The organism is Aliidongia sp. (genome assembly GCF_035943795.1).
Lineage (GTDB): Bacteria > Pseudomonadota > Alphaproteobacteria > ATCC43930 > CGMCC-115725 > Aliidongia.
Map to the genome: position 1 here is coordinate 57,238 of NZ_DASZBY010000147.1, position 56,298 is coordinate 113,535.

Below are 56,298 nucleotides of genomic sequence, written 5' to 3' on the forward strand. Positions count from 1 at the left end.
TCGCGGCGCCGGGCCGGATACCGTCATCGGCGCCGGTTCGATGATTGATAATTTGGTGCAGATCGCCCACAACGTGGTGTTGGGGCGAGGCTGTGTCATGGTGGCGCAGAGTGGCATTTCCGGTTCGTCCCGGTTGGGCGATTTCGTCACGGTCGGCGGGCAGGCCGGCATCACCGGCCATTTGTCCGTCGGTGATGGGGCAAGGGTCGGTGGCCAGAGTGGCGTGACGCGGGACGTGGCAGCCGGCGGTGCCGTCGGGGGCAGTCCCGCGGTTCCGATCATGCAGTGGCATCGTCAGACCGCCGTGCTCAATCGAATGACTAGAAAGAAGGACCCATAAGCTGATGGACTCGGTCGAGCAAAAGGGATCGACGCTGGATCTCGACATCCTCCAGATCATGGAGCTGTTGCCGCACCGCTATCCGTTCCTGTTGATCGACAAGCTCGTCGAGCTGGTGCCGAACGAAAGTGCGATCGGCATCAAGAACGTCACGGTCAACGAGCCGTTCTTCCAGGGGCATTTCCCCGGGCGGCCGATCATGCCCGGCGTGCTGATCATCGAAGCGATGGCCCAGACCGCGGCGTGCGTGGTGGTGCAGGCCATGCCGAAGTCCGACAAGCGGCTGGTCTATTTCATGAGCGTCGAGAACGCGCGCTTCCGCAAGCCGGTGGTGCCGGGCGACCAGCTGCGTATTCATGTGAAGAAGGAACGCAACCGCGGCAACGTCTGGCGCTTTGCCGGTGAGGCCCGGGTCGAGGGCCAGCTGATGGCCGAGGCGACCTATACCGCCATGATCGTCGACAACGGCTGATCGGCGACCGGGTCCATGCCCCAGATCCATCCGACAGCGATCGTCGAGGCCGGCGCCGAGCTGGCCGACGACGTTACGATCGGCCCGTATTGCTGCGTCGGCCCCGAGGTTGCGCTCGCGGCGGGTGTGGTGCTGCAGTCGCATGTCGTCGTGACCGGCAGGACCCGCGTCGGGGCGCGGACCTACGCCTTTCCCTTCACGTCACTGGGCCAGGTGCCGCAGGACAAGAAGTACAAGGGCGAGCCGGCCCGCCTCGAAATCGGTGAAGACAATGTGATCCGCGAAGGGGTCACGATGAACATCGGCACCGAAGGCGGTGGCATGCTGACCAAGGTCGGCGACCGCTGCCTGTTCATGACCGGCGCCCATGTCGCCCATGATTGCAGGGTCGGCAACGACGTCATCCTGGTCAACAACGCGACCCTGGCCGGCCATGTCGTGATCGACGATTTCGCGATGATGAGCGGGCTGTCCGCCGTGCATCAATTCTGTCGCATCGGCCGCTATGCGATCGTCGGCGGCGTGACCGGTGTCGAGCGCGACGTCATCCCCTATGGCATGGTCATGGGGGATCGGGCGCGCCTGACCGGGCTCAATCTGCGCGGTTTGCAGCGGAACGGCTTTTCGACCGACGAGATCCGCACCTTGCGCCAGGCCTATGCCGAGCTGTTCGGCAGCGAGGGCACGTTGATCGACCGCGTCGCGGCCGTTGCCGGCCGTTATACCGATGCGCCGGCGGTCATGGAAATCATTGATTTCATCCGTTCGGATTCGAGCCGCCGGCTGGTGCTGCCCGATACGGACCATGGCGCCTAAGCTCGGGATCGTCGCCGGGGCCGGCACCCTGCCGGCGAAGCTTGTGGAAAAATGCCGCGAAATCGGCCGGCCCTATTTCGTGCTGGCGATCGAGGGAGAGGCGGAGGCGGCGACCGTCGCCGATGCCCCGCACGCCTGGATCCGGCTCGGCGCCGCCGGCACCGGCATCAAGCTGCTGAAGGAACAGGGTGTGGTCGAACTGGTCATGGCCGGCGCGCTGAAGCGCCCGTCGCTGTCCAGCCTGCGGCCGGATTGGCGGGCAGCCAAGCTCTACGCCAAGGTCGGCCTGCGCGCCCTGGGCGATGACGGGCTGTTGAGCGCCGTCATCAAGGAACTCGAATCCGAAGGCTTCACCCTGGTCGGCGTCGACAGCGTGCTGACCGATGCGGTCGCGATCGAGGGGCGCTACGGTCGCCACAAGCCCGATGCCCAGGCCGAGGTCGACATCGCCCACGGTTTTCGGGTCGTCGAGGCCCTGGGCTCGCTCGATATCGGGCAGGGTGCGGTCGTGCAGCAGGGCGTCGTGCTCGGCGTCGAAGCGATCGAGGGCACCGACGCGTTGATCCGGCGCTGTGGCGAGTGGCGGCGGGAAGGACCGGGCGGCGTGCTCGTCAAGGCGAAGAAGCCGGAGCAGGAGCGGCGGGCCGATCTGCCGACCATCGGGCCGCGAACGGTCGAACTCGCCCATCAGGCGGGCCTGCGCGGCATCGCCATCGAGGCCGGCGGCAGCCTGGTCATCGATCGGGAGCAGGTGACCGCGCTGGCCGACAAGCTGGGCCTGTTCGTGATCGGCTGCAGGAAGCCGGCGTGAGCGAAGACCCGCCGCTCTATTACCTGATCGCCGGCGAACCCTCCGGTGACGTGATCGGCGCGCGGCTGATGCGGGCATTGCGCCAGCGGCTGGGCGGCAAGGTCCGGTTCGCCGGCATCGGCGGCGAGCGGATGGCCGAGGAGGGACTGGTCACCCTGCTGCCGATCCGCGAACTGGCGATCATGGGCATGGTCGAGATCGCCCCGCAACTCATCAACCTGATCCGCCGCATCCGCGAGACGATCGCCGACATCGAGGCGAAGGCGCCGGTCGCGGTCGTCACGATCGACAGTTCCGGATTCTGCTTCCGCGTGACCGAGAAGATCAAGCCGAAGGCCAGGCGACCGGTGCTGGTGCATTACGTGGCACCCATGGTCTGGGCGTGGCGGGCGCACCGGGCCTATTCGGCGGCCAAGGCGGCCGACCATCTGTTGACCCTGCTGCCGTTCGAGCCGCCTTATTTCGAGCATGTGCGGCTGCCGGCCAGCTATGTCGGCCATCCGGTGATCGAGGGCGGCGCCGACGATGGCGACGGTCCCGCGTTCCGGGCCCGCCACGGCATCGCGCCGGAGGCGACCCTGCTCTGCGTGCTGCCTGGCAGCCGGCGCGGCGAGATCAAGCGGCTGCTGCCGGTGTTCAGGGAAACCGTCGAGCGGTTGATGAAGCGCTTCCCCGACCTGGTCGTGGTCGTGCCGACGGTCGAAACGGTGGCCGCCCATGTGATAGAGGCCGTGGCCGCATGGCCGGGCCGGGTCGTTGTGGTGCGCGGTGCCGCCGAGAAGTTCGATGCCTTCGCCGCCAGCACCGCGGCACTGGCGGCCTCGGGCACGGTAGCGCTCGAACTGGCGATGGCCCGGGTTCCGATGGTGATCGGCTACCGCATCTGGGCACCGACCCATTTCGTCGTCAGCCGTACGGTCAAGATCAAATACGCGACCCTGATCAACCTGTTGCTCGATCGCCCGCTCATTCCCGAATTGCTCCAGCACGAGTGCACGCCGGAGCGCCTGGGCGCCGAGGTCGAACGGCTGCTGAGCGATCCCGGGGCGCGGCGCGTGCAGATCGAGGGGGCTCAGGCCGCCCTGCAGCAGATCGGTCTCGACGGCGAACCGCCGAGCCTCAAGGCCGCCGACAAGATCCTGGAGTTGGTCGCCGCCGTCCGATGACAGGCGGCAAGGCGTATGGAGCAGACAGAGCATCTGGGCGGCCCGGACTTGGCCGTCGGGAGGAACCACCGGTACATCGGCTTGCTCGCACCACCATGAAGTCGGCGATTGGCTAGCGCAGCCCGGTCCAGCACAGCCAGATCGCGGCGGCTGCGGCGATCAGCAGCAGGGCCAGACGCTTCAGCCGCAGGGGCAAAGGTGTCCGGTTGTCGTTGGCCGCGAGGACGCGGCCCCCCCGAAGGACGGTCGAGGCCGGATCGAAGACGCGATCCGGTGGCTCGACGCCCTTCGGGAGGTCGTCTATGCGATGGAAGCCGTTATCCACGCGCCGTCAGCGGGACGTAAGCCCGCCGATCGGTACCGGTGTAGAGCTGACGCGGACGGCCGATCTTCTGACCGTCGTCTTCGATCATCTCGTTCCACTGGGCGACCCAGCCCACGGTCCGGGCCACCGCGAACAGTACGGTGAACATCGAAACCGGGAAACCCATCGCCTTCAGGATGATGCCCGAATAGAAATCGACGTTCGGGTACAGCTTCTTCTCGACGAAGTAATCGTCTTCGAGCGCCAGCTTCTCCAGTTCCATTGCCAGTTCGAGCCGGTCGTCATGGACGCCCAGTTCGTTCAGCACGTCGTAGCAGGTCTGGCGCATGACCTTGGCGCGCGGGTCGAAGTTCTTGTAGACCCGGTGGCCGAAGCCCATCAGACGGAACGAGTCGTTCTTGTCCTTGGCGCGCTTTACGAACTCGGGGATGTTGTCCTTATGCCCGATCTCGTCGAGCATCTTCAGCACCGCCTCGTTGGCGCCGCCATGGGCGGGGCCCCAAAGCGAAGCGATGCCGGCGGCGATACACGCGAACGGATTGGCGCCCGACGAGCCCGCGAGGCGGACGGTCGAGGTCGAGGCGTTCTGCTCGTGATCGGCATGAAGCACGAAGATCCGGTCCATCGCCTTCGCAAGCGTCGGGCTGACGACATATTCCTCGCACGGCACGGCAAAGCACATGTGCAGGAAGTTCTCGGCGAAGTTCAGCGAGTTCTTCGGATACATGAACGGCTGACCCGCCGAATATTTATATGCCATGGCCGCGATCGTCGGCATCTTGGCGATCAGCCGATACGACGCGATCTTGCGCTGGGTCGGATCATGGATGTCCGTCGAGTCATGGTAGAACGCCGAGAGCGCGCCCACGACGCCGCACATGACGGCCATCGGATGGGCATCGCGCCGGAAGCCGCGATAGAAGGTCGACAGTTGCTCATGCACCATGGTGTGCATGGTGATGTCGCGCTCGAACTTGGCCTTTTCCTGCGCCGTCGGCAGTTCGCCGTTCAGCAGCAGATAGCAGGTCTCGGGGAAATCGCTGTGCTCGGCCAATTCCTCGATCGGGATGCCGCGATACAGCAGCACGCCGTTGTCACCATCGATATAGGTGATCTTCGACTCGCAGGAGCCGGTCGAGGTATAGCCGGGGTCGAACGTGAAATGGCCGGTTTCCGCATAGAGCTTGCGGATGTCGATGACCTTGGGTCCGACCGAGCCGGAAATCAGCGGCAGGGTGACCTGCTTGCCGGACGAATTGTCGGTCAGCGTGACGGTCTCGGACGTGTTGGCCGAGCCGGATGCTGAGGATTTACTGTCCATTCGGAATGTCCCCTATGGGAGGCAAAGGGAGGCGGCGGCGGCGCGCAAAACATTTTATGCTGCTCCGCACATCATAGCAAATATCGCGCGTAAGGCATTGATCAAACGACGGTGAGCCCCGCAAAATCCCCGATGCGGCCAAGCGCCTCATCCCGACCCAGCACGGCCATCACCTCGAAGATTCCGGGTGACGTCACGGCACCGGCCAGCGCAGCACGCAATGGCTGCGCGACCGCGCCGAGCTTCACGCCCTCGGCTTCGATGAACACGCGGATCGCGGCATCGAGCGCCGTCTCGGACCAGTCCCCCTGTCCTTCGAGGGCCGATCGCAGCCGGCCGAGCCGGGCGCGGGCCTCGTCGGTCGCCAGCGCCTTCGCCTTCTCGTCCAGCGGAATGGGACGACCGGCGACATAGAATCGGGCATTTTCAGCGAGTTCTACCATGGTCTTCGCACGCGACTTCAGCCCCGCCATGGCAGCGAGCAGGATCGCACGCTGCGCCTGGTTGAACGGTCCCAGCCGTTCCGCCAGCAAATCGACGAGGCGCCCGTCGTCGGACTGCCGCAAGTAATGGCCGTTAAGATTGTCGAGCTTGGCATAATCGAGCCGGGCGGGCGCTCGACCGATGCCGGGCAGGTCGAACCATTCGATCGCCTGGGCGTCGCTGATGATCTCATCGTCGCCATGGCCCCAACCGAGGCGCAGGAGGTAGTTGCGCAAGGTCTCGGGCAGGTAGCCCATCTTGTCGCGATATTCCTCGATCGCGAGGGCGCCATGGCGCTTCGACAGCTTGGCCCCGTCGGCGCCATGGATCAGCGGGATATGGCTGAACTGCGGCACCGTCCAGCCGTTGGCCAGGTAGATCTGGGTTTGACGGAACGCATTGGTCAGGTGATCGTCGCCGCGGATGACGTGGGTGATCCCCATGTCGTGGTCGTCGACCACGACCGACAGCATATAGGTCGGCGTGCCATCGGCGCGCAGCAGCACGAGATCGTCCAACTGTTCGTTGCCGACGGTGACTTCGCCTTGCACGCCGTCCTGGATCACGGTCGATCCGGTCTGCGGCGCGCGCAAGCGGATGACCGGCTTCACCCCGGCCGGCGCCAGCGCCGGATCGCGATCGCGCCAGGTGCCGTCATAGCGGATCGGCTTGCCCTCGGCGCGCGCCTTTTCCCGCATTGCTTCCAGCTCTTCCGGCGAGCAATAGCAATGGTAAGCGGTGCCGGCGGCCAGCATCGCATGCGCGACCTCGGCATGGCGCGGCGCGCGCTCGGACTGCATCACGACCTCGCCGTCGAACGGCAGGCCCAGCCAGTCCAGCCCAGAGAGGATCGCGCGGATCGCCGGTTCGGTCGAACGCGCCCGGTCGGTATCCTCGATGCGCAGCAGGCAACGGCCACCGTGATGGCGGGCGAACAGCCAGTTGAACAGGGCGGTGCGGGCGCCGCCGATGTGCAGGTAGCCGGTCGGCGAGGGGGCGAAGCGGACGGTAACGGTCATCGATCACTCGGGGCGTGGAGAGGGCTGGACGCGAAGCGGTCGCGACCATAGCACCGCATCGCCGAAGCACCAGCGGCTAGATGCCGGGTCAGCGACCGATCGGCTGCATCTCGACCAGGGCCCGTGTCCGGTCCGGCAACTCGATGGTGACACGCAAATCGTCGTCACGCCGCACGCCCCGGACCATCAGGAAATCGGGCAGGGTGAAGGTGAAGGCATTGCCGGTGAAGGTGGCGTCGTAGGTCTTCACGCCCGGTACGGTCTTGCCCAGCGGCCCATGGCCCCAGCCATAGAGGAACCGACCGCCGGACAATTGCTCCAGATAAGTCTCCTGGCCGCGGCTGCTATAGCCGAACCAGGCCTTGCCGCCCGCGGCGCCCGGCTTGATGCCCATCTGCGCCAGGGCGGCCGGAGTCTCGTCGGCGCCGCAATGATATTCGCCTAGCCGCGGCGTCAAATCGGGCTCGAAGAAATAATCCAGGCAGGTGGCGAAGGGATCGAAGCGCTTGGAATCGGCACCGGCGTGGCCGCGGATGCCGTTGTTCTCGTCGATCAGCGTGAACGGGAGGTCGCCGCGCGCGGTCAGCAGCTTGCGGGCGTCGGCACCGCGCTCGTTGCCGAACATCTGCTCATCCGCTTCCGGGAAAACCAGGAACAGGCGAACCGGCTGGATCGCCTGCAAGCGGCTAGTCGTCCAATGAAGGTTGGAGGAAACCAGGTCGGCGGCGATATCGGCGCTCCTGTTGCCCTGGTCGCTCTTCGCGCGGGCGACGCCGGTGTTGGGCGAGAACCCGATCACACCGTAGAGTCCCTTGATGGTGAGCGCGCTTTCGAGCGCGATGCCGCCGCCGAAGCCCTGGCCGGCCACGATCACCCGCTTGTAGCCGCGCGTGCGCGCGTCGGCGACCTCCGCACCCAGGGCGTCGATCAGCGGCTGGATCATCAATTGCCATTGCGCCGCTTCGTTGATGCGCGGATTGCGCTGCAGCCGGATCACGTCCCAGCCGAGCGCCGCCATGCCCTGGATCGCCCGGATCGGCGGCACGTCGGGTCCGAGCCCGGTGGAATCGATCGGGTGGTTCCAGATCACCAGTCCCTTGGCGAATTCGGGACCCAGCGACGGATAGTCGTCGTACGCCTCCTCGAACCAGAGCGGCGTCGAGGTCGGCCGCCTGCCATGGACCGTGATGGTTTCGGTCGGGCCGGCGGCGAGCGCGGGCAAGGCGTGGATGTCGAGCACGAGCAAAAGCATCAGGGTCCGCGTGAATTTGTCCATCGTTCGCCCTGGTGCTTACCCGTCCGTCACGGGTGATCCTGACGGAAGGAAACACAACCTGCAATATCGCGCGTTGACGAGTCACGCCGACTGGTCACGGGCTCAACCCCTGTACTATGATCCCCTGCACATGCGTCCTCAGCGCGAGACGGATCGATGGTCGACGAAGCGGCGGGAAAGGGGGCGAGCGGGTTCGCTTGGCGGCCGCCCTCGCGTATCGACGTCCAAGGCGTCGCCCACGGGTTGCTGTTGCGCCTGGTCGCAGAACGGGAGCGCTGGGTACTCTGGCTGCCGGTCGCCTTCGCGCTCGGCATCGGCGGCTATTTCGCACTACGGAGCGAGCCCTGGGGCGGGCTCGGCATTACCATGGCCCTGCCGCTCGCGGCGCTCAGCCTGTGGGCGCGGCGCAGCCTCCATCCGGTTGCTCCGACTGCTCTCCTGATAGCGCTGCCACTTTGTCTGGTCGCCGGCGGATTCGCCGTCGCCCAGTTCGAAACATGGCGGGTTGCGGCACCGGCGCTCGAGCGCCGGATCGGGCCGGCGGCGCTGGACGGCAGGGTGATCGAGGTCGAGACGCTGAACGAAGGCATCCGCGTCACCTTGGGGGCTGTGCGGCTCGATCGACTGGCGCCGGATCGGACGCCGGCACGGGTCCGGGTCCGGCTCAAGGCCGGCAGCGCCGTACCCGAGGTCGGCGATCATCTCTCCGTCTCGGCCATCCTGATGCCGCCACCGGCGCCGGCCCTGCCGGGCGGGTTCGATTTCCAGCGTCAGGCATTTTTCCAGCGGCTCGGCGCGGTCGGTTTCGCCGTCGGATCGAGCCAGATCGTGCCGGCGGCGCGGAGCAGCATCTCGACCGCGCTTCGTTCGGTGCGGAGCGCCATGACCGCGCGCATTCATGCGGCTCTACCGGGGCCCGAAGGAGCCATCGCGGCGGCGATCATCACCGGCGAGCGCGGTGCCATTCCGGCCGGCATCAACCAGGACTTCCGGGATTCCGGGCTCGCCCATCTGCTGGTCATCGCCGGCTTGCACATGACGCTCGCGACCGGTGCCGCGTTCTTTGCGATCCGGGCGATCCTGGCGCTGGTGCCGCGCATCGCGCTCGTGCGGCCGATCAAGAAATGGGCGGCGCTCGGCGCCTTGCTGATCGCGCTGCTCTACCTGGCGATTTCCGGCGCCGCGGTGCCGACTCAGCGCGCTTTCGTCATGTGCGTGCTGGCCTTGCTGGCGATCCTGATCGACCGGCAGCCGGTCAGCATGCGCAGCCTTGCCTGGGCGGCTTTCCTGGTCATGGCGCTCGACCCGGTCGCCATCGTCGGTGTCAGCTTTCAGATGTCGTTCGCCGCGGTCCTGGGCCTGATCGCGTTCTACGAGGCTTGGGGCGGCAAGCTCGGCGGTTTGCGCCAGGACGCGGGCCCCATCGGGCATGGCCTGCTGCACCTGCTGGGCATCGCGCTCACAACCATCGTCGCGACCCTGGGCACCGCCGCGTTCGCGATCTATCACTTCAACCGCTTCGCGCTGTTCTCGGTGCCGGCCAACCTGATCGCCGTGCCGCTTGCCGGTGTCTGGGTCATGCCGTGGGCGCTCGTGTCGTGCCTGCTGATGCCGCTCGGCCTCGAGAGTGTCGGGCTGGTGCCGATGGGATGGGGCATCGCCGTCATCGAGCGGGTCGCCCATTGGACAGCCGGCCTGCCCAGCGCGACACTGGACCTGCCGACCATGCCGGACTGGGGCCTGCTGCTGATCGTCGTCGGTGGCCTGTGGCTGGCGCTGTGGCGCGCGCCCTGGCGGCGCTGGGGTGTGATGCCCGTGCTGATCGGCGTCGCGAGCCTCACCGCGGCACACGCGCCCGACCTGATCCTGGCCGCAGACGGCGCCCTGGTCGCTGTACGCTCGAACGACGCCTATCTGCTCTCGTCGGAACGTACCGACCGGTTGGCCGCGGAGACCTGGTTGCGGACCGCGGGCGGGATTCCATCCGGGCCCCTGCCAGCGGCGGGCGAGGCAGCGGAGCATGGCGCCATCCGCTGCGACGCCGCCGGCTGCCTCATCCTGCGCAACGATCGGCGCATCGCGCTGGTCCGCGACATCAGCGTGCTCGACGAGGAATGCCGCACGTCGGACCTGGTGCTATCGCTGGTACGGGCACCGCGCCGCTGTGGCGGACGAACCCGATTGATCGACCTCAGCGATCTTCGTCATAACGGTGCCACGGCCCTCTGGTTCGGCGATCCGCTGCGCATCGAGAGCGCCAACGCGCAGCGCGGCGATCGGCCATGGGTACCGAATTTCCCGGCGGCGCGACCGGTCAGTAGCGCCGCATCAGGCCCACGAGACGACCCTGCACCTTGACCCGGTCGGGGCCGAAGATGCGCGTTTCATAGGCCTTGTTCGCCGGTTCGAGCGCGATGGAGGCGCCCTTGCGGCGGATGCGCTTCAGGGTGACCTCTTCGTCATCGACCAGGGCGACCACGATCACGCCATTGTCGGCAGTGTCGCAGCGCTGGATGATCACCGTGTCGCCGTCGAAGACCCCGGCGTCGACCATGCTGTCGCCGGCTACTTCCAGCGCATAATGCTCAGCGCTGCCGGTCAGCATCGAGGCGGGAATGCCGATGGTGGCGCTGGTGTCGCGCAGGGCCGCGATCGGCGTGCCGGCGGCGATCCGGCCATAGAGGGGCAATTGCACCGCCTCTGCCGCCATGCCGCTCGGGGCGCTCGGAAAGGCGGACTTGAAATCGCCCCGGATCACCGTCGGCGAGAACTTGCCGCCGCGCTCCGTCGGCTTGGCTGCGGCGGGTGCCGCCTGGGCAGCGAACGCATCCGGCAACTTGACGACTTCGAGCGCCCGGGCCCGATGCGCCAGGCGTCGGATGAAGCCACGCTCCTCCAGCCCGCCGATCAGGCGATGAATGCCGGACTTGGATTTGAGATTGAGCGCCTCCTTCATTTCCTCGAAGGAAGGCGAGACGCCGCTTTCGGCCAGGCGCTCGTTGATGAAGATCAGGAGTTCGTGCTGCTTCTTCGTCAACATCGCGCCGCACCTCGTCTAAAGAGTATCGCTTCTGGCCAGAATAAGGCCGAAGGCGATGAAGGAACAAAACCTAAACACTGTTAGATGTTCTAGTTTGGTTCCTGTCGGCGGTCAAGTGTCCAAGCAGGGACATCGTTGGTTTGTCAGAAGGCGTCGGTGCCGTCGGACAGGCGGATGACCTTGACGGCGCCCCCCGTCGGGACGGCAGCAGCCGAAGGGGGGCGCAGGATCAGGCAGTCGGCACCGGCCAGCGCCGACATCATCGAGGAATCCTGTCTGGCGAACGGCGTCGCGATCAGCGCGCCGTCAGGGTCGCGCGACAGGCGGGCGCGCAGATAGTCCTGGCGCCCGTCGTTGGCCTTGAGTTCAACGCCGGCGCGCGCCGGTTCGGCCACCGGTCCCGTTCCGGGCAGCCCTTGGAGCCGGTCGAGCGCCGGGCGCAGGAACAGCATGCCACACACCAGCGCCGAGACCGGGTTGCCGGGCAGGCCCAGCACCGCCGTCGTGCCCAGGCGCCCGAACATCAGCGGCTTGCCCGGGCGCATGGCGATCTTCCAGAAATCGACCGCGAGGCCGATCTCGCCCAGTGCCTTGCGGACCAGATCGTGCTCCCCGACCGAGGCGCCGCCGATCGTCACCAGCAGGTCGGCACCCTCGGCGCCCCGCGCCATGGTCTTCAGCGTGTCACCGTCGTCGCGCGCAATGCCCAAGTGGATCGGCAGGCCGCCGGCGGCCGCGACCAGCGCGCCCAGGGCGGCGCCGTTCGAGCTCACGATCTGGTTCGGGCCGATCGGGTCCCCGGGCAGGGCGACCTCGTCGCCGGTCGGCAGGATCGCCACGCGCGGCCGGCGATGGACCATCAACCAGGGACGGTTCATGGCGGCGGCCAGACCGACGTCGCGCGCCGTCAGGCGACGGCCTGCCGTAAGCCCGACCTGGCCCTCGACGAAATCGATGCCGGCCTGGCGGACGTGCCGGCCGGGCCCGAACTCGCCGACCCTGTCCCGCACCAACACCATGCCGTCGCCGGCTTCGGTGTCTTCCTGGATGACAACCGAGTCGGCACCATCCGGCAGGCGCGCACCGGTGAAAATGCGCACGGTCTCGCCCGGCCCGACGGTGCCCTCGTGGCGACCGCCGGCCTGGATGTAACCGACCAGCTTCAGCCGGGTCGGCAGGGTCGCGACATCGGCGGCGCGGACGGCGTACCCGTCCATGGCGGAAACGGCGAAAGGCGGCTGCGTCCGGCGTGCCGCCAGATCCTCGGCCAGCACGCGGCCGTGGGCGTCGCTCAAGGCTACCTGTTCGGCGCCGAGCGGGGTCAGGCCGTCGCGGATCCGGGCGAGCGCTTCGTCGACCGAAATCATTTCGCCGCTTCCCAGGTGCCCGACTTGCCGCCGGACTTGTGGACCAGGCGGATCTCGCCGATCACCATCGAGCGATCGACCGCCTTGACCATGTCGTAGATGGTCAGTGCCGCGACCGAGACGGCAGTCAGCGCTTCCATCTCGACGCCGGTCCGCCCCTTGAGCCGGCAGGTCGCCTCGATCTCGACCGCGTTGCGCTCCGGCGCCAGGGCCAGGTCGAGCTTGACGGAGCTCAGGGTCAGCGGGTGGCACAACGGGATCAGGTCGGGCGTGCGCTTGGCGCCCATGATGCCGGCGAGGCGGGCGACCGACAACACGTCGCCCTTGGCGACCGTGCCCTGGCGGATGCGCTCCAGGGTTTCGGGCGCCATGGTGACGGAGCCGCGAGCGACGGCGATACGGTCGGTCTCCGCCTTGTCCGAGACATCGACCATGACGGCCCGGCCTTCGGCGTCGAAATGGGTGAGCCCGCTCACGCCGCCAAGCCCTGCAGGCGCAAGGTCGCCTGGGTCACGTCCTCCTGGCGCAGCAGGGATTCGCCGACCAGGAAGGTCCGGGCGCCGACGGCGGCCATGCGGGCGAGATCGGCGGCGGTCTTGAGCCCGCTTTCGCTCACCAGGATCCGATCGGACGGCACGGCCGATGCCAGCGCCTCGGTCGTCGCCAAGTCGGTCTTCAGGGTCTTCAGATTGCGGTTGTTGACGCCGAACAGCCGGATGTCGAGGGCGAGCGCCCGGTCGAGCTCGGCCCGGTCGTGCACTTCGACCAGCACATCGAGGCCATAGTCCGCGGCAGCCGCGGCCAGTTCGGCGGCAAGCCCGTCGTCGAGGGCGGCCATGATGATCAGGATGCAGTCCGCGCCGATCGCTCGGGCCTCGGCGACCTGATAGGGGTCGACCATGAAGTCCTTGCGCAGCACCGGCAGCGAGACGGCGCTACGCGCCGCCTGCAGATGCGCGATCGTGCCCTGGAAATAGGGCTCGTCGGTCAGCACCGACAGACAGGCGGCCCCGGCGCCCTGGTAGGCACGGGCGATGGCGGCCGGATCGAAAACCGGGCGGATGAGCCCGCCGGAGGGCGAGGCGCGCTTGATCTCGGTGATCAGGGCATAGTGCCCCGCCGCGAGCTTCGCCTCGATCGCGGCGGCAAAGCCGCGCGGCTGTGGGCTGCGGCGCGCTGCGGCGTCGATCTCGGCAAAGGGGCGGGACGCCGTGACGGCTTTCAGGTCGTGGCGCTTGCGCGCGACGATTTCGGCAAGGATGTCGCTCATGGCCGGATCCTACGCCGTTTCCGTCGAATTGGTGATCTCGATCAGCCGGTCGAGCACGCGGCGCGCGGCTCGGTCGTCGAGCGCCTCGCCCGCGAGCGCTACGCCGGCCTTCAGATCGCCGACCTTGCCGCCCACCACCAGGGCGGCAGCGCTGTTCAGCAGCACGATGTCGCGGATCGGCCCCTTGGCGCCATCGAGCAGGGCCCGCATCACCTCGGCATTCTCTTCGGGCGTGCCGCCCAGCAGGTCCTCGCGCCGGGCCTGGGGCAGGCCGGCATCGGCGGCGGTCAGCGTGAAGCTCTCGACCTTGCCGCCGTGGAGCGAGGCGACATGGCTGGTGCCGGCGGTGGTCAGCTCGTCCAGGCCGTCGCCATGGACGACCCAGCAGCATTCGCTGCCCAGGCGATGCAGCACCTCGGCGATCGGCGTCACCCATTGGGCCGCGAACACCCCCATGACCTGGCGCGTGACGCCGGCCGGGTTGGTCAGCGGCCCCAGCAGATTGAAGATGGTGCGCGTGCCCAGCTCGACGCGGGTCGGGCCGACGTGGCGCATGGCGCCGTGATGGCGCGGCGCCATCAGGAAGCCGACGTTGTTCTCCCAGATGGCGCGCCGCACCAGGGGCATCGGCGCGTCGATATTGACGCCGAGCGCCGTCAGCACGTCGGCGGCACCGGATTTGGACGAGAGCGCGCGATTGCCATGCTTGGCCACCGGCACCCCGCAGGCCGCGATGACGAACGATGCGGCGGTCGAGATGTTGAACGTGCCGCTGCCGTCGCCGCCGGTGCCGCAGGTATCGATGGCGCCGGCGGGCGCATCGATCGGCAACACGCGGGCGCGCATGCTGCGGGCGGCACCGGTGATTTCCTCGATCGTCTCGCCGCGCAGGCGCAACGCCATCAGGAAGGCGCCCATCTGGGATGGGGTCGCGTCGCCCGACATCATCATGTCGAACGCGGCCTCGGCCTCCCGTTCGTCCAGCCGCTTGCCGTTGGCGAGCTCCGCCAACCAGGATTTGAAGTTCGGCTGCGTCATGCGGCGATCTTCCGCCCCGTCGCGAGCGTCAGGAAATTCGCGAGCAGCGGCTTGCCCGCCTCGGACGCGATGCTTTCCGGGTGGAACTGCACGCCGTGGATCGGCCGCTCGACATGCTCCAGGCCCATGATGATGCCGTCGGCGGTCTCGGCGGTGATGCGCAGATCCGCGGGCAGGCTCGCGCGCTCGACCATCAGCGAATGATAGCGGGTGACGGTCAGCGGGTTCGGCAGGCCCTGGAACAGGCCGCCGTTCCAGTGGCTGACCGGGCTCAGCTTGCCGTGCATCGGCTCCGGCGCGCGCACGACCCGGCCGCCGAACGCCTCGCCGATCGCCTGCAGGCCGAGGCAGACACCGAGCACGGGCAGCGCACCTGCCGCGGCAACGATCGGCACGGTGATGCCCGACTGGATCGGCGTGCCGGGGCCGGGCGAGATGATCAGGCCCTGCGGCTTCAGCGCCAGCGCCTGGTCGACGGTCAGGGCGTCGTTGCGCACGACCTGGATTTCGGCCCCGAGCTCCGACAGGTAATGCCAGAGATTGTAGGTGAAGCTGTCGTAGTTATCGATGAGCAGGAACATCGCGATGCGCAATCCGTGACGGCCGGCCGAGCCCCGAGCGAGCCAGCGGAACCCCTCATATAGCACCGCGAACCGGCACTCGAAAGGTCGGGGCTCGCCCGCGCGCCGATCTGCGTGTAGCGTCGCGATCCCGGAAACAATCCTCGGTTGGAGGTCTCATGCGTCGGATCGGGCTCGTGGTTCTCGTCGTGCTGGTGCTGGTCGGCGGCGGTTATTGGGGCGCCAGCGCCTACTCGAACGCCCGCCTGCGCGCGGCGCTCGACCAGTCCCTGCAGCGCCTGCCCTCGGGCTACGTCGTGACCTACAAGACAGCGACTTATTCCCTGTTGAGCGGCAAGGCCGAGATCGGCGGCATCGAAACCCATCTGGCGCTCGGTTCCGGTCCGTTCGACGGCACCGTCGCGCTGGTCGAACTGGTGCGCCCGAACCTGGCGCTGGCGGACCGCTGGAACGAGGCAGTGGCCAATCCGGCATCCTGGCCGCTCGACAAGGTCCTGCCCGTCGCCGACAGTATCGTGATCGAGGGCATTCACGTCACGAACGCGCTGCAGACCATCGATGTCGATAGCCAGCGGCTCGACGGCATCAGGCTCTATCCCGGTGCCTTGCTGCACCCGGGCCTGCCGAGCCTGTCCGACGTCGTCGATGCGAGCCACGCCGGCGCACAGCCGTCGCCGGAAACCCTGCTGAAGCTCGCCCGGTTCGAGGCGGCCTTGATCCTGGGCATCGGCTGCGACCGCCAGGCGGCGACCAACATGCGCGCCACCGGCCGGATCCCGGCGAGCGACACCGTGCCGGAGCTGCCGTTTTCCTATGAACTGCCCCAGGCGAGCGTGACCGGGCTGGATCGGGGCATCTGGCAGGACATGTCGGGCGAACGGCTGTCGTTCAGCGGGCCGTCCAACAGTTCGGTCAAGGTCGGCCGCTTCGGCTTCAGCGGCTTCGATGTCCGGCAACTGGCGACCAGGCTGCTCGATGCCACGGAATTCTCGCGGGGGCTGCTCGACGGATTGTCGATCAAGCGGATCGATTATGCCGACTTCTCGGTCCAGACGCCGGAAGGCGGCGTGGTGCCGATGGAAGGCTTCTCGCTCTCCGACATCGTGATCGCCCAGGGCGAGCCGGTCTCCGCGACCTTCGTGCTGAAGGGCCTGGGTCTCGATCGCAGCCGGATCACGGAGCCGTCGGTCGCCGCGGTCTGGGACCAGATCGGCGTCGATCATCTGACCGTGGGTGCGGGCTTCGCGCTCAACCGGGACGTAGCGAGCGGCCATGCCAGCATCCATGACACGTTCGTCAAGATCGACGAACTGGGCTCGCTCGACCTCACGGCCGAGGTCAGCGACGAGCCGCTGGGCGGCAGCCCGCTCGCCGCCAAGCTGACCAAGGCGGCGCTGCATTATCGCGATGCCTCGCTGGCCGACCGCGTCCTGAAGCTGATGGCCCAGGGCGGCGATCCGGAGCAGGCGCGCAATCAGCTGATCCAGCTGGCGCAGCAGCAGGCGGCCGAGCTTGGACCCAGTTTCGGGCCGGCCGGGGAGGCACTCGCGGCCTTCTTCAAGCAGCCCAAGCAGCTGACCGTGGAACTGGCGCCGGCCCAGCCGATTCCGTTCGCCACGCTGGCCGGCCTGGAATCTCTACCGCCGCCGGAGGCCGCGGCATTGCTGGGTCTGACGATCCGGGCGAACGAGTAAGCGGCTGACGCGCCCGGACGAACCGGCTACAACGTCCCGAACAAGGTTAACGCGGGGTGGGTCGGGATGGCGGGCAAGAGCAAACGGCGGTGGCAGCTTTGGGCATCGGCCGCGGCCCTGGTCGTTGCCGCCGTCCTGTTGGCCCTCATCCTGCTGCCGCCGGAGACGCTCGCGCCACCGCGGCCCGAGGTGAAGAGCGCGTCGCTGCCGCATCCGGTCGAGACGCCGCTGCCTCAGCCCGACCGGCGCAAGGGCGCGGATGCCCTGGCGCCTCTGATCGAGCAGGCGACGGCCGACAAGCCCGCCGAGACGAGGACGTCAGAGGACAATCCCGAAGCTGCGGTGCCGGCCGCTCCCCAGGTCGCCTCGCTGCCGCCGCAACCGCCGAAGGCCGCGACGGTGCCGGTGGCTCCGGTCGTGCCGGCGCTCCATGGCGAGCCGGCCTGGAAGCAGAATGCGCAACCGTCCGGTCCGCCCGGCGCGCAGCCGATGATCGCGATCGTGATCGACGACATGGGACTCGACCGCAAACGCTCGGCCGAGGTGATGACCCTTCCGGGCCCTCTGACCTTGTCGTTCATGACCTATGCCGAGGATCTGGCGAAACAGACGGCGACGGGACGGGCCCACGGCGACGAGATCATGCTGCACATGCCGATGGAGCCGCAGGCGCGCCACGTCGACCCGGGCCCGAACGCGCTCGTGACCGGCCTCGACGACGAGGAGCTGAAGCGGCGCGTGGCCTGGGGCCTCGGGCGCATCGATGGGATCGTCGGCGTCAACAACCACATGGGCAGCAAATTCACCGAGTCGCAGCCGGGCATGACGATCGTGCTCGAGCAATTGCGCGAGCGCGGCCTGTTTTTTCTGGATTCGCGCACGACACCCCATTCGGTCGGGCTCGCCACCGCGCGCCAGATGGGCGTGCCGAGCGTCGGGCGTGACGTCTTCCTCGATAATTTCATGACCGATCCCGAGGTCGCGCGCGAATTGGCCCAGAGCGAGGCCGTCGCGCGCAAGAACGGCGTCGCCATCGCGATCGGCCATCCCCACGACGCGACCATCGCCGAATTGCGGCAGTGGCTGCCAACCGTTGCGGCCAAGGGTTTCCGCCTGGTTCCCGTCAGTGCGATCGTGGCGCGCGAGCAGGCCCAGGCGGCCCATGTCGCGAAGACCGGCGGGTAAGGCTCAAGTGGCCCCGACGGCATCGGCGCACTGGTGCTGCTGTGGGCCGGTCGGGCGCGGTATCGATAGGTTCGCCTTTCACCGGAGATCCGACCGATGAGTGCTACCGCCGAACCGATCGTCCGACCGCTGGAGCCCGGCGACCATGATCGCTGGGACGAGTTGTGGCGAGGTTATCTCACCTTCTACGAGACGACGATCGCCGACGAGATCCGCGCCGTGACCTGGGCCCGGCTGCTCGATCCGGCCGAGCCGATGAAGGGCGCGCTGGCGTTCCGCGACGGTGTCGCGGTCGGCCTGGTCCATCATATCCAGCACCGGTCATGCTGGACGGTCGGCGACTATGTCTATCTGCAGGACCTGTATGTTTCGGAGAGTCTGCGCGGCGGTGGCGTCGGCCGTGCGCTCATCGAGCATGTCTATGCCCATGCCCGTTCCATCGGCTGCTCGCGCGTCCATTGGCTGACGCACGAGACCAACCTCGACGCCATGAAGCTCTACGACCGGATCGCCGACCCGTCGGGCTTCGTGCAGTACCGCAAGATCCTCTAGCTCAGTCGCCGGTGGTCCATTCGACGTCGGCGCCGAGCGAGCGCAGATTCTCGGCGAAGCGCGGGTGGGCGCGGCGGATCGGCGTCGCGTTCTTGATGACCGAGCGGCCGTCGATACTGGCCGCCAGCATCAAGAGGGCGATCGAGACGCGGATGATATAGGGACTCTCGACTTCGGCCGGGATCAGCGGATGGCCGCCGAAAGTGATGAGCCGGTGCGGGTCCGACAGGAAGGTGTGCGCCCCGAACTTCGACAGTTCGACCGACCAGCCGAGCGCGCCGTCATAGACTTTGTTCCAGAACATGACACTGCCCTCGGCCTTGACGCCGAGCGCGATGAAGATCGGCAACAGATCGACCGGCAGATAAGGCCAAGGGGCCGCCTCGACCTTGGTCAGCATGTTCTGGGTAAAGGGCCGAAGCACCCTCAGAGAGCCGTCCGTCTCGGCACGCGACCACCCGTCCTCGTGAATGACGGTGATGCCGAACTTGGCGAAAGTCCGGTCGATCAGCGGGAACTGCTCGGGGTGGGAATTCCTGACTGCGATCTTGCCACCGGTGATGCCGCCCAGCGCCAGGAAGGTCGCGATCTCGTGGAAATCCTCGGCGAAGGTGAAGTCGCCGCCGCCCAAGGACCCGACGCCGCGGATGGTGAGTTGCGACGTGCCGATGCCTTCGATCCGGGCACCGAGCATCGTCATGAACCGGCAGAATTCCTGAACGTGCGGTTCCGAGGCGGCGTTGGTCAGCATCGACGTACCCTCGGCCGTTGCCGCACAGAGCACGAAATTCTCGGTCGTCGTGACCGAGGCATAGTCGAGCCAGTGGTTTGTTGCCTGGAGCGGGCGATGGGCGCGGATGACGAGCGAGTTCTCGGTCCGCTCGACGACGGCGCCGAACCGGGCCAGAACCTCCACATGGGGATCGATCTCGCGCACGCCGAGCGTGCAACCCTTCACATCATCCTCGATACGCGCAACGCCGAAACGGGTGAGGAGCGGCGGCACCAGCATGATCGAGGACCGCATCTGCTCCGGCAGCCGATGCAGCCTGGCATCGAACACCGTGTCGCGGTGGCGGATGACGACCAGTCCGTTTGCGAGATCTGCCTCCACCTCGCTGCCCAGCTCCCGAAAGGTCTCCAGGATTTTGTTGACGTCGGTGATGTCGGGCACGCCGTTGAGCCGGATCGTTTCGCGAGTGAGCAGCGTCGCGCAGAGAATCGGCAATACGGCGTTCTTGTTCGCCGAAGGGACGATCCTCCCGCTGAGCGGGCGACCGCCGTTCACGATCAGACTGGCCATGACGGGAAGACTTTCCGGGGGAAGGAGGCGGTCCCCGGATAGGACCGCCAGCGCTTCCGATTCGAGCAGGTGGATGTGGCGAAATTCAGGCCGTCATCGCCCCGCGGCGAAGCGGACGGCTTCTTCGGCAGCGCGCACCAGGGCCTTGGATTTGTTGACCGATTCCTGATATTCGGATTCCGGGTCGCTGTCGGCGACGACGCCGCCGCCGGCCTGGATGACGAGCTTGCCGTCCTTGAGGACCGCGGTGCGTAGCGCGATGCAGGTGTCCATCGCACCGGAGCCGCCGAAATAGCCGATGGCGCCGCCGTAGATGTTGCGGCGCTCCGGCTCCAGCTCGTCGATGATTTCCATCGCGCGCACCTTGGGAGCGCCCGAGACCGTGCCGGCGGGGAAGCCCGCCATCAGCGCGTCGAGCATGTCGCCACGGGCCGGGTCCAACTGGCCCTCGACCGTCGAGCAGATGTGCATGACGTGGCTGTAGCGCTCGACGATCATCTGCTCGACGACCTTGACCGTGCCGATCTTCGCGACCCGGCCGACATCGTTGCGGGCGAGGTCGAGCAGCATCAGATGCTCTGCCAGTTCCTTTGGATCGGCCAGCAGGTCGGCGGCGAGGGCGGCATCCTCGGCCGCGTCCACGCCGCGGCGCCGGGTGCCGGCGATCGGGCGGATCGTCACCTTGTCGTCGCGCAGCCGAACCAGGATCTCCGGGCTCGAGCCCACGACGCTGAAATCGCCGAAATCGAGGAAGAACAGGAACGGCGAGGGATTGAGGCGCCGCAGCGCCCGGTAGAACGCCAGCGGCGGCAGGCGGAACGGTACCGTGAAGCGCTGGGACGGCACGACCTGGAAGATGTCGCCGGCGCGGATGTATTCCTTCGCCCGCTCGACCATGCCGTGATACTCGGCCCGCGTGACGTTGGTCGTCGGTTCCGGCGTTTCCACATCCGCTTCGCGCTCGGCCCGGTAGGGCAGCGAGCGGCCGAAATCGGCGACGACATCGGCGAGGCGCTCGCGCGCATGGGCATAGGCGAGCTTCGGATCGGCGCCTTCGCTGGGCCAGACCGGCGTCACCACCGTCACGCGGTCGGCGATGTTGTCGAAGATCGCGACCACGGTCGGGCGGATCAGCAGCCCGTCGGGCACGCCCAAGGTATCGGGGTTGGTATCGGGCAGGCGTTCGACCCGGCCGATCATGGCATAGCCCAGGTAGCCGAACAGGCCGCTCGCCATCGGCGGCAGCGGGGCGGGGATGTCGACCCGGCTCTCGGCGATCAGCTTGCGCACCGACGCCAGCGGATGGTCCGGCGAGGGCTCGAACGCGTCGGCATCGATCCGCGCCTGGCGGTTGATCTCGACCTGCTCGCCGCGGCAGCGCCAGATCAGGTCGGGCTTCAGGCCGATGAAGGAATAGCGGCCGCGGACGGCGCCCCCCTCGACCGACTCGAACAGAAAGCTGTTCGGCCGACCGTCGGCCAGCTTCATCAGCGCCGAAACCGGCGTTTCCAGGTCGGCGACCAGGGTCGTCCAAACCAGGACGGCCTCGCCGCGTCCATGGGGCTCGGCAAAGCCGGCGTAATCGGGCAGCGTCTGCATCGGGGCCGCTCCTTTAAAAGAGGTTGGCGATCCGGTCGCGGTAGATCTGGACAGGATGGACCTTGCGCAGGGCCTGGTCGAACTCGCTCAGCATGTCGTCGCCCACCTGCTGGGCCAGTTGCCCGCCCAGGGTCGCCACCTTGTCCTTGTCGGCCGTGAGGTCGGCGGGCTGGATTTCCTTCAGCTGGGCCACGAACTGGCCGTCGGGTGCGGCGGCGCTGGCGACGCCGCCGGGTTGCAAGTCGAACAGCTTGGCGACGACGGCGGGCGGCACGCCGGCCTGGTTGCCGGCGACGGTGCGGATGAACGGCTTGGTCGTCGATACCTGCAGTTTCTGGGCGGCCGCCAGCTTGGTCAGCGGCTGGTCCGGCTTCACCTGGTCGGCCAATGCCTTCGCCTGCTCGGCGACCTTGGCGGCACGCTGCTCGTCGGTCCAGGCGGTCCTGACCTGGTCCTTGACCGCATCGAGCGGCTTCAGCGCGGGCGCGGTGATGCTCTCGGTCCGAACCAGATAGTACGATCCGTTCGGGACCTGTTCCAGCCCGCTCGTCTGTCCCTGGGGAGTGGCGAAGACGGTCTTCATCAGGGCATCGGCGGCGATGGCGAAATCGGCGATCGGCTTGCCGTCCGGATCGAGCCCGCCGGCATCGGCGGCCGTGACCGTGAGCGGGGTCAGCTTGAACTGCTGGGCGATCGTCGCCAGGTCGGCGCCGGCGGAAACGGCGTCCTCGACCTTGGTCGACAACGTGTAGAGCGCGTCCGATTCCGCGTCCTTGCGGGCGTCGGCCTCGAGCTGCGGCTTGACCTCGTCGAAGCTCCGGCCGCCGGCCGCCTCGATGCCGGTCACCTTCAGCACGTGCCAGCCGAACGCGGTCTGGATCGGCTTCACCACCGCGCCATCCTGGGCGGCGAACACCGGGGTCGCGAGTTCGGCCGGCAGGTCCTTCGCCGTGACCGAACCCAGATCCACCGCGGCCGGGTCCGCCTTGGTCAGGTCTTGGGCCAGCTTGACGAAATCCTTGCCCTGAGCCAGCTGCGCTTCGGCATCGTCGGCCGCTTTCTGGTCCGGCAGGATCATCTGCAGCAGGTGACGCTTCTCCGGTTTGACGAATTCGTCCTGGCGCTGGGCGTAGGCCTCTTTCAGCTGCGCGTCGTCAATCTTGACGTCGGCCGCGACATCCTTGGTCGTGAGCGCCAGCGTGGTGAAACCGCGATATTCCGGTGCCGTGAAGGCGTCCGGATGCTTGTCGTAATAGGCCTTCAGCGCGGCGTCGTCCGGTGCCGGCACGTCCTTGATCGCATTCGTGGGCAGGAACACCCAGTCGGCCACGCGCTTTTCACCGCGCAGACGGTAGAGCAGGTCGGCAAGCGCCTTCGGTGCGGTGACCGTACCGCCGGCGACGGTCGCGAGGTCCACCCGCGGCTGCTCGCCGCGCAGCAGGTCGACGTAGCGCTTCTCGGTGTAGCCGGCCTGGCCCAGGCGCATGATGAAGGAGCCGCGATCGAACTGGCCCTGCGCATTCTTGAATGCCGGCTCGTTCTGGATCAACAGCGCCACTTCCTTGTCGCCGACCACCAGATTCAGCCGCTGGGCCTCCTGGTCCAGTACCGTCTGGCTCACCAGGCCATCGACCGCCTGGTCGATGATGCCGAACGCCTTGGCCTGTTGCATGTCGAAATTGCCGCCGAACTGTTGGCGCATGCGTTCGACCTGTTGGCGCACGCTCTGCTGCACGACGTCGCCGGTGATCTTGTGGCCGCCGACCGTGGCGACGGTCGCGTCCTGCGGGGTGGAACGCAGGAAGTCGCCAATGCCCCAGATGCCGAAGCTCAGGATGAGAAGCACGAACAGGACTTTGACGATGAAAGTCCCGGCCTTGGAGCGGATGAATTGAAGCATTGGAGATTGAACCGTTATGGTGCGCCCAAAGGCGCGTCGCTGCACCCGATGGAAGGTGCCGGACCATAAAGCGCCCGAAGCGGGCCCGGCAACTCGGAAAATGACGCCGGGAGGGGCCCCGCCCGCAAGAAGAACCAGAAACGGCTCGAACCAAGTGGAGAAGCAATGAATTCGGGACGCCGGCCGCTGATCGCGGCCAATTGGAAGATGAACGGGCTCAAGGCCGACGGCATGGCGCTGGCCGGCGCGGTGGCGGCGCGGGCGGCGGGGACGGCCCTCGCGGCCGACATCCTGATCTGCCCACCGGCCACCCTGATCGGCGCCGTCGGCGGGATCCTGTCCGGCGGCCCGGTCTGGCTGGGTGGCCAGGATTGCAGCGCGGAGGCCGGCGGTGCCTTCACCGGCGATATCTCGGCCGCGATGCTGCGCGACCTGGGCTGCCGTGCGGTCATTTCCGGCCATTCGGAACGGCGCGCCGGTCATCAGGAGACCGATGCGCAGGTCGAGGCCAAGACGGTCGCAGCGTTGACCCAGGGGCTGGTCGCGATCGTCTGCGTCGGCGAGACCGCGGCGGAGCGGGACGCGGGCAGGGCGCTCGACATCGTCGGTGGCCAGGTGTTGGGCTCCGTCCCCGAAAGCGCCACGGCCGAAACCCTCGTCGTCGCCTATGAGCCGGTCTGGGCGATCGGCACCGGCCGGGTTCCGACCCTCGACGACATCGACGCGATGCATCGCCATATCCGGGCGTTGCTGGCGTCGAAACTCGCCGGCGGCGCCGATGTGCGCATCCTTTACGGTGGGTCGGTCAAGCCGTCGAACGCCCGGGAGATCCTGGCCATCGCCGACGTGGACGGGGCGCTCGTCGGCGGCGCCAGCCTGAAGGTCGACGAGTTCTGGGCGATCGTCGAGGCGGCACCGGCACGCTGAACCCAAACGTGGGGCTGGACCGGCGAGGCATGCGCGCCGGACATTCCCCGAACGGGTCGAGGGCACTAGCTATCGCGTCTCGAAGCTACTAGATAAGCACCATGCACGGGCGACGCTCCCAACGGCCGAATGGCGGGGGCGCCGCCCGCTCGGCTTTTTCGGGCCGGCCTTGGCGAAACTTGTCGAGGCCCGGCACACAGGATCGAAGTCTTTCGCCATGATGATCGTCGTTCTCGTCGTCCACGTGCTTTTGGCTATCTCGCTGATCGGCGTCGTGCTGATCCAGAAGAGCGAGGGCGGCGGCCTCGGTCTCGGCGGCGGAGGCGGTGGCGGCATGTCGGGTTTCATGACCGGCCGGTCGACGGCCAACTTGCTGACACGCACGACGGCGATCCTGGCCGGCTGCTTCATGGTGACGAGCGTCGTTCTCGCCATCCTGGCGGCTCACCAGCACTCGGGCGGCGGTTCGATTCTCGACCAGATTCCGGCCTCGACCGCGCCGGCGACCCTGCCGAAGGTTCCGGCCACCCAGGAAGTGCCGGCACCGGCGCAGCCGCAACAGCCGAGCGTTCCGCTGGCGAAATGATTAAACCGCCGCGGCGGTGACGTTTACTCTGGTTTGCTGGTTTGGTTGTTGTAGGGTGATGCTCCATGACGCGGTTCATTTTCATTACCGGCGGCGTGGTCTCTTCTCTCGGCAAGGGGCTTTCCTCGGCCGCCCTCGGAGCATTGCTCCAGGCGCGCGGCTTCAAGGTCCGCCTGCGTAAGCTCGACCCCTATATTAACGTCGATCCGGGCACGATGAGCCCGTACCAGCACGGCGAAGTCTTCGTCACGGACGATGGCGCCGAGACCGACCTCGACCTGGGCCATTACGAGCGCTACACCGGCGTATCGGCCCGGCGCAGCGACAGCGTGACGACGGGCCGGGTCTATTCGACGGTCATCGGACGCGAGCGGCGCGGCGAATATCTGGGCGCCACCGTCCAGGTGATCCCGCACATCACCGACAGCATCAAGGAATTCATCCAGGCCGACATCACGGACGAGGATTTCGTCCTGTGCGAGATCGGCGGCACGGTCGGCGACATCGAGAGCCTGCCGTTCCTCGAGGCGATTCGCCAGCTGGCGAACGATCTCGGCAAAGACCACACGATGTTCGTGCATCTGACCCTGGTGCCCTACATCCCGGCTGCGGGCGAGCTCAAGACCAAGCCGACCCAGCATTCGGTCAAGGAACTGCTGGGCCTGGGCATTCAGCCCGACGTGCTGCTGTGCCGCTGCGACCGCGAGATCCCGCTGGGCCAGCGCAAAAAGATCGCGCTGTTCTGCAACATCCGCGAAGAGCGGGTGATCCAGGCGTTGGACGTCGACACGATCTACCAGGTGCCGATCGCGTACCACGAGGAAGGCTTCGATTCTGCCGTCTGCAATTATTTCGGCATTCCGTCGCCGCCGGTGAAGCTCGAGCGCTGGCAGTCGATCGTGAGCACGGTCCGCAAGCCCGAGGGCGAAGTCTCGATCGCGGTCGTCGGCAAGTACATCAACCTGCTCGACGCCTATAAGTCCTTGGCCGAGGCGCTGACCCATGGCGGCATTGCCAACCGGGTTCAGGTCAAGCTGCGCTGGATCGATTCGGAGATCTTCGAGTCGGAGGACGCGGTCCATCATCTGACCGGGGTCAACGGCATCCTGGTTCCGGGCGGCTTCGGCGAACGCGGCACCGAGGGCAAGGTGCAGGCTGTGCGCTTCGCCCGCGAACGCAACGTGCCATTCTTCGGCATCTGTTTCGGCATGCAGATGGCGGTGATCGAGGCGGCGCGCAATCTGGCCGGCCTGCCCAAGGCGAGCTCGACCGAGTTCGGCCCGTCGGACGAGCCGGTCGTGGGATTGATGACCGAATGGACGCGCGGCAACGAGTTGGAGCAGCGCGCGGCCGACGGCGACCTGGGCGGCACCATGCGTCTCGGCGCCTACGATGCCGTGCTGTCGCCCGGCAGCCGGGTCTCGAACGCTTACGGCGCCGTCGCGATCTCGGAACGCCACCGTCATCGCTATGAAGTGAACATCCGCTACAAGGAGCGGCTCGAGGCGGCCGGCCTGAAGTTCTCCGGCATGTCGCCGGACGGTGTCCTGCCCGAGATCGTGGAGCTTCCAAACCATCCCTGGTTCATCGGCGTGCAGTTCCATCCGGAACTGAAATCCAAACCGTTCGAACCGCATCCGCTGTTCACGGATTTCATCCGGGCGGCGCTCGAGCAGTCGCGGCTCGTCTAAGCAGCCAGAGGGGAGCCGACCCATGTCGTCCGTCACGCCGCGCACCGTCGCGATCGGCAAGCTGACCCTCGCCAACGACCGTCCCTTCGTCCTGATCGCCGGCCCTTGTCAGCTCGAGTCGCGCGAACACGCGCTGGAGACGGCCCGCGCCCTGGTCGAGATGACGGACAAACTGGGCCTGGGCCTGATCTATAAGACCTCGTTCGACAAGGCGAACCGGACCTCGCTCAACTCCCAGCGGGGCATCGGGCTCGAAAAGGGGCTGCCGATCCTGGCCGAGATCCGGGAAAGCCTGGGCTGCGCCGTCATCACCGACGTGCATCTGCCCGATCATTGCGCGCCGACGGCCGAGGCGGTCGACGTGCTGCAGATCCCGGCGTTCCTGTCGCGCCAGACCGACCTGATCCTGGCCGCGGCCGAGACCGGCGCCGCGCTCAACATCAAGAAGGGGCAGTTCCTGGCGCCCTGGGACATGGCCAACGTCGCCAGGAAGGCCGCGAGCACCGGGAACCACAAGATCCTGCTGTGCGAGCGGGGCGCCAGCTTCGGCTACAACACGCTCGTCTCGGACATGCGGTCGCTGCCGATCATGGCGGAGACGGGCTATCCCGTGATCTTCGACGCGACCCACTCGGTGCAGCAGCCGGGCGGGCAGGGCGCGACCAGCGGCGGCGAGCGGCGCTTCGTGCCGGTGCTGGCCCGGGCCGCACTGGCGATCGGTGTCGCCGGCGTGTTCATGGAGACCCATCCCGATCCCGATGCTGCCCCATCCGACGGCCCGAACATGGTGCCGATGCGTGCCATGCCGGCGCTGCTGGAAACCTTGATCGCGTTCGATCGGCTGGCGAAAGCCAATCCGATTCCGACTTTCGACTGAGGGCCGCTCGACGGCCTTTTCCCGTTTCACGAAGAATTCTCTCCCGAAGGAGTCCGACTGATGTCCGCCATCCTCGACATCCATGCCCGCGAGATCCTCGACAGCCGCGGCAACCCGACCGTCGAGGTCGACGTGACGCTCGAAAGCGGCAGCGTCGGCCGCGCCGCCGTGCCGTCGGGTGCATCGACCGGTGCCCATGAGGCGGTCGAGCTGCGCGACGGCGATCCCGAGCGCTACCAGGGCAAGGGCGTGCAGAACGCGGTCGACGCGGTCAATGGCGAGATCTACGACGCACTGGGCGGCCTCGACGCCGACGACCAGGTCGCCATCGACCAGCTGTTGATCGACCTGGACGGCACGCCGAACAAGTCGCGCCTGGGCGCCAATGCCATCCTGGGCGTCAGCCTCGCCTGCGCCAAGGCCTCGGCCGACGAGGTGTCGATGCCGCTGTTCCGTTACGTGGGCGGCGTCTATGCCCGCACCTTGCCGGTGCCGCTGATGAACGTGATCAACGGCGGCGCCCATGCCGACAATCCGATCGACATCCAGGAATTCATGATCCTGCCGGTCGGTGCCGAAACCATGTCGGACGCGATCCGCGTCGGCGCCGAAGTGTTTCATGCGCTGAAGAAGCAGTTGAAGGCGGCCGGCCACAACACCAACGTCGGCGACGAGGGCGGCTTCGCCCCGAACCTCGCTTCGGCCGATGCGGCGCTGGGCTTCCTGATGAAGGCGATCGAGAGCGCCGGCTACACGCCGGGCGACGATGTCGTGCTGGCGCTCGACGTCGCCTCTACCGAGTTCTTCAAGGGCGGCGTCTACAACCTGGAAGGCGAAGGCAAGAAGCTCGATAGCGCCGGCATGGTGCGCTATCTCGAAGACCTGGCCGCGCGCTATCCCATCGTGTCGATCGAAGACGGCATGGCCGAGGATGATTGGGACGGTTGGGCGGCCCTGACCAGCGCCATCGGCAAGAAGGTTCAGCTGGTCGGCGACGATCTGTTCGTGACCAACCCGAAGCGCCTGTCCGACGGTATCGCCCGTGGCACGGCCAACTCGATCCTGGTCAAGGTCAACCAGATCGGCACCTTGTCCGAGACCTTGGAAGCGGTGCAGATCGCCCAGCGCGCCGGCTATACCGCCGTCATGTCGCACCGCTCGGGCGAGACCGAGGACGCGACCATCGCCGATCTGGCGGTCGCGACCAATTGCGGACAGATCAAGACCGGCTCGCTGTCCCGTTCGGACCGTCTCGCCAAGTACAACCAGCTTATTCGCATCGAAGAACTTCTGGGCGATTCGGCACGCTATGCGGGTCGCTCCATCCTGCGCGGATAGGCCCGAGTCGCGCTTCGGAATCCGCGGCTTTGCGGGTTCCGAAGCGGGCTTTCCGGCGACCGGAATCGCCAAATCCGGCGCCGGTGCCATCGGATGAGTATTCGTGCGATCTCTTTGGCGTGATTTTGGCTTGATTGTCCATTGCCGCAGTTGACCGCCGCGGTGCTGGCATGATTCTCTAGACCGCATGGAAATAGGCCGACATATCCGCCGGCAGGCGCATGGCATCGTGGGACCGCTGATCGGCCTCACGCTGGCCTGCTATTTCGCCTATCACCTGGTGGAAGGCGATCGCGGCCTGATCGCCTGGGTACGCCTGACCCAGCAGATCCGGGCGGCGAAGCTGCAGCAGGCTCAGGTCCACGAGGAACGGTCCGAGGCGGCGCATCGGGTAGCGCTGCTGCATCCGGAACATCTCGACCCCGACCTGCTCGACGAGCAGGCGCGCGCTGCGCTCAACCTGATCGGTCCGGGCGAAGTTGTCATCCTCAACAGCGACGGCCAGCCGAAATAGTCAGCGGACGATCCGGTCGATCCAGTCGAGCACCTGAGGCAATACCGACCCCATGGCGAGATGCCCGGCGCCGTCCACGCGGATGAAGCGCTTCGGCTCATGGGCAAGCGCGTAAAGCTTCTCGGCGAAGGGCAGGGGAATGACCTGGTCGGCACTGCCATGCACCATCAGCACCGGCACCGTGACCTCGCCGATCCGGCGATCGGACCTGAACTGGTCCCACAGCACGAGCCTCACCGGAAACATCCAGAACTGGGCGGCCGCCACATCGGCGACCGATGAATAGGGCGAATCCAGCACCAGGGCCGCCGACGCATGGCGCGCCGCGAGCGCGACCGCGAGCCTGGTGCCGAGCGACTCCCCCATGATCACCAGCCGGCTCGGCGGAATGTCGAGGCCGATGGCGTATCGGTATGCCGCCTCGGCATCCCGGTGCAATCCGGCTTCGGTGGCCGTGCCGCTGGACCCGGGATAACCGCGGTACTCGACCGCCAGCAAGCCGTCGCCCGTCGCGGTCAGTACGCCGAATCGTTGCGCCCGACCGGCGAGAGATCCGCCATTGCCATGGAAGTACAGCAACAGCGGGCGCCCCTCGCGGGGCGGAACGTACCAGGCGAGCAGGTGCTCGCCATCCACCGTCGTGATCGTGACGCTCCGGCCCCGGGGGAGCCCGGCCTCGGCCGGGGGCACCGGGACGCCGGCCGGAAAATAGAGGAAACGACGCTGCCCGATGGTGAGCGCCGTCAAGGCGAGCAGATAGAGCGCGCTGACGACGATCACGAACCATTTAAGCAAGATGCACCCGTTCCCTCCGGCCCGCCTCGACCGGCAGGGTAGCATTCCTGCTGAATTCCATGTGAAATTCATGTGTCGGCCGCGCGTCATGGCAACCACGCTCACAAGTCTTTTTCCAACTTTCCAGTAACTTAACCAAAAACGAGTTAAGGGTTATTTTGCGTTGCAAAACAAATAATTAAACGGAAGTCGATTGGCATTCTCACCGCACCGCACTAAGGTCGGTCTTAGAGCCGGGACGGACCTGCGGGTGGGTCCTGGTGTCACATCTGTCGATGCGCGTGGAGCAGTAGATGGCCCTGAAGCGTAGAACGAAGTCCGCCACCGGCGCGGCCAAGACCCCCTCGGTCGAACAGCTCCTGAAATATTATCGCGAAATGCTGCAGATCCGGCGTTTCGAGGAAAAGGCCGGCCAGATGTATGGCATGGGCCTGATCGGCGGGTTCTGTCACCTCTACATCGGCCAGGAAGCGGTCGTGGTCGGCATGCAGAATGCCCTGTCGATGGGCGACAGCGTCATCACGAGCTACCGCGATCACGGCCATATGCTGGCTTGCGGCATGGATGCCAAGGGCGTCATGGCAGAGCTGACCGGCCGCAGCGGGGGCTACTCGCGGGGCAAGGGCGGCTCGATGCACATGTTCTCCAAGAAGGAACATTTCTACGGCGGCCACGGCATCGTCGGCGCCCAGATGCCGCTCGGCACCGGCCTCGCCTTCGCCAACCGCTACCGCGGCAGCGACCGGGTGTCGGTGACCTATTGCGGCGACGGCGCCATCAACCAGGGCCAGGTCTACGAGAGCTTCAACATGGCGGCGCTGTGGAAGCTACCGGTGATCTACGTGATCGAGAACAACAAGTATGGCATGGGCACCTCGGTGCAGCGCGCCTCGGCCTCGACCGACCTGTTCGAGCGGGGTGCCGCCTACGGCATTCCCGGCCGCCAGGTCGACGGCATGGATGTGCTGGCGACCCATCAGGCCGCCGAAGAGGCCGTCGCCCATGCCCGCGCCGGCAAGGGGCCGGTCATCCTCGAAATGATGACCTACCGCTATCGCGGCCATTCCATGTCCGACCCGGCGAAGTACCGGTCGAAAGAGGAAGTGGCCAAGATGCGGACCGAGCACGACCCGATCGATCTGGTGCGCAAGCGCCTGATCGACGGCGGCCTGACCAACGAAGACGCGCTGAAGGCGATCGACAAGGAGGTCAAGGACCTCGTCACCGCTGCGGCCGAGTTCGCCCAGGAAAGCCCGGAACCGGATCCGTCCGAGGTCTGGACCGACGTCCTGCTCGAAGCCTGATTCCCGGCGCAACGGTGCGGCCCATGAGCGCTGCCCGTTGCCGCGTCCGAACGATTGAATGAGGAAGAGCCACCGTGCCGATCCAGATCCTGATGCCCGCGCTGTCGCCGACCATGACCGAGGGCAAGCTTGCGAAGTGGCTTAAGAAGGAAGGCGACGCCATCAAGGCCGGCGACGTCATTGCCGAAATCGAGACCGACAAGGCAACCATGGAGGTCGAGGCCGTCGACGAGGGCACGCTGTCGAAGATCCTGGTGCCGGAAGGTACCGAGAACGTCGCGGTCAACACGCCGATCGCCGACCTGACCGGCGAAGGCGAGGAGGCCGGTGCTGCATCGGCGCCCGAGGCCAAGCCTGCACCCGCTGCGGAAAAGCCGGCGGCAGCCGCTCCCGAAGCAAAGGCGCCGGCCAGTGCACCCAAGGCCGCCGTCATCGACGCCGAGCCGGAATTCAAGGGCAAGCACATCCCGACCACCGTGCGCGACGCGTTGCGCGACGCCATGGCCGAGGAGATGCGCCGCGACAAGGACGTGTTCCTGCTGGGCGAGGAAGTCGCCGAATACCAGGGCGCCTACAAGGTCAGCCAGGGTCTGCTCGACGAGTTCGGCGCCCAGCGCGTGATCGACACGCCGATCACCGAAATGGGCTTCGCCGGCCTCGCGGTCGGTGCCGCCTTGACCGGCCTGCGGCCGATCGTCGAATTCATGACGTTCAATTTCGCCATGCAGGCCATCGACCAGATCATCAATTCGGCCGCCAAGACGCTCTACATGTCCGGCGGCCAGATGGGCTGCCCGATCGTGTTCCGCGGCCCGAACGGCGTCGCGTCCCGCGTCGGTGCCCAGCATTCGCAATGCTACGCCAGCTGGTACGCCCATTGCCCGGGCCTGAAAGTGGTAGCGCCCTATTTCGCGTCCGATGCCAAGGGCCTGCTGAAGGCCGCGATCCGCGACCCGAACCCGGTGATCTTCCTCGAGCATGAACTGGTCTATGGCCAGACCCATGACGTGCCCGACGATCCGGACTGGATCGTGCCGATCGGCAAGGCGCGTATCGTCAAGCAGGGCAAGGACGTCACCATCATCGCCTTCTCGCGCATGGTGCAGTTCGCGATCGAGGCCGCGGCCAAGCTCGCCGAAGAGGGCATCGAGGCCGAGGTGATCGACCTGCGCACGATCCGTCCGCTCGACATCGAGACCATCGTCGCCTCGATCAAGAAGACCAACCGGGTCGTCTCGGTCGAGGAGGGCTGGCACTTCTCCGGCATCGGCAGCGAGATCGCAGCCATCACCATGGAGCAGGCCTTCGATTACCTGGACGCGCCGGTCAAGCGCGTCCATGGCGCCGACGTACCGCTGCCTTATGCGGCCAACCTCGAAAAGCTGGCTCTGCCCCAGGTCGCCGACATCGTCTCGGCCGCCAAGGAAGTCTGCTACCGCTGAATCGATGGGATGGCTCCGGCCATCCCATCGTCTTTCATGAACGAACGAAACCGGCTCGGGACCCCGCGTTCCGATCGCCGGTTCCCTTCCAGGGGGATGCGATGCCGATTGATATTCTGATGCCGGCGCTGTCGCCGACCATGACCGAGGGCAACCTCGCCAAGTGGGTGAAGAAGGAAGGCGACGCCATCAAGGCGGGCGACGTGATCTGCGAGATCGAGACCGACAAGGCGACCATGGAGGTCGAGGCGGTCGAAGAGGGCACGCTCGGCAAGATCATCGTGGCCGAGGGCACCCAGGGCGTGAAGGTCAACGAGGTGATCGCGCTGCTGCTGGAGGAGGGCGAGAGCGCCGATGCGCTCGGCAAATCCGCCGCACCGAAGCCGGCACCCGCACCGGAAAACCCGAAGACCGAACCGGCCAAGGCGGAAGCGCCCAAGGCCGAAGCGGCTCCGGCACCCAAGGCCGCATCTGCCGATCACGGCGAACGCGTGTTCGCAACGCCGCTCGCCCGCCGCATGGCCGAGCAGGCGGGTATCGACCTGGCCGGCGTAACCGGATCGGGACCGAACGGCCGCATCGTCAAATCCGACATCGAGGCCGCCGCCGGCAAGCCGAAGCAGGCCGCTGCCCCGGCAGCCGCCGCGGAAGCGCCGAAGGCTGCCCCGGCCGCAGTGACGGCGCCAGCCGCGACCGCACTGACCAAGGAGCGCGTCGTCGCCCTTGCCGGCAACATTCCTTATACCGAAATCCCGAACACCAGCATGCGCAAGGTCATCGCCAAGCGCCTGACCGAAGCCAAGCAGACGGTGCCGCATTTCTACCTGACGGTGGATTGCGAGATCGACCAGCTTCTGAAGATCCGCGCCGAGCTCAACGGCAAGACCGAAGGCCTGAAGATCTCGGTCAACGACTTCGTCATCCGCGCCTCCGCGCTGGCTTTGAAGAAGGTGCCGGCGGCGAACGCGTCCTGGTCGGACGATGTCATCCTGCAATGGAGCCAGGCCGATATCGCGGTCGCGGTGGCGATCGAGGGCGGCCTGATCACCCCGATCGTCAAGCAGGCCGAAGGCAAGGGGCTCGCGACCATCTCGGCCGAGATGCGCGACCTCGGCGCCCGCGCCAAGGCCGGCAAGCTGAAGCTCGAGGAATTCCAGGGCGGCACCTTCTCGATCTCGAACCTCGGCATGTTCGGCATCAAGGAGTTCTCCGCCGTCATCAACCCGCCCCACGGCGCCATCCTGGCGGTCGGCGCCGGCGAGCAGCGTCCGGTCGTCAAGAACGGCGCGCTTGCCGTGGCGACGGTCATGTCCTGCACCTTGTCGGTTGACCATCGTGTGGTCGACGGCGCGGTCGGGGCGGCCTTCCTGAAGGCGTTCAAGGGCCTGATCGAAGACCCGCTGTCGATGCTGCTGTAAGGGAGGCCCGATCATGGCCGAACAGAATTTCGACCTCATCGTCGTCGGCGGTGGCCCGGGCGGCTATGTCGCCGCGATCCGCGCCGCGCAACTGAAGATGAACGTGGCGCTGGTCGAGCGCGAGCACCTGGGCGGAATCTGCCTCAATTGGGGCTGCATCCCGACCAAGGCGCTGCTGCGCACGTCCGAGATCAACCATCTGCTGCACCATCTGGACGCCTACGGCTTCAAGGCCGAGAACGTCAGCTTCGACATCGCCAAGATCGTCGACCGCTCGCGCAAGGTCGCGAACCAGCTGTCGGGCGGCGTGAAGCACCTGCTGAAGAAGAACAAGGTCACCGTGTTCGACGGGGCCGGCAAGCTCGACGGCGTCGCTGGCGGCAATCGCAAGATCAAGGTCGAGAAGGACGGTAAGCCCGTCGCCGACCTGACCGCCAAGAACGTCATCCTGGCGACCGGCGCGCGCGCGCGTCAGGCACCGGGCATGGAAGGCGATGGCAAGCTGATCTGGACCTACAAGGACGCCATGGTGCCGAAGGAGCTGCCGAAGTCGCTGCTCGTCGTCGGCTCCGGCGCGATCGGCATCGAGTTCGCGAGCTTCTACCACAACCTCGGCGTCGACGTGACGGTGGTCGAGATGATGGATCGGGTGTTGCCGGTCGAGGACGAGGAAATCTCGGCCCTCGCGCGCAAGAGCTTCGAGAAGCAGGGCCTGAAGATCCGGACCAGCGCTACCGTCAAGGACGTCAAGAAGGCGGCGAATTCCGTGACGGCGACGATCGAGACCGGCGGCAAGACCGAGAGCATCACGGTCGATCGGGTCATCGTCGCGATCGGCATCGTCGGTAACATCGAGAACATCGGGCTCGAAGGTACCAAGATCAAGGTCGAGAAGACCCACGTCGTTGCGGACGAGCACCTGTTCACCGGCGAGCCCGGTGTCTATGCCATCGGCGATCTGGTCGGGCCGCCCTGGCTGGCGCATAAAGCGAGCCACGAGGGCATCATCGCCGTCGAGACCATCGCGGGCCTGAAGACCCATGCCATGGACGTGACCAACATCCCCGGCTGCACCTATTGCATGCCGCAGGTCGCTTCGGTCGGCCTGACCGAAGCGAAGGCCAAGGCAGCCGGTCACGAGGTCAAGGTCGGTCGTTTCCCATACATCGGCAATGGCAAGGCCATCGCGATGGGCGAGACCGAGGGCATGATCAAGACCGTGTTCGACGCCAAGACCGGCGAATTGCTGGGCGCGCACATGATCGGCGCTGAAGTGACCGAGTTGATCCAGGGCTATGTCGTCGCCAAGAACCTGGAGACGACCGAAGCCCAGCTGATGGAAACGATCTTCGCGCATCCCACCCTCTCGGAGATGATGCACGAGTCCGTGCTTGACGCTTACGGCCGGGCCATCCACTTCTAACGCTTCGATGAGATGCCGTCGTCGCGAGCAACGATGGCGGCACCTCGACCGATGAGATCAGCGGACCCATGCCGGACGATATCGTAACGACTCAGCTGCCGCCCGCCCCGTCGGCGCTGCGCCATCCCGAAAAGGCCGCGAACCCGGACCGTCCGGCGCCTCGTAAGCCCGACTGGCTGCGCGTCAAGGCGCCGGTCAGCAAGGAATATCACGAGACGCGCCGCCTGATGCGCGAGCTCAAGCTCAATACCGTGTGCGAAGAGGCGGCCTGCCCGAACATCGGCGAGTGCTGGCAGCAGAAGCATGCCACCGTCATGATCCTGGGCAGCGTCTGCACGCGGGCCTGTGCCTTCTGCAACGTTGCGACGGGTCAGCCGGACAAGCTCAATCCGCACGAGCCCGAGCATGTCGGCGAGGCGGTCGCCGGCCTGGGCCTGCAGCATGTCGTGGTGACCTCGGTCGACCGCGACGACCTGGACGATGGCGGCGCCGAGCATTTCGTCCGCACCATCCGGGCGATCCGCGAGCGATCGCCGGGTACGACCATCGAGATCCTCACGCCAGATTTCCTGCGCAAGCCCGGCGCCATCGAAAAGGTCGCCGAGGCGCGGCCGGATGTGTTCAACCACAATCTCGAAACCGTGCCGCGGCTCTATGCGACGGTCCGGCCCGGTGCCCGCTATTTCCACTCGTTGCGCCTTCTGGACATGGTCAAGCAGATCGACCCCGGCATCTTCACCAAGTCCGGCATCATGGTGGGTCTCGGCGAGGAGCGGGCGGAAGTGCTGCAGGTAATGGACGACCTGCGCGCGGCCGACGTGGATTTCATGACCATCGGCCAATATTTGCAGCCGACGCCCAAGCATCACGCCATCGAGAAATACGTGACGCCGGAGGAGTTCGCTTCCTATCGCACCATGGGCTTCGGCAAGGGCTTTCTGATGGTGGCGTCGAGCCCCCTGACGCGCTCGTCCCATCACGCGGATGCCGACTTCGCCCGGATGCGCGCCGCCCGCGAGGCCAAGCTCGCCGCCGCGGCGGTCTGAACCGGGCAAAGGACGTTCTCTGGCGATGGCGAAGTTCGCCGAACGGCGCCTCCTGCCTTACCGGCCGGACCAACTGTTCGATCTCGTGGCCGATATCGAGAAATACCCGGAATTCCTGCCCTGGTGCCTGGGTGCGCGCATCCGCACGCGCAAGGAGACCGAGATCACGGCCGATCTGGTCATCGGCTTCAAGGTCTATCGCGAGCGCTTTACCTCGCGTGTCGTGCTGACCCGGCCCGACCGGATTCACGTGACCTATTCGGAAGGGCCGTTCCGCTACCTCGAGAACCAGTGGAAATTCGAGCCGGGGCCGGATGGCGGCTGCATCATCGATTTCTACGTCGATTTCGAATTCTCCTCCCGCATGCTGCAGAAGGTGATCGAAGTGCTGTTCAACGAGGCGGTCCGACGCATGGTCGCGGCCTTCGAAGGGCGCGCCCGCAAGCTCTATGGCGACGGCGAGCCGGGCATCGCGGCCAGAATTTTGCCGCGACCGATTTGACCGGTTCCCATCCTCGGCGAATCCCCGCAAAATCATCCTGAGCTTTGGATGCGGGCGAGGATCGTGATGCGGTATACAGGCTTGGTGGCGATCAGTACGGCGAGCCTGCTGACCGCCTGCGCGGCGCCGGCCCCTCCGCCGTCGAAGCCGGCACCAGCGCCGTCGCCGATGGCGCTGTACGAGGCCGGCATCAGCGACGCCGCCATCAAACAGCCGGCCGACCTGGAGGCGCGGCTCAATCCGATCACCACGAAGACCGTCGAGGTCGCGAGCTGGTCCTACGATCTCGACAGCCACTCTGCCGGCAAGCTCGTCCGCACGCTCGGCGCCGATGTCTGGGTCACGGTGGTTCCGGAATTGAAGCGGCGCTGTGCCGGCCTGGCCGGAGATGCGCTGTCGCTGCGCCTACAGCAGCTGCTGGGCCTGCCGCCGGGCGACGCGCGTGATCGCAAAATCTTCACCTTCACCGTGCGCAGCGCCGACGTGTTCCGACCGTGCGCCGATCCGCGCATCACCACGACCTCCTGCACGCTCGACGTGCCGGAGGGGCGTCATGTCGGCCTGACCGACGCGACGGCCGCCGCACACCTGCGTTTCGTGCTGCAGCAGATGCTGAGTTCCTATCGCGTGGGCTTCGAGCAGCCGGGCTATCCCTACACCGCCCTTGGCTACACTTACGACTGGAAACCCGACTCCGAGACCCATCACGTCGGCCTGTCGGAATATGTCGTGCGACGCGGCGCCGTCGTCCATGACGTCCAGGAAATCGACACCGCCGAATATTGCGCCCGTCCCTAAATCCCGGCTCGCCGCATCCTGGAACGCAAGACCCGCCTGATTTGTCCTTCAGGCGGTTTTTTTCCGAACGACATGTCACGCCTTGAGGCGGTAGCCGGTCCGGAATATCCATTTCAGGACCCCCAGGCAGGCAAGGATGAAGAACAGCGTTGCCGCGAGACTCACTTCCACGCTGACGTCACCTGCCCCGTAGAAGCTCCAGCGGAATCCGCTCACCAGATAGACGACCGGATTGAACAGGCTGACGGTGCGCCAGACGGGCGGGAGCATGTCGATCGAGTAGAACGCGCCGCCGAGGAAGGTCAGCGGCGTGATCACCAGCGACGGAATGATCGCGAGCTGTTCGAAATTCTTCGCCCAGATGCCGATGATGAAACCGAACAGGCTGAAGGCGATCGAGGTCAGGAGCAGAAAGGCGACCATCCATGCCGGGTGCATGATCCGCACCGGCACGCACAGCGTGGCGGTGGCCAGGATGATCAGACCGATCATGACCGATTTCGATGCCGCGGCACCGACATAGCCGACGACCGCCTCGCCGTAGGAGACCGGCGCCGACAGGATCTCGAAGATCGTGCCGGTGAACTTCGGAAAATAGATGGCGATCGAGGCGTTCGACACGCTCTGTCCCAGCAGCGACAGCATGATGAGGCCGGGTACGATGAAGGACCCGTATTCGACGCCGCCGACCTGCTGCATCCGCGAGCCGATCGCACCGCCGAACACCACGAAATAGAGCGCGGTGGTCACGACGGGCGTCGCCACGCTCTGCCAAAGCGTGCGGACGGTGCGGGCCATTTCCGCCTGGTAGATCGCCAGCATCCCGCTGAAACGGATGGGAGCGGCGCTCATGCCGCATGCTCCAACAGGCCGACGAAGATTTCCTCCAGAGAGCTCTTCTTCGTATCCAGGTCGCTGAAGGCGATGCCGAGGCTGTCGACGAGGCGGAGCAGTTCCTGAATGCCGGTCGTCGCGGCGCTTGCGTCGAAGCGGTAGGTCAGCCGTTGCCCGTCCTCCTCGAGCTCGAGCGGCCATCCTGCCAAGCCAGGCGGCAGGCTGGTCATCGGTTCGGCCAAGGCCAGCGTCAGTTGCCGTTTGCCGAGCCGCTGCATCATCGCGGCTTTTTGGTCGACGAGCACGATCCGCCCCTTGTCGATCACGCCGACCCGATCCGCCATCGCTTCGGCTTCCTCGATATAATGCGTGGTGAGAATCACGGTCACGCCGCGGTCTTTCAGCCGGCGAATGACTTCCCACATGTCTTTGCGCAAGGTGACGTCGACGCCGGCAGTGGGCTCGTCCAGGAACAGCACGTCCGGCTCGTGGCTGAGCGCCTTGGCGATCATCACGCGGCGCTTCATGCCGCCGGACAGCTCGATGATCCGGCTCTTTCGCTTGTCCCAAAGCGACAGATCCCGCAGCAGGCTCTCGACATAGGCCGGATTGGTCGGACGGCCGAACAGGCGGCGGCTGAAGGTGACTGTGTTCCAGACCGTCTGAAAGATGTCGACCGCGATTTCCTGTGGAACGAGGCCGACCTTCGATCGGGCGGCGCGGAATTCCATGGCCGCGTCATGACCATCGATCGAGACCGAGCCCGAAGTCATCGTCACGGTGCCGCAAATGATGCTGATGAGCGTCGTCTTGCCGGCGCCGTTCGGCCCGAGGAGCGCGAAGATCTCTCCCTTCGCGATCTCCAGGTCGATGCTGTGAAGCGCCACAAGGCCGCTGTCGTAGGCCTTCCTGACCCCCCGTACGGTGACGATCGGCGACATCCAATTCTCCGCTCCGGCGGCCAAGCGGGCCGCCTCGAAACATGCCCAACGCCGGCGGCTGGTTTGTTAGCACAACCGGAGCGTCCGCTGGCGAACTCTCTGGATGGCTCCCGCGTAGGCTCGCCTGCCTTTCGACCAGGGTGGAATCCATAAGTTGACCTTATGGTCGGGCCGAGGAACGCTCGTTTCCCCAGACACGGGATTTGCGGCGATATGGGCGCATGGTCCTTTTCCGCAAAGCTCTCTTCGTCGGTTGCCTGGTCGCCATGGCGACGGCTCGAACGTTTTCGCCCGGCGGTGCTTGGGCCGAATCGATCAACAGCGCATCGGCGGCCGATGGTCGGCACGACTTCGATTTCCTCATCGGTCGCTGGCGCGTGCATCACCGCGTGCTCAAGCGCGGGAGCGATCGTGAATGGGTCGAATTCGAGGGCACATCCGCGACCAGGCCGGTGATGGGCGGGCTTGGCAATGTCGAAGACAATGTGCTGGCCTATCCAGCCGGAACCTATCGCGCCGCCGCCCTGCGATCCTTCGACGCCAAATCGGGGCAATGGTCGATCTGGTGGTTGGATGGCCGATCCCCGCTCGGACCGTTGGACCCGCCGGTCCGGGGAAATTTCCACGACGGAGTCGGGACCTTCTATTCGGACGACGTCGTCGATGGCAAGCCCAGCCGCACCCGCTACGTCTGGTCGAAGATCACCAAGGCCTCATGCCAGTGGGAGCAGGCAACATCCGCCGATGGGGGCGCCACCTGGACCACGAACTGGGTGATGAATTTCAAGCGAGTCCCGCGATGACCAAGATCGAATTGATCCGAGCGCCGTCCAACCTGGGCCTGCGTCCGCTTCGTCCGGGGCACATTCCAGGCGCTTGGCGCGCGCCCCAGGCGTTGAAGGATGCCGGGCTGGAGCGTCTGCTGAACCCCGCCGAGATCGTGGAGCTGCCGCGACCGACCTATAGCTTCGAGCCCGAGCCGGACACACGCATCGGCAATGGCCGGGAAATCCGGCGGTTCAGTACGGTGCTGGCCGAGGCCGTTTCTGCCGCGCTCGTCCGACGGCGCTTTCCCCTGGTCGTCGGCGGCGATTGCAGCGTGCTGCTGGGCTGCCTGCTCGGCGCGCGCCGCCACGGCGCCTGCGGGCTGGTCCATGTCGACGGGCACAGCGATTTCTTCAATCCCGGCAATTACGACCCGGCGAGCCGCCTGGGTTCGGTCGCCGGCATGGACCTGGCGCTGGCGACCGGGCGGGGCGAGGCGTTGCTGACAGACTGGGGAACGGGTGTGACACCGCTGGTCGCCGATCGGGACGTGGTCCAGATCGGCGAGCGGGAGGCCTGCGACGGCAACTACGCCTTTCCGGATATCCACGACACGGTAATCCGTCGAATGGAGATCGGCCGATTCCACCGGCTCGGTCCCGAGGCCGCCGCGGCGGAGGCGCTCGGCGCCTTGGACGGCCCGTCTCGCCTGTGGCTGCATGTCGACCTCGACGTGCTCGACCAGCTGGTCATGCCGGCGGTGGATTCGCCCGGCACGCCGGGCATGACCTATACCGAACTGGAGCATCTGGTGAAGACGCTCCGCGCTTCCGGCCGAATCGTCGGGGCCGATGTCACGATCTACGATCCGGACCTGGACCCGGACGGACGCCATGCCCGCGCCATCGCCCGATGCATCGGTGAGGCGTTCTCCTGAACGACCTCAGTTCGCCCGGGCCGCCTTCGCCTGCTGCGACGCCAGCATCCGGTCGATGATGAAGCGGGGCAGGCCCAGGCCGCGCAGGGCGGATCGGACGACATTCTCGATCGATCGCCCCAGATCGAACCGACTGGTCCCGTCATCCTGCGTCGTGTAATGCGGCTGATGGGCATCGATCAGCGCGATCCGGTCGGAGCCCAGCTTTTCCTTGAGGTAGTCGACGCTCGGCTGGACGTTCTCGACATAGAATTCGAAACGCTTCAGCAGCGAATCCTTGTCGTCGTCGATCCGGCCGCGCAGTCCGGCCCGGTGCAGCATCTCCTGCTTGCTGATGCTGAGATGCAGCACCTTCAGCACCGGCAGATGGAGGGCCGCCAGATCCTCGAGCAGGCGCTCGGCCGCGACCCGGGTGCGCGGATAGCCGTCGAGCAGGAAGATCTTCTTGTCGAGGTCCGGCAGTTGCTGGATGTCGGCGGCGATCAGCGCCTGGGTCCAGCGGTTCGGCACGAGCAGGCCGTGGGTGGTGCAATACTCCAACCAGTCGAGCTGGCTGGCGGTCCGCCAGTCGGCCGACACGCCGCGCTTCCTGGCCAAGGCGGCTGCCAGCGGCACCGCCTGCTCCTCAATCTTGCGCGCAAGTTCCGGCTTGCTGTCGATGCAATCGAGGATCGGCACCTGGTCGCTGATCGAATAGCGATCCGCCAGCAGTTTCATGAAATCCGGCGAGCGGGCGCGTTCGTAGGTGCGGCGCAGGATGTCGCCCATCGACAGCCAGCGATCCCGTTCGATCGACAGCAGCTCGCACATCGCCTTGGCAATCTCGCCTTTGCCGCAGCTCGACGGGCCCGTCAGGATGATGACGCCCGAACCGGCGATCTCGACCTCCTTGAAGATCAGCCGGCGGCCGAGATCCAGTCCGCGGACGGGCTCGACCGTCGGGGTGTCGTCATCGCGTGCCATGGGAGCGCTACCTTTCACAACCGCACTTTGTGCGGAAACTAACTTGTAATTGCCGTCACCAGAAGCGCCAGGGCTTCCGACACGGTCGCTTGCCGAATCTCGGCCCGGTCGCCCGGAAAGATCTTGTGGGCGGTGAGGGTGGGCCGGCCGCGCCGGGCCACGCCGAAATGAACCAGGCCGACCGGCTTCCCGGCGCTGCCGCCGCCCGGGCCGGCGATACCCGTCACCGAGACGGCCAGATCGACGCGCGGCAGTCGGTCGAGCACGCCGTCCGCCATGGCGGACGCCACCGCATCGCTGACCGCGCCGACCGTCGCGAACAGTTCGGCCGTGACGCCGATCATCGCCGTCTTCGCTTCGTTCGAATAGGTCACGAAGCCGCCCTCGACGACGTCGGACGATCCTGCGATCGCGGTAAGCGCCCCGGCGATCAGGCCGCCGGTGCAGGATTCCGCCGTGCCGATCCTGAGTTTGTGGGCGCGGCTGAGCGCCAGCACCCGCTCGGCGGCGGCAAGGGTTTCGGCATCGATCATCTACAGCCCCACGACCCGGTCGATCAGCCAGAGGCCGAGACCCGAATAAACCGCCGCCAGCACGTCGTCGAGCATGACGCCGAGCCCGCCGTCGACCGAGCGGTCGGCCCAGCTCGCCGGAAACGGCTTGGTGATATCGGCCGCACGGAACAGCAGCAGACCCACCAGGTAAGCCGGGATGCTGAGCGGGCCACACGCGAGCGTCAACCATTGCCCGACCACTTCGTCGACGACGATGATCTGCGGGTCCTGGATGCCCGTGGCGCTGACCAGCCGGTCGGAGGCGATCCAGCCGGCGACGAACAGCAGCGAGGCGGCCAGGACCAGGCCCGCCGAACCGCCCCAATACTGGATCGCCCAGGCGAACGGCAGGGCCGCGACCGAGCCCCAGGTGCCGGGGGCCTTCGGTGCCAGACCGGCCCCGAACCAGGTGGCCAGCAGCCGTGCGGGAGCGAGAGAACCCATGCTTCGCCTGGACTCAGAGCGCGCCGGGGAAGGGCAGGCGGACCGTCGCGATTGCCTGCGCCGCGATGCCTTCGCCACGGCCGGTGAAGCCCAGCGTCTCGGTCGTCGTCGCCTTGACGCTGACCCGATCTTCGGACAGGCCCAGGATCTCGGCGATGCGGCTGGCCATGGCCGCCCGATGCGGGCCGATCTTCGGCCGCTCGCAGATCACCGTCACGTCGCAATGGGCGATCATGCCGCCCTTGGCCGCGACCAGGCTGGCCGCATGGGCCAGGAACTTGTCGGAGGCCGCACCGCGCCAGCGCTCGTCGGTCGGCGGGAAATGCTGGCCGATGTCGCCAGCGCCGATGGCACCCAGGATCGCGTCGGTCAGCGCATGCAGCCCGACGTCCGCGTCGGAATGACCCAACAGGGTCTTGTCGTGTGCGATGCGGATGCCGTTGATCCAGCAATGATCGCCCGGCACCAGCTGATGAACGTCGAAGCCCTGGCCGACGCGGACGTCGCCGAGCCGCGCCATGGCCAGCTGTTCGGCACGGGCGAGATCGTCGGCCGTCGTGATCTTGAAATTGTCTTCGTCGCCCATGACCAGCTCCACGTGATGGCCCGACCGTTCCGCGACGGCGGCATCGTCGGTCAGGTCGAGCCCGGCGGCGGCGCGATGCGCCGCCAGGATGTCTGCATAGCGGAACGCCTGGGGCGTCTGCGCGCGCCACAGATGGGTCCGGTCCACGGTATCCACGATCCGGCTGCCTTCGGCGCGCTTGACCGTGTCGCGCACCGGCACGGCGGCAATCGCTGCCACATGGCGGTCGAGGCTGGCGATCAACCGGTCGATGGCGCCGGTCGAGATCAGCGGGCGGGCCGCGTCATGGATCAGCACCCGGTCGGGTGCCGCCGACGCGATCGCCTCGAGGCCGTTGCGCACCGAATCCTGCCGCGTGGCACCGCCGGAGACGGGCTCGGCAAGTGCCAGGCCGGTGGTTGCCGCATCGTAGAGCGCCCGGTCGTCGGGATGGATCACCACCCGCACGCCGGCGACGGCCGGATGATCGAGAAACGCCGCCAGGGTCCGGCGCAGCACCGGCTGTCCCGCCAGCACGCAATATTGCTTGGGCAACGGTCCGCCGAAACGGGCGCCGCGCCCGGCCGCCACGATCAGGACATGGACGGAAGGGAAAGGATCGCTCATGGCGCGGGACACTATCCCGTCCGCGCCACGCGGGACAAGCCATACGGGCGCTTCGGCGCCCCGCGCCGCGCGCCGGCCTCAAGACGGCGGAGCTGCCATTTGGAGGCGGCGCTTTTATTTGTCTACAAACGCATTATTTTCCAGCACTTCGCCGGCACCGATACGCCTGTTTTTCGAGCAAATCGATCTGTCATATTGCAGTTGCGAGAAAACGCCGCTATCTTGCCTAGGCTTTGAGCAAATCGATTGGCATGCGCAGCAAATGAGCATCACTATCGGCCCCATTACGCTTCAGGATCCGGTGATCCTGGCCCCCATGTCGGGCGTTACCGACATGCCGTTCCGCCGTCTGGTCAAGCGCCACGGCGCAGGCCTGGTCGTGTCCGAGATGATCGCCAGCCAGGCGATGATCCGCCAGACGCGCCAGACCATGAAGATGGTCGAGAAGTCGCCCGAGGAATTTCCGATGTCGGTGCAGATCGCCGGCTGCGAGCCAGCGGTGATGGCCGAAGCGGCCCGGCTCAACGCGGACCTGGGTGCGCAGATCATCGACATCAATTTCGGCTGTCCGGTGAAGAAGGTGGTAAACGGCCATGCGGGCTCGTCGCTGATGCGCGACGAAGTTGCCGCCGCCCGGATCCTGGAGGCGACGGTCAAGGCAGTCTCCCTGCCGGTCACGCTCAAGATGCGCATGGGCTGGGACCACGCCAACCTCAACGCGCCGCGCCTCGCCAAAATCGCCCAGGAATGCGGCATCAAAATGGTGACGATCCATGGCCGCACCCGGCAGCAATTCTATACCGGCACCGCCGACTGGGCGTTCATCCGCCAGGTCAAGGACGCCGTGTCGATCCCGGTCATCGCCAATGGCGACATCGTGACCCTCGACGACGCGCGTGCGGCACTCGACCAGTCCGGCGCAGATGGCGTGATGGTCGGCCGCGGCTGCTATGGCCGGCCCTGGTTCATCAGCCAGGTCGCCGAATTCCTACGGTCGGGCCGGCGGATCGCCGATCCGACGCTCGCCGATCAGCTCACGGCCCTGCTGACTCATTTCGACGACATGTTGATCCATTATGGACGGGAGACCGGAGTCCGCATGGCCCGCAAGCACGTTGCCTGGTACTCGAAGGGACTGCCGGCCTCGGCGGAGTTCCGCGCCGGCCTCAATCAGATGGATGATGCCGCCGCGGTGCGCGAGCAGATCCTGCGCTTCTACGATCCGCTGCTCGAACGCCACGCCGCATGATTGCTTCATCGTCGGGCCTGAGGCCGGTCGAAGCGGCGCTGGTTCCGATCGATCCGGACGCCGTGCTGGGGGCCTTGGCCACGCCGGTCATCGTGGTCGACGACGGCGATCACATCCGCCTGGTCAATCCGGCCGCCGAGCAGTTCTTCGATGCGGGCGCTTCGGTGCTGGCGGGCGTGCTGCTGGCCGATCTGGTGCCGGCCGACAGCCCGATCTTCGCGCTGGTCGAGCAGGCGCGCCTATCCGATGGCACCGTGTCGGAATTCGGCATGCACCTGGAAACGCCGCGGCTGGGTCAACGCCTGGTCTCGATCTCCGTCGCTCCGCTGGTCGAGCGGCCGGGCCATGTAGTGCTGTCGTTCCACGAACTGTCGCTTGCCCAGAAGATCGACCGGCAGCTGACCCACCGCCACGCGGCGCGCTCGGTCACCGGCATGGCGGCGATCCTGGCACATGAGGTCAAGAACCCGCTGTCCGGCATTCGCGGTGCGGCCCAATTGCTGGAGCAGACGGCGAACGAGGCGGACCAGGAACTGACGCGCCTGATCTGCGACGAAGCCGACCGGATCGTGGCATTGGTCGACCGGATGGACGTGTTCTCCGATCCGCATCCGTTCGAGCAGGACGCGGTGAACATTCACGAGGTGCTGGAGCGGGTCCGCAAGATCGCCCAGAACGGCTTCGGCAAGCACGTTCGCTTCATCGAGGAGTACGACCCGTCCCTGCCGCCGGTCCGCGGCAATCGCGACCGCCTGGTGCAGGTTTTCCTCAATCTGATCAAGAATGCGGCAGAAGCGGCCCCTGAGGAGGGCGGCGAGATCACGCTGACCACCGCTTATCAACATGGCATCAGGCTTGCGGTACCGGGCAGCGACAGCCGCGTGCATCTGCCGCTGGTCGTGTCGGTTCAGGACAATGGCGCCGGTATCCCGGAAGACCTGCAAGCCCATCTGTTCGATCCGTTCGTGACCACCAAGCGCAATGGCACGGGGCTGGGCCTCGCATTGGTCGCCAAGATCATCGGCGATCACGGCGGGGTCATCGAATTCGACAGCCAGCCGCGCCGCACCGTGTTCCGCGCGCTGCTGCCGATGGCCACCAGGGACGGAGCCGCCGCATGACGAGTTCAACCATCCTCGTCGCCGATGACGACCGTGCGATCCGCACGGTGCTGAACCAGGCGCTGGGGCGTCTGGGGCACGACGTCCGGACGACGGGGAATGCCGCCCAGCTATGGCGCTGGGTTGCCGACGGCGAGGGCGACCTGGTCATCACCGACGTGGTGATGCCCGACGAGAACGGCCTCGACCTGCTGCCGCGCATCAAGAAGATGCGGCCCGACCTGCGCGTCATCGTGATGAGCGCCCAGAACACGCTGATGACCGCGGTCAAGGCGACGGAACGCGGCGCCTTCGAATACCTGCCGAAGCCGTTCGACCTGCGCGAGCTGATGAACGTGGTCGAGCGCGCCCTGTCGGCGCCGAGCACGGCGATGCCCCATGTCGCCGACGGCCATGATCCCGACGAGCAATTGCCGCTCATCGGCCGGTCCCAGGCGATGCAGGAAATCTACCGGGTACTCGCCCGCCTGATGGGTACCGACCTCACGGTCATGATCAACGGCGAGAGCGGCACCGGCAAGGAACTGGTCGCCCGTGCGCTCCACGACTATGGCAAGCGCCGGAACGGCAATTTCGTCGCGGTCAACATGGCGGCGATCCCGCGCGAGTTGATCGAGTCGGAGCTGTTCGGCCATGAAAAGGGCGCCTTCACCGGCGCCGTGTCGCGCAGCCAGGGCCGGTTCGAGCAGGCCCAGGGCGGCACCCTGTTCCTGGACGAGATCGGCGACATGCCGATCGAGGCGCAGACCCGCCTGCTGCGCGTGCTGCAGGAAGGCGAGTACACCACGGTCGGCGGCCGCACTTCGGTCCGCACCAATGTCCGCATCGTTGCCGCGACCCACCGCGACCTGAAGCAGTTGATCCGCCAGGGCCTGTTCCGCGAGGACCTATTCTATCGCCTCAACGTCGTGCCGATCCGCCTGCCGCCGTTGCGCGAGCGCAGCGAGGACATTCCGGCGCTGACCCGGCACTTCTTCGGCATCGCGTCGAGCGAGGGCCTGCCGCTGAAGAGCCTGACCGGCGAAGCCATGGAACGGCTCAAGGAATATCGCTGGCCGGGCAATATCCGCGAGCTCGAGAACCTGGTCCGGCGCATCGCGGCGCTCTACGCCCAGGAGGTCATCGACCTCAACGTCATCGAGCAGGAACTGGCCGAGACGACGCCGGCGGCGGCGACCAGCGAGATCCCCGCCAATGAAGGCATGGGGCAGGCGGTCGAACGCCACCTGCGGGAATATTTCGCCGCGCACAAGGACGCGCTGCCGGCCGGCGGCCTCTACGACCGGGTGCTGCGCGAGGTCGAACGGCCGCTGATCCTGCTGACCCTGGCAGCAACCCGCGGCAACCAGATCAAGGCCGCGCAATTGCTGGGTCTCAATCGCAATACTTTGCGTAAAAAAATCCGCGAGTTGGACATCCAGGTGATCCGCGGCCTAAAATAGCCGATGCACCGTGGGCGGGAATGTGCCGGCCTGCGGAATGGCGATCGGCCGCTCGTCCTCGGAGCACTGATCGATTGTCGGTGGCGCGAACAGGTCGGCGCCGCCGGGTTACGAGATGAACACGGAAAAGCCGATAGCCAGGTCCCGCCTTCACCGCTTCATCGCCCGCTGGGCAACCCGTGCCGCACTGGGCCGCACGGCGACGCTGGTGTTGGCCGTGCTGGCGATGGGCTCGGTCATCGCGACTTACGTCACCTTTACCGGCGCGCCGCCGTTCGGGCCGGACCATGGCAGCATGCTGCTGCTGCTCAACCTCAACCTCGTCCTGCTGCTGATCTTCGGCGCGATCGTCGCGAAGCGGCTGGTCGAGGTCTGGACCCAGCGGCGTCGGGGTCTGGCCGGTTCGCGCCTGCATATCAGGCTGGTCGTGCTGTTCAGCACCGTCGCCGTGGCGCCCACGATCATCGTGGCGATCTTCTCGTATCTGTTCCTCAGCTTCGGCATGGAATCCTGGTTCAGCGACAAGGTGCGGACCGCAATCGAGGAGTCCCGCGCGGTCGCCCAGGCCTATCTTGAAGAGCATCAGCAGAATATCCGGGCCGATGCGCTCGAGGTCGCGGCCGACATCAACCGCAACGCCTTCAGCTTCGCCCATAATCCCAAGGCGCTGGGCGCCTTCATCGATGACGAGGTCCGGCTGCGCGGCCTGACCGAGGGCCTGGTCTATTCGGCCCAGACCGGCACGATTCTGGGTCAATCCGCCTTCAGCGCCGCCCTGTCCCTGGAGAAGCCGCCGTCCTGGGCGTTGAACAAGGCCATGACCGGCGAGGTCGCGATCCTGAACAGCGAGGCCGAGGATCGCGTGCGCGCCCTGGTCGAGCTGGAGGCGATACCGAACGCGATGCTCTATGTCGGGCGGCCGGTGGATACGCGCGTCCTCAATCACCTGATCGCGACCAATGCCGCCGCCACCCAGTATGAGCGGCTCGAGGGCGAGCGGTCGGGCTATCAGATCAAATTCATCCTGGTGTTCGGCGCCGCCGCCCTGCTGCTGCTGCTGGCCGCGGTCTGGTTCGGCGTCAATTCGGCCAGCCAGATCTCCCGACGCATCACCGGCCTGGTGGTGGCCGCCGAGAAAGTGGGTGGCGGCGATCTGTCGGCCCGCACCGCCGAACTGGACGAGAACGACGAATTCGGCAGCCTCAGCCGCGCGTTCAACCTGATGACCCAACAACTGGAGACCCAGCAGACCGACCTGGTCGAGGCCAATCATCAGCTGGACCTGCGCCGCCGCTTCACCGAGACCGTGCTGTCCGGCGTTTCGGCCGGCGTCATCGGGCTGGACGAGCGCGGGCTGGTCAACCTGCCCAACAAATCGGCCTCGCAACTGCTGGGCAGCGATCTCGACGCGGTGCATGGCCAGCCGCTCGCCGAGATCGTGCCGGAGATGGAGCCGCTGATCGTGGCCGCGATGGATCGGCCGGACCGGCTGATCGAGGGACAGATCCGCCTGCTGGTCGGTGCCAGGGCCATGGTCCTGCTGGTGCGGATCGCGAGCGAACAGGGGCAGGGGGCGACGCCGGGCTATGTCGTGACGTTCGACGACATCACCGAACTGCTGTCGGCCCAGCGCAAAGCCGCCTGGGCCGACGTCGCCCGCCGCATCGCCCACGAGATGAAGAACCCGCTGACACCGATCCAGCTGTCGGCCGAGCGGCTGAAGAAGAAATATCTGGCCGAGATCAAGAGCGATCCGGACACGTTCGTGCTGTGCACCGACACGATCATCCGGCAGGTCGGCGACATCGGCCGCATGGTCGACGAATTCTCGTCCTTCGCGCGCATGCCGGCGCCATTGATGCGGCGCGAGAACCTGCTGGAGCTGACCCGCCAGGGCGTATTCCTGCAGCGCACCGCCCATCCGGAGATCGAATTCGACGTCGATTTGCCGACCCGGCCGGTCGAGGTCAGTTGCGATTCGCGACAGATCAGCCAGGCGCTGACCAATCTGCTGCAGAACGGCATCGACTCGATCCACGCCCGTCAGGTCGCCGACGCCGCGGCGGGCCGCCCGCCCGTGCCAGGCCGCATCCGTGTCCGCCTGCTGATCGAGACCGTGCGAACGGTCCTGGCGGTCGAGGACAACGGCAAGGGCCTGCCGAAGGATGGTCGCGAGAATTTGACCGAGCCTTATGTGACGACTCGCGCCAAGGGAACCGGTCTTGGGCTTGCCATTGTGAAGAAGATCATGGAAGACCACGCAGGCGAATTGATATTGGACGATGGGTCGATCGGCGGGGCTGGCGTCAGCCTGGCGTTCCCGGGCGGCACGGCGGATCAGTCGCCGCACCGGGCCGGCACCGCGTCGGCCCCGATAAACCAGACGGAAGTGGTCGTTCATGGCGCATGACATCCTGATCGTCGACGATGAGGCCGACATCCGGATGCTGCTCGCCGGCATCCTGCAGGACGAAGGTTACCAGACGCGCGAGGCCGCCGACTCCAAGGAGGCGCTGGCACGGATCCGGGCGCGGCAGCCGAGCCTGGTCATCCTCGACATCTGGCTGCAGGGCAGCGAACTCGACGGCATCGAAATCCTGAAGATCATCCGGCGCGAGGCGCCCCAGCTGCCCGTGCTGATGATCTCCGGCCATGGCACCATCGAGACCGCGGTCGCGGCCATCAAGATCGGCGCCTATGATTTCGTCGAGAAGCCGTTCAAGTCCGACCGCCTGCTGCTGCTGGTCGAGCGCGCGATCGACGCGGCACGCCTGAAACGCGACTATGAGGAGCTGAAGCTGCGCTCCGGCGCCGACGTGGAACTGGTCGGGGCGTCGAGCGCCATGAACCATCTGCGCCAGGCGATCGAGAAGGTGGCGCCGACCGGCAGCCGCGTGCTGATCAGCGGGCCGGCCGGTTCCGGCAAGGAAGTGGCGGCCAAGCTGCTGCATTCCAGCTCTCGCCGTAGCAAGGGGCCGTTCGTCGTGCTGAATTGCGCGACCATGCGGCCGGACCGGCTGGAGGTCGAGCTGTTTGGCACCGAGCCGGGGGCCGAGGGGCCGGACAGCCCGCGCAAGATCGGCACCTTCGAGCAGGCCCATGGCGGCACTCTCGTGCTCGACGAGGTGGCCGACATGCCGCTCGAAACCCAGGGCAAGATCGTGCGTGTGCTGCAGGAGCAGGTGTTCGAGCGGGTCGGCGGCAACAACCGGGTCGAGGTCGACGTGCGCGTGGTCGCCTCGTCGAACCGGGACCTGCCGGCCGAGATCCTGGCCGGCCGGTTCCGCGAGGACCTGTTCTATCGCCTGTCGGTCGTGCCGATCAAAGTGCCGTCGCTGCGCGAGCGGCGCGACGACATTCCCCAGCTGACCCGCTATTTCATGGCGCGCTCGGCACAGAACGCCGGCGTGGGCGCCCGCGAGCTGGGCGAAGACGCCATGGCGGCGCTCCAGGCCTATGAGTGGCCCGGCAACGTGCGCCAGTTGAAGAACGTCGTCGACTGGCTGCTGATCATGGCGCCGGGCGAAGCCAAGGATCCGATCCGCGCCGACATGCTGCCGGCCGAAATCGGCTCGATCGTGCCGACCGTGCTGAAATGGGAGAAAGGCGGCGAGATCATGAGCCTGCCGCTGCGCGACGCACGCGAGGTATTCGAGCGCGAATACCTTCTGGCCCAGGTCACGCGCTTTGGCGGCAACATCTCGCGCACCGCCGCCTTCATCGGCATGGAACGCTCGGCGCTGCATCGCAAGCTGAAGTCCTTGGGCGTGCTGAACGGCGACCGCGCGATGAAGGTCACGCCGTAGGTTTCCACGTCGTTTCCGCGCAAGCGGGAGTGACGAGGAGTCGTTTTGGAAATGCCCGGCGTTTCAGATGGTTGCGGTTGCACAGGGCGCGCTTCACGGGAACCGCCGCCACCCGCATAATGGGGGCCACGATCTCGGTTCGGGGGTTCCCAATGTCGCGCTTTTCCTATGTGAATGGCCGCTTCGTCCGTCACGGCATCGCCAGCGTCCATATCGAGGACCGCGGCTACCAATTCGCCGACGGTGTCTATGAGGTCATAGCACTCGCGGGCGGGCGTTTCGTCGACCTGGATCTGCATCTGACCCGGCTCGACCGGTCGCTGGGCGAGTTGCGCATCGCGCGGCCGATGAGCGACCGGGCCTTGACCATGGTGCTGAGCAATCTGGCCAAGCGTAACGGTATCCGCGATGGCAGCGTCTATCTTCAGGTCACGCGCGGCGTGGCGCCCCGCGACTTCGCCTTTCCGGTCGATGCGGTGCCGCAGGTCGTCGCCACCGCCCGGCGTTTCAAGCCGGTCGATCCCAAGGCGCTGGCCGATGGCGTCAAGGCGATCACGATTCCCGACCTGCGGTGGGCGCGCTGCGACATCAAGTCGGTGGCCCTGCTGCCGGCCGCCATGGGTAAGCAGGCCGCGCGCGAGGCTGGTGCCTACGAGGCCTGGCAATATGACCGAGACGGCTTCGTGACCGAGGGCACGTCGAGCAACGCCTGGATCGTGACCAACGAGGGCGAGCTCATCACCCGACCGCCGACCAATGCGATCTTGAACGGCATCACGCGCCAGGTGATGATCGAGCTGGCCAAGGATGCCGGCCTGCGGTTCGTCGAGCGCGCCTTCACGGTCGACGAGGCCCACGCCGCGCGTGAGGCTTTCGTCACCAGCTCGACCTCGTTCGTGATGCCGATCACCCAGCTCGACGACGCCACGATCGGCAATGGCAAGCCCGGCTCGTTCTCCGTGCGACTGCGCGAGACCTACCTGGCGCGCATGGCCGAGATCGCCGGCGCCCGGGCATGAGCCTCGCCCGGCCGCGCGCGCTGGTCTTCGACTGGGATAACACGCTGGTCGACAGCTGGGGCACCATCCACGCGGCACTCAACACCATGTTCGCCCGGATGGGGCACGAGCCCTGGACCCTGGATGAGACCCAACTCAAGGTCCGCAAGTCCCTGCGCGACGCGTTCCCGGCCATGTTCGGCGACCGCTGGGAGGAGGCACGCGACCTGTATCTCCAGGCATTCGAGGCCCTGCACATCGAGCGCCTGTCGCCGCTGCCCGACGCCGAGGTGCTGGTCCAGGCGATCGTGGCGCGGGGGCATTACCTGGCCCTGGTGTCGAACAAGACCGGGCGCCTCCTGCGGGACGAGGTCGCGGCGCTCGGCTGGGGCCATTATTTCGCCAAGGTGATCGGCGCCGGGGATGCGGTGCGCGACAAGCCGGACCGGGCACCGGTCGACCTGGCGCTCGACGGTAGCGGTATCGCGGCCGGACCGGCCGTCTGGTTCGTCGGCGACACCGGGATCGACATGGCTTGCGCGCTGAACGCCGGCTGCGTCCCGATCCTGGTCCATGGTCCCGAGGGCGGCCTGCTGCGCGACGAGGAGTTCGCCGACGCGACGCCGGCGCGTCATTTCAGAGATTGCATGGCGCTCGCGCGCGAGATTTCGCAGTAGCGAACTTGCAACGGACGGGTCGGATGTACAAATCCTTCTGGTGACGGAGGCTGCCGACCCTGATCGCTGGGTCCGGATCGTGCAGGAACTTTTTTGTCGGGACCCATCGTTGGGAACCCGTAAGGCCTGGGCTTCCTTCGGGAGGCTCCAACAACTTGTAAGAAGGGATTACCCCATGTCCGAAAAGTCACAGAACGTGCAGGACGTCTTCCTCAACTTCGTCCGGAAGAACAAGACGCCGGTCACCGTCTTCCTGGTGAATGGCGTCAAGCTCCAGGGCATCATCACCTGGTTCGACAATTTCTGCGTCCTGCTGCGCCGCGACGCCCATTCGCAGCTCGTCTACAAGCATGCGATCTCGACCGTGATGCCGGCGGCGCCGGTGCAATTGTTTGATGGCGACAAGGATGGTGAGGCCTGAGCGGCGCGATCCCCATGGGGTATGAAACCGAGGCCGGTGGCGCGTCCACCGGCCGCGCACTCGTCGTCTATCCGCATCTGAAGGCGCCGCCGTCAGAGCGCGTCGGCGCCGTTCGCGCACCGGAAGGTCGGCTGGCCGAAGCGATCGGCCTGGCAGAGGCGATCCAGCTCGACGTCGTCCATGCCGAGATCGTGAACCTGAACCAGCCGCGCCCGGCCACGCTCATCGGCAAAGGCGGCGTCGAACGTCTGCACGAACTGATCGAGGAAATGGAAATCGGCATCGTCGTGGTCGATGCCGCGGTCAGCCCGGTCCAGCAGCGCAATCTGGAACAGGCCTGGCAGTGCAAGGTCATCGACCGTACCGGCCTGATCCTCGAGATCTTCGGTGCCCGCGCGCGCACCCATGAAGGCCGCCTGCAGGTCGAGCTGGCGGCGCTGACCTATCAGCGCTCGCGCCTGGTGCGGTCCTGGACCCATCTGGAGCGCCAGCGCGGCGGCTTCGGCTTCCTGGGCGGCCCCGGCGAAAGCCAGCTCGAGCTCGATCGTCGCCTGATCGACGACCGGATCATCAAGCTGAAGCGCGAACTGGCCGACGTGAAGCGCACCCGTACGCTCCACCGCCAGGCGCGGCGCCGGGTGCCCTATCCGATCGTGGCGCTGGTCGGCTATACCAACGCCGGCAAATCCACCCTGTTCAACCGGCTGACCAAGGCCGAGGTCTTCGCCAAGGATCTGCTATTCGCCACGCTCGATCCGACGCTCCGGACCCTGAAGCTGCCGTCGGGCCGCAAGGCGATCCTGTCCGACACGGTGGGTTTCATCTCCGAACTGCCGACCCATCTGGTCGCCGCCTTCCGCGCCACGCTCGAAGAGGTGCAAGAAGCCGACGTGGTCGTCCATGTACGAGACGTCGCCCATCCGGACACCGAGGCGCAGCGCGAAGACGTGCACGGCGTGCTGAAGGACCTGGGCCTGGCGGACGCGGTCGAGCATGGCCTGGTCGAGGCGCTCAACAAGATCGATCTGCTGGATGAGGAGGCTCGCGGCGCCGTCGTCAATCAGGCGAGCCGCGATCATGATGCGGTGGCGATCTCGGCCGTGACGGGAGAGGGTTGCGAGGCACTGCTGCAACTGCTCGACACGCGGCTGGTCGACGGCATCCGCGCCGTGCCGCTCGACGTCGATCTGGTGGACGGCGCCGGCATCGCCTGGCTCTATCGGCACGGCGAGGTGCTGGAGCGGCGCGACGACGACGTGGTGGCCCACCTCGTCGTCAACATCAACCAGGCCGATCTCGACCGGTTCGCCGCCCGCGACCGTTGAGCCTTGCTCCGCCAACCCGACGAAAGGTTCGCCCGCATGCTGCCTGACACGACCCGGGTCTCGACCCTGCTGCGCGAGACGGCGGCCGCGGTGATCCTGCCGCGCTTCCAGCATCTGGAGGCGGGGGACATCCAGGCGAAATCGCCGGGCGATCTTGTCACCATCGCCGACATCGAGACGGAGCAGCGCTTGACGCCGCTGCTGCGCGATCTGGTGCCGGGATCGCTGGTGGTAGGTGAAGAAGCGGTCGCGAAGGATCCGTCAGTGCTGGCCCATGTGGCCGGCGACACGCCGGTCTGGATCATCGATCCGATCGACGGGACCGCCAATTTCGCGGCCGGCATTCCGCTGTTTGCCGTGATGGTCTCGTTCGTCAAAGTGGGCGAGGTCGTACAGTCCTGGATCCTCGA

The 56,298-nt window shown here is 66.6% G+C and carries 54 protein-coding genes (2 of these 54 cut by a window edge); 34 read left to right on the forward strand and 20 right to left on the reverse strand.

Going from position 1 to position 56,298, the window contains the following annotated elements:
- The 5 genes in view from lpxD to lpxB are tightly spaced (at most 15 nt apart) and all read left to right on the forward strand, a layout consistent with a single transcriptional unit that may run on beyond the window.
- Positions 1-340: the 3' portion of a UDP-3-O-(3-hydroxymyristoyl)glucosamine N-acyltransferase gene (lpxD, locus tag VGV37_RS28510; protein ID WP_326883239.1), read on the forward strand. Its footprint begins 683 nt before the window's first position; the window shows 340 of its 1,023 coding nt (coding positions 684-1,023); its start codon lies beyond the left edge, outside the window; the stop codon is at positions 338-340.
- 4 nt (positions 341-344) lie between these two features.
- Positions 345-812, forward strand: a complete 468-nt coding sequence (fabZ, locus tag VGV37_RS28515; protein ID WP_326883240.1) for a 3-hydroxyacyl-ACP dehydratase FabZ — start codon at positions 345-347, stop codon at positions 810-812.
- 15 nt (positions 813-827) lie between these two features.
- Entirely contained in the window at positions 828-1,628 is an 801-nt protein-coding gene (lpxA, locus tag VGV37_RS28520) for an acyl-ACP--UDP-N-acetylglucosamine O-acyltransferase (protein WP_326883241.1), read from the forward strand.
- Positions 1,618-2,439 carry an LpxI family protein gene (locus VGV37_RS28525; RefSeq protein ID WP_326883242.1) on the forward strand — a complete coding sequence of 274 codons (822 nt, stop codon included), beginning with the start codon at positions 1,618-1,620 and terminating at the stop codon, positions 2,437-2,439. The genes lpxA and VGV37_RS28525 overlap by 11 nt, the downstream gene beginning before the upstream one ends.
- Complete coding sequence (gene lpxB / locus VGV37_RS28530; protein ID WP_326883243.1) at positions 2,436-3,605, forward strand: lipid-A-disaccharide synthase; 1,170 nt, start codon at positions 2,436-2,438, stop codon at positions 3,603-3,605. The genes VGV37_RS28525 and lpxB overlap by 4 nt, the downstream gene beginning before the upstream one ends.
- Before the next feature lie 112 nt (positions 3,606-3,717).
- On the opposite strand, the gene VGV37_RS28535 is transcribed toward lpxB, so the two are convergent.
- The 4 genes from VGV37_RS28535 to VGV37_RS28550 all read right to left on the reverse strand — a co-directional run bounded on the left by VGV37_RS28535 (position 3,718) and on the right by VGV37_RS28550 (position 8,029).
- On the reverse strand, positions 3,718-3,930 hold the full coding sequence (locus tag VGV37_RS28535; protein WP_326883244.1) for a hypothetical protein: 213 nt from the start codon (positions 3,928-3,930) through the stop codon (positions 3,718-3,720).
- Positions 3,923-5,251, reverse strand: a complete 1,329-nt coding sequence (gene gltA, locus VGV37_RS28540) for a citrate synthase (protein ID WP_326883245.1) — start codon at positions 5,249-5,251, stop codon at positions 3,923-3,925. Before gltA ends, VGV37_RS28535 begins: the two co-directional genes overlap by 8 nt.
- Positions 5,252-5,352: 101 nt before the next feature.
- Positions 5,353-6,753: a glutamate--tRNA ligase gene (gene gltX / locus VGV37_RS28545; protein WP_326883246.1), complete on the reverse strand. Its 1,401-nt coding sequence runs from the start codon at positions 6,751-6,753 to the stop codon at positions 5,353-5,355.
- An 88-nt stretch (positions 6,754-6,841) separates the two neighbouring features.
- Entirely contained in the window at positions 6,842-8,029 is a 1,188-nt protein-coding gene (locus tag VGV37_RS28550; protein WP_326883247.1) for a hypothetical protein, read from the reverse strand.
- A 156-nt stretch (positions 8,030-8,185) separates the two neighbouring features.
- Here VGV37_RS28550 and VGV37_RS28555 point away from each other — a divergent pair, with 156 nt between their 5' ends.
- Positions 8,186-10,387, forward strand: coding sequence for a ComEC/Rec2 family competence protein (locus VGV37_RS28555; RefSeq protein ID WP_326883248.1), 2,202 nt, complete (start codon positions 8,186-8,188; stop codon positions 10,385-10,387).
- Here the strand turns inward: VGV37_RS28555 and lexA are convergent.
- The 6 genes from lexA to VGV37_RS28585 all read right to left on the reverse strand — a co-directional run bounded on the left by lexA (position 10,344) and on the right by VGV37_RS28585 (position 15,325).
- Positions 10,344-11,069, reverse strand: coding sequence for a transcriptional repressor LexA (gene lexA, locus VGV37_RS28560; protein WP_326883249.1), 726 nt, complete (start codon positions 11,067-11,069; stop codon positions 10,344-10,346). The two genes, VGV37_RS28555 and lexA, sit on opposite strands and share 44 nt — an antisense overlap.
- A 143-nt stretch (positions 11,070-11,212) precedes the next feature.
- Positions 11,213-12,436, reverse strand: coding sequence for a gephyrin-like molybdotransferase Glp (gene glp / locus VGV37_RS28565; protein WP_326883250.1), 1,224 nt, complete (start codon positions 12,434-12,436; stop codon positions 11,213-11,215).
- Positions 12,433-12,912 (reverse strand): cyclic pyranopterin monophosphate synthase MoaC, encoded by a 480-nt coding sequence (moaC, locus tag VGV37_RS28570; RefSeq protein WP_326883251.1) that lies wholly within the window; start codon positions 12,910-12,912, stop codon positions 12,433-12,435. The genes glp and moaC overlap by 4 nt, the downstream gene beginning before the upstream one ends.
- On the reverse strand, positions 12,909-13,706 hold the full coding sequence (gene trpC / locus VGV37_RS28575; RefSeq protein ID WP_326883252.1) for an indole-3-glycerol phosphate synthase TrpC: 798 nt from the start codon (positions 13,704-13,706) through the stop codon (positions 12,909-12,911). The genes moaC and trpC overlap by 4 nt, the downstream gene beginning before the upstream one ends.
- A 9-nt stretch (positions 13,707-13,715) precedes the next feature.
- The gene (gene trpD / locus VGV37_RS28580) at positions 13,716-14,744 is read right to left on the reverse strand and encodes an anthranilate phosphoribosyltransferase (RefSeq protein WP_326883253.1); all 1,029 of its coding nucleotides are present in this window, start codon (positions 14,742-14,744) and stop codon (positions 13,716-13,718) included.
- Positions 14,741-15,325 carry an aminodeoxychorismate/anthranilate synthase component II gene (locus VGV37_RS28585; RefSeq protein WP_326883254.1) on the reverse strand — a complete coding sequence of 195 codons (585 nt, stop codon included), beginning with the start codon at positions 15,323-15,325 and terminating at the stop codon, positions 14,741-14,743. The genes trpD and VGV37_RS28585 overlap by 4 nt, the downstream gene beginning before the upstream one ends.
- Before the next feature lie 158 nt (positions 15,326-15,483).
- On the opposite strand from VGV37_RS28585, the gene VGV37_RS28590 reads away from it, so the two are divergent.
- The 3 genes from VGV37_RS28590 to VGV37_RS28600 all read left to right on the forward strand — a co-directional run bounded on the left by VGV37_RS28590 (position 15,484) and on the right by VGV37_RS28600 (position 18,756).
- On the forward strand, positions 15,484-17,019 hold the full coding sequence (locus VGV37_RS28590) for a hypothetical protein (RefSeq protein ID WP_326883255.1): 1,536 nt from the start codon (positions 15,484-15,486) through the stop codon (positions 17,017-17,019).
- Positions 17,020-17,085: 66 nt separating this feature from the next.
- The gene (locus VGV37_RS28595) at positions 17,086-18,204 is read left to right on the forward strand and encodes a divergent polysaccharide deacetylase family protein (RefSeq protein WP_326883256.1); all 1,119 of its coding nucleotides are present in this window, start codon (positions 17,086-17,088) and stop codon (positions 18,202-18,204) included.
- 96 nt (positions 18,205-18,300) lie between these two features.
- Positions 18,301-18,756 carry a GNAT family N-acetyltransferase gene (locus VGV37_RS28600; protein ID WP_326883257.1) on the forward strand — a complete coding sequence of 152 codons (456 nt, stop codon included), beginning with the start codon at positions 18,301-18,303 and terminating at the stop codon, positions 18,754-18,756.
- 1 nt (position 18,757) lies between these two features.
- On the opposite strand, the gene VGV37_RS28605 is transcribed toward VGV37_RS28600, so the two are convergent.
- The 3 genes from VGV37_RS28605 to VGV37_RS28615 all read right to left on the reverse strand — a co-directional run bounded on the left by VGV37_RS28605 (position 18,758) and on the right by VGV37_RS28615 (position 23,558).
- Entirely contained in the window at positions 18,758-20,059 is a 1,302-nt protein-coding gene (locus VGV37_RS28605) for a UDP-N-acetylglucosamine 1-carboxyvinyltransferase (RefSeq protein ID WP_326883258.1), read from the reverse strand.
- A 93-nt stretch (positions 20,060-20,152) separates the two neighbouring features.
- Positions 20,153-21,658 (reverse strand): anthranilate synthase component I, encoded by a 1,506-nt coding sequence (gene trpE / locus VGV37_RS28610; RefSeq protein ID WP_326883259.1) that lies wholly within the window; start codon positions 21,656-21,658, stop codon positions 20,153-20,155.
- A gap of 13 nt (positions 21,659-21,671) precedes the next feature.
- Entirely contained in the window at positions 21,672-23,558 is a 1,887-nt protein-coding gene (locus VGV37_RS28615; protein WP_326883260.1) for a peptidylprolyl isomerase, read from the reverse strand.
- 165 nt (positions 23,559-23,723) lie between these two features.
- On the opposite strand from VGV37_RS28615, the gene tpiA reads away from it, so the two are divergent.
- From tpiA to VGV37_RS28645, 6 genes are all read left to right on the forward strand, one after another.
- Positions 23,724-24,485 carry a triose-phosphate isomerase gene (tpiA, locus tag VGV37_RS28620; RefSeq protein ID WP_326883261.1) on the forward strand — a complete coding sequence of 254 codons (762 nt, stop codon included), beginning with the start codon at positions 23,724-23,726 and terminating at the stop codon, positions 24,483-24,485.
- A 217-nt stretch (positions 24,486-24,702) separates the two neighbouring features.
- Positions 24,703-25,071, forward strand: coding sequence for a preprotein translocase subunit SecG (secG, locus tag VGV37_RS28625; protein WP_326883262.1), 369 nt, complete (start codon positions 24,703-24,705; stop codon positions 25,069-25,071).
- Positions 25,072-25,136: 65 nt separating this feature from the next.
- Positions 25,137-26,762: a CTP synthase gene (locus VGV37_RS28630; RefSeq protein ID WP_326883263.1), complete on the forward strand. Its 1,626-nt coding sequence runs from the start codon at positions 25,137-25,139 to the stop codon at positions 26,760-26,762.
- Positions 26,763-26,784: 22 nt separating this feature from the next.
- On the forward strand, positions 26,785-27,639 hold the full coding sequence (kdsA, locus tag VGV37_RS28635) for a 3-deoxy-8-phosphooctulonate synthase (RefSeq protein ID WP_326883264.1): 855 nt from the start codon (positions 26,785-26,787) through the stop codon (positions 27,637-27,639).
- 60 nt (positions 27,640-27,699) lie between these two features.
- Positions 27,700-28,977 carry a phosphopyruvate hydratase gene (eno, locus tag VGV37_RS28640; RefSeq protein WP_326883265.1) on the forward strand — a complete coding sequence of 426 codons (1,278 nt, stop codon included), beginning with the start codon at positions 27,700-27,702 and terminating at the stop codon, positions 28,975-28,977.
- 187 nt (positions 28,978-29,164) lie between these two features.
- Complete coding sequence (locus VGV37_RS28645; protein WP_326883266.1) at positions 29,165-29,491, forward strand: FtsB family cell division protein; 327 nt, start codon at positions 29,165-29,167, stop codon at positions 29,489-29,491.
- Here the strand turns inward: VGV37_RS28645 and VGV37_RS28650 are convergent, their stop codons facing one another.
- Entirely contained in the window at positions 29,492-30,286 is a 795-nt protein-coding gene (locus VGV37_RS28650; RefSeq protein ID WP_326883267.1) for an alpha/beta hydrolase, read from the reverse strand.
- Between the two features lie 293 nt (positions 30,287-30,579).
- On the opposite strand from VGV37_RS28650, the gene pdhA reads away from it, so the two are divergent.
- From pdhA to VGV37_RS28685, 7 genes are all read left to right on the forward strand, one after another.
- Positions 30,580-31,590, forward strand: coding sequence for a pyruvate dehydrogenase (acetyl-transferring) E1 component subunit alpha (pdhA, locus tag VGV37_RS28655; protein ID WP_326883268.1), 1,011 nt, complete (start codon positions 30,580-30,582; stop codon positions 31,588-31,590).
- 74 nt (positions 31,591-31,664) lie between these two features.
- Entirely contained in the window at positions 31,665-33,032 is a 1,368-nt protein-coding gene (locus VGV37_RS28660) for a pyruvate dehydrogenase complex E1 component subunit beta (RefSeq protein ID WP_326883269.1), read from the forward strand.
- A 101-nt stretch (positions 33,033-33,133) separates the two neighbouring features.
- Positions 33,134-34,450, forward strand: a complete 1,317-nt coding sequence (locus tag VGV37_RS28665) for a pyruvate dehydrogenase complex dihydrolipoamide acetyltransferase (RefSeq protein ID WP_326883270.1) — start codon at positions 33,134-33,136, stop codon at positions 34,448-34,450.
- 13 nt (positions 34,451-34,463) lie between these two features.
- On the forward strand, positions 34,464-35,873 hold the full coding sequence (gene lpdA / locus VGV37_RS28670) for a dihydrolipoyl dehydrogenase (protein ID WP_326883272.1): 1,410 nt from the start codon (positions 34,464-34,466) through the stop codon (positions 35,871-35,873).
- Positions 35,874-35,941: 68 nt separating this feature from the next.
- Positions 35,942-36,919 (forward strand): lipoyl synthase, encoded by a 978-nt coding sequence (gene lipA, locus VGV37_RS28675; RefSeq protein ID WP_326883273.1) that lies wholly within the window; start codon positions 35,942-35,944, stop codon positions 36,917-36,919.
- Between the two features lie 25 nt (positions 36,920-36,944).
- Complete coding sequence (locus VGV37_RS28680) at positions 36,945-37,421, forward strand: type II toxin-antitoxin system RatA family toxin (RefSeq protein WP_326883274.1); 477 nt, start codon at positions 36,945-36,947, stop codon at positions 37,419-37,421.
- 66 nt (positions 37,422-37,487) lie between these two features.
- Complete coding sequence (locus VGV37_RS28685; RefSeq protein ID WP_326883275.1) at positions 37,488-38,219, forward strand: hypothetical protein; 732 nt, start codon at positions 37,488-37,490, stop codon at positions 38,217-38,219.
- 75 nt (positions 38,220-38,294) lie between these two features.
- Here VGV37_RS28685 and VGV37_RS28690 read toward each other — a convergent pair whose 3' ends face one another.
- Together VGV37_RS28690 and VGV37_RS28695 are read right to left on the reverse strand one after the other, a co-directional pair.
- Positions 38,295-39,071 (reverse strand): ABC transporter permease, encoded by a 777-nt coding sequence (locus VGV37_RS28690; protein ID WP_326883276.1) that lies wholly within the window; start codon positions 39,069-39,071, stop codon positions 38,295-38,297.
- Positions 39,068-39,994 carry an ABC transporter ATP-binding protein gene (locus VGV37_RS28695; RefSeq protein ID WP_326883277.1) on the reverse strand — a complete coding sequence of 309 codons (927 nt, stop codon included), beginning with the start codon at positions 39,992-39,994 and terminating at the stop codon, positions 39,068-39,070. Before VGV37_RS28695 ends, VGV37_RS28690 begins: the two co-directional genes overlap by 4 nt.
- A gap of 221 nt (positions 39,995-40,215) precedes the next feature.
- On the opposite strand from VGV37_RS28695, the gene VGV37_RS28700 reads away from it, so the two are divergent.
- Together VGV37_RS28700 and VGV37_RS28705 are read left to right on the forward strand one after the other, a co-directional pair.
- Positions 40,216-40,797, forward strand: a complete 582-nt coding sequence (locus tag VGV37_RS28700; protein ID WP_326883278.1) for a DUF1579 domain-containing protein — start codon at positions 40,216-40,218, stop codon at positions 40,795-40,797.
- Positions 40,794-41,696: an arginase family protein gene (locus VGV37_RS28705; protein WP_326883279.1), complete on the forward strand. Its 903-nt coding sequence runs from the start codon at positions 40,794-40,796 to the stop codon at positions 41,694-41,696. The genes VGV37_RS28700 and VGV37_RS28705 overlap by 4 nt, the downstream gene beginning before the upstream one ends.
- Positions 41,697-41,702: 6 nt before the next feature.
- On the opposite strand, the gene VGV37_RS28710 is transcribed toward VGV37_RS28705, so the two are convergent.
- Genes VGV37_RS28710 through VGV37_RS28725 form a run of 4 tightly spaced genes read right to left on the reverse strand, consistent with a single transcriptional unit; the run spans position 41,703 to position 44,849 of the window.
- A complete protein-coding gene (locus VGV37_RS28710; protein WP_326883280.1) occupies positions 41,703-42,659 on the reverse strand; it encodes a nucleoside monophosphate kinase in 957 nt (318 codons plus the stop codon).
- A 38-nt stretch (positions 42,660-42,697) separates the two neighbouring features.
- Positions 42,698-43,192, reverse strand: coding sequence for a nicotinamide-nucleotide amidohydrolase family protein (locus VGV37_RS28715; RefSeq protein WP_326883281.1), 495 nt, complete (start codon positions 43,190-43,192; stop codon positions 42,698-42,700).
- Complete coding sequence (locus VGV37_RS28720; RefSeq protein ID WP_326883282.1) at positions 43,193-43,657, reverse strand: phosphatidylglycerophosphatase A; 465 nt, start codon at positions 43,655-43,657, stop codon at positions 43,193-43,195.
- Positions 43,658-43,670: 13 nt separating this feature from the next.
- On the reverse strand, positions 43,671-44,849 hold the full coding sequence (locus VGV37_RS28725; protein WP_326883283.1) for a bifunctional 2-C-methyl-D-erythritol 4-phosphate cytidylyltransferase/2-C-methyl-D-erythritol 2,4-cyclodiphosphate synthase: 1,179 nt from the start codon (positions 44,847-44,849) through the stop codon (positions 43,671-43,673).
- A gap of 262 nt (positions 44,850-45,111) precedes the next feature.
- Between VGV37_RS28725 and dusB the strand changes: the two genes are divergently transcribed.
- The 10 genes from dusB to VGV37_RS28775 all read left to right on the forward strand — a co-directional run.
- Positions 45,112-46,098, forward strand: coding sequence for a tRNA dihydrouridine synthase DusB (gene dusB / locus VGV37_RS28730; protein WP_326883284.1), 987 nt, complete (start codon positions 45,112-45,114; stop codon positions 46,096-46,098).
- Positions 46,095-47,219, forward strand: a complete 1,125-nt coding sequence (locus VGV37_RS28735; RefSeq protein ID WP_326883285.1) for a two-component system sensor histidine kinase NtrB — start codon at positions 46,095-46,097, stop codon at positions 47,217-47,219. The genes dusB and VGV37_RS28735 overlap by 4 nt, the downstream gene beginning before the upstream one ends.
- Entirely contained in the window at positions 47,216-48,661 is a 1,446-nt protein-coding gene (ntrC, locus tag VGV37_RS28740) for a nitrogen regulation protein NR(I) (protein WP_326883286.1), read from the forward strand. Before VGV37_RS28735 ends, ntrC begins: the two co-directional genes overlap by 4 nt.
- 115 nt (positions 48,662-48,776) lie before the next feature.
- A complete protein-coding gene (locus VGV37_RS28745; protein WP_326883287.1) occupies positions 48,777-51,071 on the forward strand; it encodes a PAS domain-containing sensor histidine kinase in 2,295 nt (764 codons plus the stop codon).
- Positions 51,061-52,467 carry a sigma-54 dependent transcriptional regulator gene (locus tag VGV37_RS28750; protein WP_326883288.1) on the forward strand — a complete coding sequence of 469 codons (1,407 nt, stop codon included), beginning with the start codon at positions 51,061-51,063 and terminating at the stop codon, positions 52,465-52,467. The genes VGV37_RS28745 and VGV37_RS28750 overlap by 11 nt, the downstream gene beginning before the upstream one ends.
- A gap of 152 nt (positions 52,468-52,619) precedes the next feature.
- Positions 52,620-53,486 (forward strand): D-amino-acid transaminase, encoded by an 867-nt coding sequence (locus VGV37_RS28755; RefSeq protein ID WP_326883289.1) that lies wholly within the window; start codon positions 52,620-52,622, stop codon positions 53,484-53,486.
- Positions 53,483-54,142 carry an HAD family hydrolase gene (locus VGV37_RS28760; RefSeq protein WP_326883290.1) on the forward strand — a complete coding sequence of 220 codons (660 nt, stop codon included), beginning with the start codon at positions 53,483-53,485 and terminating at the stop codon, positions 54,140-54,142. Before VGV37_RS28755 ends, VGV37_RS28760 begins: the two co-directional genes overlap by 4 nt.
- 175 nt (positions 54,143-54,317) lie before the next feature.
- On the forward strand, positions 54,318-54,563 hold the full coding sequence (gene hfq, locus VGV37_RS28765; protein WP_326883291.1) for an RNA chaperone Hfq: 246 nt from the start codon (positions 54,318-54,320) through the stop codon (positions 54,561-54,563).
- A gap of 14 nt (positions 54,564-54,577) precedes the next feature.
- Positions 54,578-55,888, forward strand: coding sequence for a GTPase HflX (gene hflX / locus VGV37_RS28770; protein WP_326883292.1), 1,311 nt, complete (start codon positions 54,578-54,580; stop codon positions 55,886-55,888).
- A 36-nt stretch (positions 55,889-55,924) separates the two neighbouring features.
- Positions 55,925-56,298, forward strand: the start of a protein-coding gene (locus VGV37_RS28775; RefSeq protein ID WP_326883293.1) for an inositol monophosphatase. The gene runs 439 nt beyond the window's last position; 374 of the gene's 813 nt are visible here — the first part of the coding sequence; it begins with the start codon at positions 55,925-55,927; the stop codon falls past the right edge of the window.

Coding starts and splice junctions, on each gene's coding strand:
- VGV37_RS28725 (WP_326883283.1), bottom strand. CDS start 44,849: ATGAGCGATCCTTTCCCTTCCGTCCATGTCCTGATCGTGGCGGCCGGG.
- hfq (WP_326883291.1), top strand. CDS start 54,318: ATGTCCGAAAAGTCACAGAACGTGCAGGACGTCTTCCTCAACTTCGTC.
- trpC (WP_326883252.1), bottom strand. CDS start 13,706: ATGAGCGACATCCTTGCCGAAATCGTCGCGCGCAAGCGCCACGACCTG.
- eno (WP_326883265.1), top strand. CDS start 27,700: ATGTCCGCCATCCTCGACATCCATGCCCGCGAGATCCTCGACAGCCGC.
- lexA (WP_326883249.1), bottom strand. CDS start 11,069: ATGTTGACGAAGAAGCAGCACGAACTCCTGATCTTCATCAACGAGCGC.
- kdsA (WP_326883264.1), top strand. CDS start 26,785: ATGTCGTCCGTCACGCCGCGCACCGTCGCGATCGGCAAGCTGACCCTC.
- VGV37_RS28525 (WP_326883242.1), top strand. CDS start 1,618: ATGGCGCCTAAGCTCGGGATCGTCGCCGGGGCCGGCACCCTGCCGGCG.
- VGV37_RS28695 (WP_326883277.1), bottom strand. CDS start 39,994: ATGTCGCCGATCGTCACCGTACGGGGGGTCAGGAAGGCCTACGACAGC.
- VGV37_RS28615 (WP_326883260.1), bottom strand. CDS start 23,558: ATGCTTCAATTCATCCGCTCCAAGGCCGGGACTTTCATCGTCAAAGTC.
- gltA (WP_326883245.1), bottom strand. CDS start 5,251: ATGGACAGTAAATCCTCAGCATCCGGCTCGGCCAACACGTCCGAGACC.
- VGV37_RS28720 (WP_326883282.1), bottom strand. CDS start 43,657: ATGGGTTCTCTCGCTCCCGCACGGCTGCTGGCCACCTGGTTCGGGGCC.
- VGV37_RS28755 (WP_326883289.1), top strand. CDS start 52,620: ATGTCGCGCTTTTCCTATGTGAATGGCCGCTTCGTCCGTCACGGCATC.
- VGV37_RS28600 (WP_326883257.1), top strand. CDS start 18,301: ATGAGTGCTACCGCCGAACCGATCGTCCGACCGCTGGAGCCCGGCGAC.
- VGV37_RS28690 (WP_326883276.1), bottom strand. CDS start 39,071: ATGAGCGCCGCTCCCATCCGTTTCAGCGGGATGCTGGCGATCTACCAG.
- VGV37_RS28605 (WP_326883258.1), bottom strand. CDS start 20,059: ATGGCCAGTCTGATCGTGAACGGCGGTCGCCCGCTCAGCGGGAGGATC.
- VGV37_RS28555 (WP_326883248.1), top strand. CDS start 8,186: ATGGTCGACGAAGCGGCGGGAAAGGGGGCGAGCGGGTTCGCTTGGCGG.
- pdhA (WP_326883268.1), top strand. CDS start 30,580: ATGGCCCTGAAGCGTAGAACGAAGTCCGCCACCGGCGCGGCCAAGACC.
- glp (WP_326883250.1), bottom strand. CDS start 12,436: ATGATTTCGGTCGACGAAGCGCTCGCCCGGATCCGCGACGGCCTGACC.
- VGV37_RS28715 (WP_326883281.1), bottom strand. CDS start 43,192: ATGATCGATGCCGAAACCCTTGCCGCCGCCGAGCGGGTGCTGGCGCTC.
- lpxA (WP_326883241.1), top strand. CDS start 828: ATGCCCCAGATCCATCCGACAGCGATCGTCGAGGCCGGCGCCGAGCTG.
- VGV37_RS28745 (WP_326883287.1), top strand. CDS start 48,777: ATGAACACGGAAAAGCCGATAGCCAGGTCCCGCCTTCACCGCTTCATC.
- VGV37_RS28595 (WP_326883256.1), top strand. CDS start 17,086: ATGGCGGGCAAGAGCAAACGGCGGTGGCAGCTTTGGGCATCGGCCGCG.
- lipA (WP_326883273.1), top strand. CDS start 35,942: ATGCCGGACGATATCGTAACGACTCAGCTGCCGCCCGCCCCGTCGGCG.
- tpiA (WP_326883261.1), top strand. CDS start 23,724: ATGAATTCGGGACGCCGGCCGCTGATCGCGGCCAATTGGAAGATGAAC.
- VGV37_RS28760 (WP_326883290.1), top strand. CDS start 53,483: ATGAGCCTCGCCCGGCCGCGCGCGCTGGTCTTCGACTGGGATAACACG.
- VGV37_RS28680 (WP_326883274.1), top strand. CDS start 36,945: ATGGCGAAGTTCGCCGAACGGCGCCTCCTGCCTTACCGGCCGGACCAA.
- VGV37_RS28645 (WP_326883266.1), top strand. CDS start 29,165: ATGGAAATAGGCCGACATATCCGCCGGCAGGCGCATGGCATCGTGGGA.
- VGV37_RS28700 (WP_326883278.1), top strand. CDS start 40,216: ATGGTCCTTTTCCGCAAAGCTCTCTTCGTCGGTTGCCTGGTCGCCATG.
- VGV37_RS28550 (WP_326883247.1), bottom strand. CDS start 8,029: ATGGACAAATTCACGCGGACCCTGATGCTTTTGCTCGTGCTCGACATC.
- trpE (WP_326883259.1), bottom strand. CDS start 21,658: ATGCAGACGCTGCCCGATTACGCCGGCTTTGCCGAGCCCCATGGACGC.
- lpdA (WP_326883272.1), top strand. CDS start 34,464: ATGGCCGAACAGAATTTCGACCTCATCGTCGTCGGCGGTGGCCCGGGC.
- VGV37_RS28590 (WP_326883255.1), top strand. CDS start 15,484: ATGCGTCGGATCGGGCTCGTGGTTCTCGTCGTGCTGGTGCTGGTCGGC.
- VGV37_RS28665 (WP_326883270.1), top strand. CDS start 33,134: ATGCCGATTGATATTCTGATGCCGGCGCTGTCGCCGACCATGACCGAG.
- VGV37_RS28750 (WP_326883288.1), top strand. CDS start 51,061: ATGGCGCATGACATCCTGATCGTCGACGATGAGGCCGACATCCGGATG.
- dusB (WP_326883284.1), top strand. CDS start 45,112: ATGAGCATCACTATCGGCCCCATTACGCTTCAGGATCCGGTGATCCTG.
- VGV37_RS28710 (WP_326883280.1), bottom strand. CDS start 42,659: ATGGCACGCGATGACGACACCCCGACGGTCGAGCCCGTCCGCGGACTG.
- VGV37_RS28630 (WP_326883263.1), top strand. CDS start 25,137: ATGACGCGGTTCATTTTCATTACCGGCGGCGTGGTCTCTTCTCTCGGC.
- VGV37_RS28735 (WP_326883285.1), top strand. CDS start 46,095: ATGATTGCTTCATCGTCGGGCCTGAGGCCGGTCGAAGCGGCGCTGGTT.
- VGV37_RS28585 (WP_326883254.1), bottom strand. CDS start 15,325: ATGTTCCTGCTCATCGATAACTACGACAGCTTCACCTACAATCTCTGG.
- ntrC (WP_326883286.1), top strand. CDS start 47,216: ATGACGAGTTCAACCATCCTCGTCGCCGATGACGACCGTGCGATCCGC.
- secG (WP_326883262.1), top strand. CDS start 24,703: ATGATGATCGTCGTTCTCGTCGTCCACGTGCTTTTGGCTATCTCGCTG.
- trpD (WP_326883253.1), bottom strand. CDS start 14,744: ATGACGCAGCCGAACTTCAAATCCTGGTTGGCGGAGCTCGCCAACGGC.
- VGV37_RS28705 (WP_326883279.1), top strand. CDS start 40,794: ATGACCAAGATCGAATTGATCCGAGCGCCGTCCAACCTGGGCCTGCGT.
- gltX (WP_326883246.1), bottom strand. CDS start 6,753: ATGACCGTTACCGTCCGCTTCGCCCCCTCGCCGACCGGCTACCTGCAC.
- hflX (WP_326883292.1), top strand. CDS start 54,578: ATGGGGTATGAAACCGAGGCCGGTGGCGCGTCCACCGGCCGCGCACTC.
- VGV37_RS28685 (WP_326883275.1), top strand. CDS start 37,488: ATGCGGTATACAGGCTTGGTGGCGATCAGTACGGCGAGCCTGCTGACC.
- fabZ (WP_326883240.1), top strand. CDS start 345: ATGGACTCGGTCGAGCAAAAGGGATCGACGCTGGATCTCGACATCCTC.